The 57,671-nt window shown below is 39.5% G+C and carries 47 protein-coding genes and 1 riboswitch (1 of these 48 running past the window's edge); of the genes, 18 read left to right on the plus strand and 29 right to left on the minus strand.

Going from position 1 to position 57,671, the window contains the following annotated elements; translation table 11 throughout:
- Window positions 1–21: 21 nt before the first annotated feature.
- The 4 genes from ggt to B3C94_RS16010 all read right to left on the minus strand — a co-directional run bounded on the left by ggt (window position 22) and on the right by B3C94_RS16010 (window position 5,230).
- Window positions 22–1,722 carry a gamma-glutamyltransferase gene (ggt, locus tag B3C94_RS15995; protein WP_293905411.1) on the minus strand — a complete coding sequence of 567 codons (1,701 nt, stop codon included), beginning with the start codon at window positions 1,720–1,722 and terminating at the stop codon, window positions 22–24.
- A gap of 63 nt (window positions 1,723–1,785) precedes the next feature.
- Complete coding sequence (locus B3C94_RS16000; RefSeq protein WP_293905413.1) at window positions 1,786–2,112, minus strand: nucleotide pyrophosphohydrolase; 327 nt, start codon at window positions 2,110–2,112, stop codon at window positions 1,786–1,788.
- Window positions 2,113–2,128: 16 nt separating this feature from the next.
- Window positions 2,129–2,587, minus strand: a complete 459-nt coding sequence (gene dtd, locus B3C94_RS16005; RefSeq protein WP_293905415.1) for a D-aminoacyl-tRNA deacylase — start codon at window positions 2,585–2,587, stop codon at window positions 2,129–2,131.
- 207 nt (window positions 2,588–2,794) lie between these two features.
- Window positions 2,795–5,230 (minus strand): TonB-dependent receptor, encoded by a 2,436-nt coding sequence (locus tag B3C94_RS16010; protein ID WP_293905417.1) that lies wholly within the window; start codon window positions 5,228–5,230, stop codon window positions 2,795–2,797.
- Window positions 5,231–5,640: 410 nt separating this feature from the next.
- On the opposite strand from B3C94_RS16010, the gene B3C94_RS16015 reads away from it, so the two are divergent.
- From B3C94_RS16015 to B3C94_RS16025, 3 genes are all read left to right on the plus strand, one after another.
- Window positions 5,641–6,816 (plus strand): amidohydrolase family protein, encoded by a 1,176-nt coding sequence (locus B3C94_RS16015; RefSeq protein ID WP_293905419.1) that lies wholly within the window; start codon window positions 5,641–5,643, stop codon window positions 6,814–6,816.
- Window positions 6,817–6,933: 117 nt separating this feature from the next.
- A complete protein-coding gene (locus B3C94_RS16020; protein WP_293905421.1) occupies window positions 6,934–7,215 on the plus strand; it encodes an acylphosphatase in 282 nt (93 codons plus the stop codon).
- 45 nt (window positions 7,216–7,260) lie between these two features.
- Entirely contained in the window at window positions 7,261–8,730 is a 1,470-nt protein-coding gene (locus tag B3C94_RS16025; protein WP_293905707.1) for a lipopolysaccharide biosynthesis protein, read from the plus strand.
- A 64-nt stretch (window positions 8,731–8,794) separates the two neighbouring features.
- Here B3C94_RS16025 and dusB read toward each other — a convergent pair whose 3' ends face one another.
- The 13 genes from dusB to trmD form a co-directional block, all read right to left on the minus strand.
- On the minus strand, window positions 8,795–9,790 hold the full coding sequence (dusB, locus tag B3C94_RS16030) for a tRNA dihydrouridine synthase DusB (protein WP_293905423.1): 996 nt from the start codon (window positions 9,788–9,790) through the stop codon (window positions 8,795–8,797).
- A gap of 66 nt (window positions 9,791–9,856) precedes the next feature.
- Window positions 9,857–12,298 (minus strand): outer membrane beta-barrel family protein, encoded by a 2,442-nt coding sequence (locus tag B3C94_RS16035; RefSeq protein WP_293905425.1) that lies wholly within the window; start codon window positions 12,296–12,298, stop codon window positions 9,857–9,859.
- Between the two features lie 28 nt (window positions 12,299–12,326).
- The gene (locus B3C94_RS16040; RefSeq protein WP_293905427.1) at window positions 12,327–13,460 is read right to left on the minus strand and encodes a PepSY-associated TM helix domain-containing protein; all 1,134 of its coding nucleotides are present in this window, start codon (window positions 13,458–13,460) and stop codon (window positions 12,327–12,329) included.
- Between the two features lie 110 nt (window positions 13,461–13,570).
- Window positions 13,571–14,779 carry a hypothetical protein gene (locus B3C94_RS16045; protein ID WP_293905429.1) on the minus strand — a complete coding sequence of 403 codons (1,209 nt, stop codon included), beginning with the start codon at window positions 14,777–14,779 and terminating at the stop codon, window positions 13,571–13,573.
- A 2-nt stretch (window positions 14,780–14,781) separates the two neighbouring features.
- Complete coding sequence (locus B3C94_RS16050) at window positions 14,782–17,205, minus strand: TonB-dependent receptor (RefSeq protein ID WP_293905431.1); 2,424 nt, start codon at window positions 17,203–17,205, stop codon at window positions 14,782–14,784.
- Window positions 17,206–17,318: 113 nt separating this feature from the next.
- Entirely contained in the window at window positions 17,319–18,407 is a 1,089-nt protein-coding gene (locus B3C94_RS16055; RefSeq protein ID WP_293905433.1) for a hypothetical protein, read from the minus strand.
- A gap of 143 nt (window positions 18,408–18,550) precedes the next feature.
- Window positions 18,551–19,189 carry a hypothetical protein gene (locus B3C94_RS16060; RefSeq protein ID WP_293905435.1) on the minus strand — a complete coding sequence of 213 codons (639 nt, stop codon included), beginning with the start codon at window positions 19,187–19,189 and terminating at the stop codon, window positions 18,551–18,553.
- Window positions 19,190–19,245: 56 nt separating this feature from the next.
- Window positions 19,246–19,761 (minus strand): RNA polymerase sigma-70 factor, encoded by a 516-nt coding sequence (locus tag B3C94_RS16065; protein ID WP_293905437.1) that lies wholly within the window; start codon window positions 19,759–19,761, stop codon window positions 19,246–19,248.
- Window positions 19,762–19,828: 67 nt separating this feature from the next.
- Window positions 19,829–20,611 carry an indole-3-glycerol phosphate synthase TrpC gene (gene trpC / locus B3C94_RS16070; RefSeq protein ID WP_293905439.1) on the minus strand — a complete coding sequence of 261 codons (783 nt, stop codon included), beginning with the start codon at window positions 20,609–20,611 and terminating at the stop codon, window positions 19,829–19,831.
- Between the two features lie 11 nt (window positions 20,612–20,622).
- Window positions 20,623–21,198 carry an anthranilate synthase component II gene (locus B3C94_RS16075; protein WP_293905441.1) on the minus strand — a complete coding sequence of 192 codons (576 nt, stop codon included), beginning with the start codon at window positions 21,196–21,198 and terminating at the stop codon, window positions 20,623–20,625.
- Window positions 21,185–21,478 (minus strand): isochorismate pyruvate-lyase, encoded by a 294-nt coding sequence (locus B3C94_RS16080; RefSeq protein WP_293905443.1) that lies wholly within the window; start codon window positions 21,476–21,478, stop codon window positions 21,185–21,187. Before B3C94_RS16080 ends, B3C94_RS16075 begins: the two co-directional genes overlap by 14 nt.
- Window positions 21,475–22,878 carry an anthranilate synthase component I family protein gene (locus B3C94_RS16085; RefSeq protein ID WP_293905445.1) on the minus strand — a complete coding sequence of 468 codons (1,404 nt, stop codon included), beginning with the start codon at window positions 22,876–22,878 and terminating at the stop codon, window positions 21,475–21,477. The genes B3C94_RS16080 and B3C94_RS16085 overlap by 4 nt, the downstream gene beginning before the upstream one ends.
- Before the next feature lie 257 nt (window positions 22,879–23,135).
- Window positions 23,136–23,813, minus strand: a complete 678-nt coding sequence (gene trmD / locus B3C94_RS16090) for a tRNA (guanosine(37)-N1)-methyltransferase TrmD (protein ID WP_293905447.1) — start codon at window positions 23,811–23,813, stop codon at window positions 23,136–23,138.
- An 84-nt stretch (window positions 23,814–23,897) separates the two neighbouring features.
- Here trmD and B3C94_RS16095 point away from each other — a divergent pair, with 84 nt between their 5' ends.
- From B3C94_RS16095 to B3C94_RS16140, 10 genes are all read left to right on the plus strand, one after another.
- Window positions 23,898–25,529 (plus strand): ABC-F family ATP-binding cassette domain-containing protein, encoded by a 1,632-nt coding sequence (locus B3C94_RS16095; protein WP_046674822.1) that lies wholly within the window; start codon window positions 23,898–23,900, stop codon window positions 25,527–25,529.
- Window positions 25,530–25,902: 373 nt separating this feature from the next.
- A complete protein-coding gene (locus tag B3C94_RS16100; protein WP_293905449.1) occupies window positions 25,903–27,414 on the plus strand; it encodes a gluconokinase in 1,512 nt (503 codons plus the stop codon).
- Between the two features lie 16 nt (window positions 27,415–27,430).
- Complete coding sequence (locus tag B3C94_RS16105; protein ID WP_293905452.1) at window positions 27,431–28,753, plus strand: gluconate:H+ symporter; 1,323 nt, start codon at window positions 27,431–27,433, stop codon at window positions 28,751–28,753.
- 294 nt (window positions 28,754–29,047) lie between these two features.
- Window positions 29,048–30,532 (plus strand): TPM domain-containing protein, encoded by a 1,485-nt coding sequence (locus B3C94_RS16110; RefSeq protein ID WP_293905454.1) that lies wholly within the window; start codon window positions 29,048–29,050, stop codon window positions 30,530–30,532.
- A gap of 164 nt (window positions 30,533–30,696) precedes the next feature.
- The gene (locus B3C94_RS16115; RefSeq protein WP_293905456.1) at window positions 30,697–31,299 is read left to right on the plus strand and encodes a CDP-alcohol phosphatidyltransferase family protein; all 603 of its coding nucleotides are present in this window, start codon (window positions 30,697–30,699) and stop codon (window positions 31,297–31,299) included.
- The gene (locus tag B3C94_RS16120; protein WP_293905458.1) at window positions 31,292–32,116 is read left to right on the plus strand and encodes a phosphatidate cytidylyltransferase; all 825 of its coding nucleotides are present in this window, start codon (window positions 31,292–31,294) and stop codon (window positions 32,114–32,116) included. Before B3C94_RS16115 ends, B3C94_RS16120 begins: the two co-directional genes overlap by 8 nt.
- A gap of 60 nt (window positions 32,117–32,176) precedes the next feature.
- On the plus strand, window positions 32,177–33,208 hold the full coding sequence (locus B3C94_RS16125) for a patatin-like phospholipase family protein (protein ID WP_293905461.1): 1,032 nt from the start codon (window positions 32,177–32,179) through the stop codon (window positions 33,206–33,208).
- Window positions 33,209–33,212: 4 nt separating this feature from the next.
- Window positions 33,213–33,968 carry an SDR family NAD(P)-dependent oxidoreductase gene (locus B3C94_RS16130; protein ID WP_293905463.1) on the plus strand — a complete coding sequence of 252 codons (756 nt, stop codon included), beginning with the start codon at window positions 33,213–33,215 and terminating at the stop codon, window positions 33,966–33,968.
- Window positions 33,950–35,362 (plus strand): phosphatase PAP2 family protein, encoded by a 1,413-nt coding sequence (locus B3C94_RS16135; RefSeq protein WP_293905465.1) that lies wholly within the window; start codon window positions 33,950–33,952, stop codon window positions 35,360–35,362. Before B3C94_RS16130 ends, B3C94_RS16135 begins: the two co-directional genes overlap by 19 nt.
- Window positions 35,363–35,620: 258 nt before the next feature.
- Window positions 35,621–37,324, plus strand: a complete 1,704-nt coding sequence (locus B3C94_RS16140; RefSeq protein ID WP_293905467.1) for a bifunctional alpha/beta hydrolase/class I SAM-dependent methyltransferase — start codon at window positions 35,621–35,623, stop codon at window positions 37,322–37,324.
- Between the two features lie 175 nt (window positions 37,325–37,499).
- Here B3C94_RS16140 and B3C94_RS16145 read toward each other — a convergent pair whose 3' ends face one another.
- From B3C94_RS16145 to B3C94_RS16170, 6 genes are all read right to left on the minus strand, one after another.
- Complete coding sequence (locus tag B3C94_RS16145; RefSeq protein WP_293905469.1) at window positions 37,500–42,344, minus strand: DNA repair ATPase; 4,845 nt, start codon at window positions 42,342–42,344, stop codon at window positions 37,500–37,502.
- A 105-nt stretch (window positions 42,345–42,449) separates the two neighbouring features.
- On the minus strand, window positions 42,450–44,564 hold the full coding sequence (locus tag B3C94_RS16150; RefSeq protein ID WP_293905471.1) for a flotillin family protein: 2,115 nt from the start codon (window positions 44,562–44,564) through the stop codon (window positions 42,450–42,452).
- Window positions 44,565–44,684: 120 nt separating this feature from the next.
- Window positions 44,685–45,410, minus strand: coding sequence for an OB-fold-containig protein (locus tag B3C94_RS16155; RefSeq protein ID WP_293905473.1), 726 nt, complete (start codon window positions 45,408–45,410; stop codon window positions 44,685–44,687).
- Between the two features lie 11 nt (window positions 45,411–45,421).
- Window positions 45,422–45,616 (minus strand): DUF4177 domain-containing protein, encoded by a 195-nt coding sequence (locus tag B3C94_RS16160; protein ID WP_293905475.1) that lies wholly within the window; start codon window positions 45,614–45,616, stop codon window positions 45,422–45,424.
- The gene (locus tag B3C94_RS16165; protein WP_293905477.1) at window positions 45,603–46,310 is read right to left on the minus strand and encodes a PspA/IM30 family protein; all 708 of its coding nucleotides are present in this window, start codon (window positions 46,308–46,310) and stop codon (window positions 45,603–45,605) included. The genes B3C94_RS16160 and B3C94_RS16165 overlap by 14 nt, the downstream gene beginning before the upstream one ends.
- A 4-nt stretch (window positions 46,311–46,314) precedes the next feature.
- Complete coding sequence (locus B3C94_RS16170; protein WP_293905479.1) at window positions 46,315–46,704, minus strand: YbjN domain-containing protein; 390 nt, start codon at window positions 46,702–46,704, stop codon at window positions 46,315–46,317.
- A 92-nt stretch (window positions 46,705–46,796) separates the two neighbouring features.
- On the opposite strand from B3C94_RS16170, the gene B3C94_RS16175 reads away from it, so the two are divergent.
- Window positions 46,797–47,456 carry a helix-turn-helix domain-containing protein gene (locus B3C94_RS16175; RefSeq protein ID WP_293905482.1) on the plus strand — a complete coding sequence of 220 codons (660 nt, stop codon included), beginning with the start codon at window positions 46,797–46,799 and terminating at the stop codon, window positions 47,454–47,456.
- Window positions 47,457–47,518: 62 nt separating this feature from the next.
- Window positions 47,519–47,926 (plus strand): hypothetical protein, encoded by a 408-nt coding sequence (locus tag B3C94_RS16180; RefSeq protein WP_293905485.1) that lies wholly within the window; start codon window positions 47,519–47,521, stop codon window positions 47,924–47,926.
- Between the two features lie 54 nt (window positions 47,927–47,980).
- Here B3C94_RS16180 and B3C94_RS16185 read toward each other — a convergent pair whose 3' ends face one another.
- Window positions 47,981–48,376, minus strand: coding sequence for a single-stranded DNA-binding protein (locus B3C94_RS16185; RefSeq protein ID WP_293905487.1), 396 nt, complete (start codon window positions 48,374–48,376; stop codon window positions 47,981–47,983).
- 174 nt (window positions 48,377–48,550) lie between these two features.
- Between B3C94_RS16185 and B3C94_RS16190 the strand changes: the two genes are divergently transcribed.
- Entirely contained in the window at window positions 48,551–48,916 is a 366-nt protein-coding gene (locus tag B3C94_RS16190; RefSeq protein ID WP_293905489.1) for a hypothetical protein, read from the plus strand.
- A gap of 31 nt (window positions 48,917–48,947) precedes the next feature.
- Here B3C94_RS16190 and B3C94_RS16195 read toward each other — a convergent pair whose 3' ends face one another.
- Window positions 48,948–49,538 (minus strand): helix-turn-helix domain-containing protein, encoded by a 591-nt coding sequence (locus B3C94_RS16195; RefSeq protein WP_293905491.1) that lies wholly within the window; start codon window positions 49,536–49,538, stop codon window positions 48,948–48,950.
- A gap of 420 nt (window positions 49,539–49,958) precedes the next feature.
- Between B3C94_RS16195 and B3C94_RS16200 the strand changes: the two genes are divergently transcribed.
- Window positions 49,959–50,456, plus strand: coding sequence for a tetratricopeptide repeat protein (locus B3C94_RS16200; protein ID WP_293905493.1), 498 nt, complete (start codon window positions 49,959–49,961; stop codon window positions 50,454–50,456).
- A gap of 80 nt (window positions 50,457–50,536) precedes the next feature.
- Here the strand turns inward: B3C94_RS16200 and metE are convergent, their stop codons facing one another.
- From metE to B3C94_RS16215, 3 genes are all read right to left on the minus strand, one after another.
- On the minus strand, window positions 50,537–52,849 hold the full coding sequence (gene metE, locus B3C94_RS16205; RefSeq protein WP_349679143.1) for a 5-methyltetrahydropteroyltriglutamate--homocysteine S-methyltransferase: 2,313 nt from the start codon (window positions 52,847–52,849) through the stop codon (window positions 50,537–50,539).
- Window positions 52,850–52,927: 78 nt separating this feature from the next.
- Window positions 52,928–53,031: riboswitch (SAM riboswitch) on the minus strand.
- A gap of 187 nt (window positions 53,032–53,218) precedes the next feature.
- Window positions 53,219–53,908 carry a response regulator transcription factor gene (locus B3C94_RS16210; RefSeq protein WP_172840643.1) on the minus strand — a complete coding sequence of 230 codons (690 nt, stop codon included), beginning with the start codon at window positions 53,906–53,908 and terminating at the stop codon, window positions 53,219–53,221.
- A gap of 102 nt (window positions 53,909–54,010) precedes the next feature.
- Window positions 54,011–55,843 carry a sensor histidine kinase gene (locus B3C94_RS16215; RefSeq protein ID WP_293905498.1) on the minus strand — a complete coding sequence of 611 codons (1,833 nt, stop codon included), beginning with the start codon at window positions 55,841–55,843 and terminating at the stop codon, window positions 54,011–54,013.
- A 450-nt stretch (window positions 55,844–56,293) separates the two neighbouring features.
- Between B3C94_RS16215 and B3C94_RS16220 the strand changes: the two genes are divergently transcribed.
- On the plus strand, window positions 56,294–56,623 hold the full coding sequence (locus B3C94_RS16220) for a hypothetical protein (protein WP_293905500.1): 330 nt from the start codon (window positions 56,294–56,296) through the stop codon (window positions 56,621–56,623).
- 44 nt (window positions 56,624–56,667) lie between these two features.
- Here the strand turns inward: B3C94_RS16220 and pyk are convergent, their stop codons facing one another.
- Window positions 56,668–57,671 carry the 3' portion of a pyruvate kinase gene (pyk, locus tag B3C94_RS16225; RefSeq protein ID WP_293905502.1) on the minus strand. The gene runs 424 nt beyond the window's last position, so only the last 1,004 of its 1,428 coding nucleotides appear in the window; its start codon lies off the right edge, out of view — the gene reads right to left on this strand; its stop codon occupies window positions 56,668–56,670.

A 57,671-nucleotide genomic window follows, 5' to 3' on the forward strand; every position in this document is an offset into this window, starting at 1 on the left:
AAACGAGCCGCTCTTTTATATTTAATAACCTTTCGCTGTATCATCTCCGCGCGGATCAGCACCCGTCTGCAGTTTTCCGTTTGGAAGAATAAGAATATTTTCTACACGGCCTATTGTTCCTCTCGGATTTATTATGTAGCCGTCTTTTACTAAGAGATCGCGTAAGTTGCTCTCAATAGCATTGGTTTCTACGTCAATTCGGTCAGGAAGCCATTGATGATGAAATCTTGGCACGCTCACAGCTGCCTGTGCATTCTTTCCAAAATCGATGACGTTTAGTATGGTCTGAAAAACAGATGTAATGATAGTCGATCCGCCTGGTGTTCCCACGACCATAAATAGCTTGCCATCTTTTTCTACAATTGTAGGTGTCATCGAACTGAGCATTCTTTTTCCTGGCTGAATCTCATTTGCCTTTTCACCTGTCAATCCATACATATTCGGTATGCCGGCTTTAACTGAAAAATCGTCCATTTCATTGTTCAACAGGAAACCTGCACCGGCAACAAATACTCCCGAGCCATAGGAGTCATTAAGCGTCGTTGTGATAGAGACAGCATTCCCTTGTGCGTCAACAATATTAAAATGTGTTGTTTGCTCGCTTTCATAGCCAGGAATGACGTCAGCATTGACATCTTTACTTAATGTCGCTTTATGGAAATTAAATGCATTGAGTTTACTTGCATTAGAACTGGAGTCAATAAGTTGTTGGACAGGCACCTTGATGAAATCAGGATCTCCTAAATATTTGGCTCTATTGGCATAGACATAACGTTCGGCCTCCACCATGATTCGAACGGTTGAATCTTTTTGAAAGCCCCAACGTTGAAGGGGAAACTGTTCGACTGATTTGAGCAGGGCTAAAAGAGATGTTCCTCCACTGGAAGGCGGAGGCATGGAAATGACCTTATATCCCCTGTAACTTGTGTGAATTGGGCTGCGCCATAGCGCTTGGTAATCCAAGAGATCTTGGTGTGTAATAATTCCTTTTCCTTGCCCCATTTCAGCGACAAGTAAATCTGCTGTTTTACCTTTATAGAAACCGTCTCGACCATCATTTGAAATTCTTTCCAATGTTGTTGCAAGTGCCTCCTGAATAAACAGGTCTCCCGGCTTCCATAGGGTAGTTTTGATAATCGCTGCGCCGGAGGGATTCAGCTTGACAAAACGATCTTTATGGCTTTCAAACTCATTGGCTTGTCTTTGACTGATTTTAAAACCTGTTCTGGCTAGTTGGATTGCGGGGAGTAGGAGATCTTTCCACTGTAATTTGCCATACTTTTTGTGTGCTTCCCACATCCCTGCGACAGAACCGGGAATACCTGATGCTAATTGACTATATAGGCTCAGTTCTGGAATAACATTGCCTTGCGCATCAAGATACATATCCCGTGATGCTTTCAAAGGAGCTTTCTCGCGAAAGTCCAGCGCATCCAATTGGCCACTATGATCACGATAGAGCATAAAGCCCCCTCCGCCAATATTTCCTGCATTGGGATAAACCACTGCAAGTGCAAATTGTACTGCAACTGCAGCGTCTATCGCATTTCCACCTTGTTTTAAAATCTTTACTCCAACTTCCGAAGCCAAGGGATGCGCAGTGACTACCGCGGCCTTATTAAATGTACTTGCCTGCTCAACACTGGAATTTAGCTGCTGTTTTGTTGCACAAGAAGCAAGGAATATGCTAGCTACGAGCGAATAGGTTATAAATTTATACATTGTTTTCGATTTAAGAATTTAAATAGCATCTCAAGGTGTTGCATACATAATGCTATCAAGCGATTATTTAAGTTTGTCATTGTTTTTATGCCGGTCGGCATCGCGAATTGATTTCTTTTGGAGATTTTGCTCTAATGCTTCTGTCAAGTCAATTCCGGTTTGATTGGCTAGGCACATTAAAACGAATAATACATCTGCCATTTCATCCGCTAAGTTGACTTCTTTATCTGATTTTTTGAACGATTGTTCTCCATATTGTCTTGCCATTATTCTAGCGACCTCACCGACTTCTTCCATCAGTATGGCAGTATTGGTCAATTCGTTGAAATAACGTACTCCGGTACTATTGATCCATTTATCAATAACTTCCTGTGCTTCTTTAATTGTCATCTTATTCAATAAAAAATTAAAAGTTGTCCTTATCTTTTGTGTCCATGATGATGGTAACTGGACCATCATTTAGAAGCTCTATTTTCATATCTGCTCCGAAAATCCCAAGCTGAACTTCTTTTTGAAGTAATTGGCTTAATAGTTTAGCCATCTCTTCATACATAGGTTTGGCTTTATCCGGTTTCGCTGCTCTGATAAAGGAAGGTCTGTTTCCTTTTTTTGTTTGGGCAAAAAGCGTAAATTGTGATATCAGAAGAATGCTTCCGTCAATATCCAGTATTGATTTATTCATCAAGCCCTGTTCGTCTTCAAAGACTCTTAAATTAATAAACTTTTGTCCTAGCCATTTGAGATCTTCTATTGTGTCTGCTTCTTCGACTCCCAATAAGATCATAAAGCCTTTTTGAATCTGGCCGGTAATCTTATTATCGACAGTGCAAGAAGCGTGTTTTACTCGTTGAATAACTGCGCGCATAATGAAAAGTATAAAATCAAAGTTAAAAATTCCAATTGTCAAACACGATGGGAAATTCAATTTATCGCCTGCATAAAATAAACCTCCCTTTCTCCTAATGGAAAAAGGGAGGTTTATTTTCTAACGTATTTGGTTAGAAAGAACCTTCGTTCCGCTTTCATAGCTGTTGATGTTTACGGAATCATGAAGCTCTTGTAAAAAGGTATTTTAGAATTTGAAGTTTAGGCCCAGTAGGAAATTCGTTGGTGCTTGAGGAAAATAAAAATTATAATATTTTCGGGTATCACCTTCCATCCAACCAAAGGTGTAGCCATTGGCTTCGTACTTTTCGTTGAAGATGTTGTTGACCTGTAAAGTTGCACTAATGTTTTTGATGCCGAGTGCTGTAAAGCTATAGTTCGCTAACAGATTGTTGACAAAATAAGAAGAAATGCTTCTTTCTTTTGCCGCTGAATTGTCTAGATATTGTTGTCCCACAAATTTGGACAGGAGCGAAAATGTAAGTGATGTTATTGGACTATAAGAAAGGTTACTTGACAATATAGTTCCCGGCGATAAAGCAATGTTTGTTTTTGAATAAAATATCCTTGTATCACCGATTACCTCTTCAAAATCTTTAATTTTATTTTGGCTGAAACTAGCTGTTGCTTTCCAATTGAACTGCTTGTTGATGTTCCATGATCCATCGAACTCAAGCCCCATTCTATAACTATCTTTGACATTTTGTCGAATCGGAGAACCTGTATCGCTGATTTCACCAGTTGGGATCAACTGATCCTTGTAAAACATGCCATATCCATTTAATCCGATGTTGAATTTCTCATTTGTAAAGCGATAGCCAAATTCGATGTCCTGCATTTTCTCCGGCGTAGGGTCAGGTAAAGCGCTATTTTTCTCTATAAAATCTTTGCGAACAGGTTCTTTTTGTGCAAAGGCATAGGACGCGTATACATTTGAATGATCATTTAGCAAATAAGTTGCACCAGCTTTAGGGTTCAAGAAATTGAACTTAGGATGATAATTATAATTTTTCACCTTATCATCGTCACCATACATGTGGTAATCTACATTTCGATATTGAATATCGGCCATTAATATCCATTTGTCTAGTTTGTAATCGACTTTTAAGAAATTGCTGAAATCATTTTTTTGTGATTTCCCGAAGTAATATTTGTCGTCAAGAAAACCGGTTGATGCATATTGTGCCCATATCACCTGGCCATAGTGTTTTCCTTTGTATTGATTATAAGCTCCCCCCCAAGTTATTTCAAGCTGATCATTCGGTCTGTAATTTAGGGCATAAGTCATGCCGTAAAAATAATTATCAAGCCATCTCCTACGGACGAGATCTGTTTTTTGTATGGTATCCTTACCAATGATGACGTTAGGCAAACCGTATTTACTTAGTTTATCTCCCGGTCTCATTTCTTCATAGTAACCATAACCTCTTGTATAGTGTAAGGCTGTATTGAGCGTCAATTTGTCGTTCAGGATATTGGTGTAATGAAGTTGATGATGTTTCTGTGTATAATTATCTGTTTGGTTTTTATACGTGTATAGGTTATAATTCCGGCCAGCGTTCATGAAACGATCCTTATCCGCGCCGGAGATTTCGAGTGCATTATCTGCATAGTCATCCATGCGCGATCGATCGCCAGTAATCAATGGTTCGGGAACGCCATTCCAGGCTTGATAGGTCTTTTCTTTTCCCCAGAATACAATTCCTTTTAAAATATGTTTCTTGCCATAATAACCTCCGTCCACATAGAAAGATTGTAAGTCTGAACTACCTCTCTCGATATAACCATCGCTACTGATTCGAGATAATCTGGCATTGAAGGCAAATTTGTCGTTAATTAGTCCGGTACCTACCTTGACTGTATTTTTCCAGGTATTATAGGAGCCAAATGAATTGTTGAGTTCTGCGTAAGGGGTTTCGACTAAAGTATTGGACTGAATATTTAATGAGGCTCCAAATGATCCGGCACCATTCGTCGAAGTCCCAATACCACGCTGAACTTGGATGCTCTCGGTAGAAGAGGCAAAGTCGGGCAGGTTGACAAAAAACGATCCCATGCTCTCTGCGTCGTTTAGAGGAATGCCATTTAATGTTACGTTGATTCGTTGGTTGTCCGAGCCTCTGATTGTCATTCCGGTATAACCTATGCCGGCACCGGCATCGGAATTTACCTGAACAGATGGCGTCTGGTTTAAAAGGAATGGGATATCTTGGCCGAGGTTATTACGAGATATTTCCTCTTTATTGATATTTTTAAAGGTTGTGGGAGCATTTCTTTTGGCACGGGTAGATTGTACAAGTACCTCTTCCATTTGAATTGTAGCAGGTTCTAATTGGACAATAAGTTCCAAATTGTTTTTAACATCCACATTTCGGCTCCATGTTTTATAACCTACGGATGATAATTGGAGATGGTGTTTACCTGTATTGATGTGATAGAGTTTAATCAGCCCATTTTTGTCCGATTGGCCGGCAAAAGAAGCTTGACCATCGATGGACACGGAAACATGCTGTAAGGGCTTCTGATTGGTCTTGTCTACAGTTTTAATTGTCAGATTCTGTTGCGCAATAGCAACTTGGCTTGAAATAGTAGCTAAGGAGCTACAAATCAAAAATTTGATCATGGTAATGTATTTTGTTTGAGTTAAACAAATCATAGCAAGGGGTTACTATGACCGCACTATTTAACTAACCTCTCCCTACGCCAGCATTATCTGGATCAGGTGTACAGAATTTAATCTGTTGGGTATAATCTCAGCCTTTATTTGTGTTCCTGACAAAACAAGGCACCCCTATTCGATGCTGCGAATATATAAATTTAAAATTGAAATGCTGTATAAAGAAGTAATTTATGACAAATGAAAAATGGGCATATTTGCTTTGTTATTTCGTTTTGGTTTAAATTTTTATGCAAATTGTAGTTTTTGGTATTTATTGTTCTTTTTAGGTACCTTGGCATGAATTTTTCTACTAGAGGTATGTATTCATACAGGTCAAATTTTTTTAGTTACTAAATTGATAGTGAGGAGATAAAATGTTAAAATATTTAAGCGCTAATTATATTCTACCGATTACTGCAATGCCGATAAAAGACGGTATTGTTTCGGTGGATGAGGAGGGGGTAATTCAAGGTATCTATGACCCGACTTCATTTACACCTACAGATAAAGCTAAGGTTGAGAAATATGAAGGAGTGATAATTCCAGGTTTTATCAATGCACATTGTCACATCGAATTGTCGCATATGAAAGGTAACGTTCCTAAAGGCACGGGGCTTCCGAACTTTTTGAGTAAGGTGATGACAACGCGATCGGCATCGATGAAGAAAATAGATGATGCTATGGCAAAAGCTGATAGGGAGATGTACGAAAATGGTATTGTCGCTGTTGGGGATCATGCTAATACTGATAATTCCTCAAAATTGAAGGAAGATTCACAAATCCTCTACCACACATTTGTGGAAGTATTGGGAGTTGAACCTGAGGAAGCTGATTTTAAATTAAAAGAGGCCAAATCATTAACCCAAGAGTTTAGGAATGGTCATGTATCCATTACACCCCACGCACCTTATTCTTGTTCGAAGGTACTTTTCAAAAAATTCAAGAAAATGGTTCCGGAAACAAATATTATCAGTATTCACAATCAAGAAAGTGAAGAGGAGAATAAGCTGTTCCGTTATAAAATGGGTGAATTCTTAGACTTTTATAAGCGTATTGGAAAAAATGCTGATTCGATTAAAGCGCAGGCGAGAAATTCCATTCAGTCTTATCTTCCTTATTTGCCTTATCCGAATAGATTGCTGTTGGTTCATAATACCTATACTTCGTTAAAAGATTTAGATTTTGTCGAACGTATGGACCGTGATGTGGTGTGGTGTTTATGTCCAAAAGCAAATCTTTATATTGAGGGGACATTGCCAAAAGTTCAGAATTTTATGAATGCTGGGCAGCGTCTGGTGATCGGAACGGATAGTTTAGCTTCAAACGATACCTTATCTATCCTTGAAGAGCTGAAAGTATTGCATGCGCACTTTGAGGAACTTGATTTCTTACAGACTATTCAATGGGCTACTATTAACGGCGCTATTGCATTAAATATTCAGGATGAGTTTGGGTCGTTAGAGGTCGGTAAAAAACCAGGTATCGTATTGTTGCAAGGGATGGAGCATATGCGTCTGCATGACAATGTTAAAGTTAAACGTCTAGCTTAGTATTTAATTCTACAAAAACTTCTGTACTTTTGCCCTTATGAAACGTCTATAATTATAGTCTTAAAACTATAGTTATAGTACGCTCCATCTGATCGATGGAATAAAAATAAGTTACAGATGAAACATTTGAATATTTCAATAAGGGGTAAAGTTCAGGGAGTCTTTTTTAGATTGACAACGAAAGCAGTGGCAGATCAGGTAGGTGTTAGAGGCTTTGTTGTCAATTTAAAAGATGGTTCTGTTTATATTGAAGCCGAGGGCGATGATTTTGCATTGGATTCATTGTTGGAGTTCTGCCAAGAGGGCCCCGAAGGTGCCATTGTTGAAAGTGTAGAAGTCAAGGAAAGTGAACTGAAGAGCTTTTCTAATTTTGAGGTAGTTAAAAGAGTTCAATCCTAAATCTTTTTTACTTTGTCAGTACTAAAAAAGTTCGCTGGTCAGACCATGATCTATGGCCTGAGTACGATTATAGCTCGTATGCTATATTTCGTTATGACACCATTATATGTCCTCAAATATCCACCTACATCCTACGGAATATTTACGAATATGTATGCTTGGGCCTCCATGATCAATGCTGTTTTGGCATTTGGAATGGAGACTACGTTTTTTAGATTTCTTCAAAAAGTCGAAGAAAAAGATAAAAAGCAGGTTTTTAATAATAGTTTTATCGTTATAGCCTCGCTGGCCACATTATTTTTTATAACGGCCATTGTCTTTGCGGGCACTATTGGTAGCTGGTTGAATAAGGGAACTTATAATGCAGATTACGAGTGCTATGTGAAGTACTTTGCCCTCATATTGGCACTGGATGCTCTGGCTATTGTTCCGTTTGCAAAATTAAGATCGGAAGGAAGACCTATTCGATTTGGTGCTATTAAACTAGCTAACATTGGTATTATGGTTCTGCTGAATCTGTTCTTTATAGCCCTTGTTCCCTATTTAATAAAAGAAGGTGGCTTCTTGGGGACTTGGTGTTCCGGCTGGTACAGGAATGAATGGATTGGTTATGTTTTTATATCCAATATTGTAGCAAGTGCAGCTACCTTTTTATTGCTTCTTCCCGAAATGAGAGGTTTTTATTTTAAACCGGAAAAGCAGCTAATATTAAAAATGCTATCGTATAGCTTTCCGATTTTAATAGCCAATATTTCTTATATCATCAATGAAAATTTAGATAAGATTGTATTACCAATTTATCTGCCAAAAGATATAGGAGATCGCGATTTAGGTATATACGGTGCCGTTGGAAAACTAGCGATGTTTCTGAGTATTTTTGTTCAGGCTTTTCGGTTGGGAGCTGAACCATTTTTCTTTTCTTATGCAAAGAACGCAAATGCAAAGAAGACTTATGCCTTGATTATGGAATATTTTGTAATAGCCATGATGTTGGTCATGCTGGGTATTACAGCGAATATAGACTGGTTGAAATATTTTATAAAAGGTAATGCGGAGACCCGTGATCTATATTGGTCCGGACTTTTCATCGTTCCCCTCTTGTTGTTCAATTATGTTCTGTTGGGTATTTATATGAATCTTTCGGTATGGTATAAGCTTTCAGACCAAACGCGATATGCCTTGTATATTTCACTCGTAGGTGCAGGAATAACCATTGTGGCCAACTATTATCTGATTCCTAGATATAGTTATGTAGGCGCATCGATCGTGACATTTTTAGCCTATTTTTCTATGGTTGTACTATCTTATGTATGGGGGCAGAAACATTATCCTATACCCTATAAACTGGGTAAGATTCTACTATATATATTGGTAGGCATATGTTTCTCTTATCTATCTTACTTTATATTTAATCATAATGCCTTTGTCGGCAATGGACTCTTATTAGCTTATATCGGCGGGGTATTTCTCATGGAGCGAAATCAACTTAAGCAGTTTCTAAAGAAAACTGCATAAAAGAAAAGGTCGTGCTATTTAAGTTAAGCACGACCTTTTTCTTTTAAACTATAATGGTTTGAACTTATACGAGCTCAGCAAACAAGTTATGTTCGATCTCATGTAGTACCTCAAGGATCTCTGCTTGGCTTTGCAAACTAACCAGTTTCATTCGGTACTCTTTAAAATTAGGGATTCCTTTGAAGTAATTCGCATAATGTCTACGCATTTCAAAAATGCCTAGCTTATCACCTTTCCATTCGATGGATTTGTTCAAATGCGTTCTACATACCTCGACGCGTTCTGCAATTGTAGGACCTTCCAGACGCTCACCTGTATTGAAAAAATGCTTTATTTCTCTAAAAATCCAAGGATATCCAATCGCAGCACGACCAATCATAATGCCATCTACTTCAAATTCTTGGCGCCAAGCTGCCGCTTTTTCGACAGAGTCAACGTCACCGTTTCCAAATATTGGAATCTTGATGCGTGGATTCCTTTTGATATCGCGAATCATGGACCAGTCTGCCTGACCTTTGTACAGCTGTGCACGTGTACGTCCATGAATTGCAAGTGCTTTGATGCCGACGTCTTGTAATCTTTCGGCAACCTCATACACATTTTTTGTGCTGTCATCCCAGCCAAGGCGTGTTTTCACTGTCACAGGCAGATCTGTCGCTTCAACGACTGCTTTGGTCATGGCAACCATTTTATCAATATCCTGTAAAAGAGATGAGCCGGCTCCTTTGCAGACTACTTTTTTAACAGGACATCCATAATTGATATCGATTAAATTGGGGCCCGCTTTTGTACAGATTTCAGCCGATTGACGCATACTTTCAATGTCTCCGCCGAAGATCTGGATACCAATAGGTCGCTCATATTCAAAAATATCTAACTTTTGAACAGATTTGGCAGCATCACGGATGAGTCCTTCTGAAGAAATAAATTCAGTATACATTAAATCCACACCATTCTGTTTACACACATAGCGAAATGGTGGATCACTTACATCCTCCATGGGAGCTAATAACAAAGGGAATTCACCCAAATCAATATTTTCACCAATCTTGACCGACATCTTCGATAATTTTTTACAAAGGTACAAAATTTGGCATTAGTATAAAGTTAGCTAACTGTCACGAGTTTAGAGTCGATTTTTGATCTCTTCGGATCCAGTTGAACGCTGGCTGTTTGTTTCTCCATTTCCTCCAAAACGATAATTGAAGGATAGGATGGCTGTCCTGCTGTCGGGATTTGATCGCCCAACAAGCCGAATTGCTGAAGAAACTGTTTCGTATCGACGGCTGTTAGTTCTAAAAATATCATTTACCACCAGCTTAATGGAGGCCTTTTTATTGAGAATGTTCTTTTGGATTCCGGTATATAACTGGCCATAGCTCTTGATTTGGCTTAATCCTATTGTCAATCCGGAAGCGTAGCTTCCGCCCATTTCTATCGACCAGTCTTTCGGTAATTTGAATGTATTCTGGCTATTCATGGTCAGCGTATTGCCTTTACGGCTAATCAGTCCTTCGTCCTGTGGGATTTCATATTTATTCTGGTAAATGTTAGCGAAATGTGTTGCAGACCACCAACTTGTCAATTGGGTGGGAGCAATAAAGGAAACTCCGAAGTTTTTGAATGAGCCGATATTCTCTGGCCGCTCGTAAGTTATATACGGATTGGATAAATCTCTTCCAAGTATGTCATTGACAACATCAGTTCTTGAGGCATAATTCAGTGTGAAAATATATTTATTGGAAAAAGTATAGCCTAGCTCAAATGCATGTTCATAGGCAGGATTCAGACGGGCATTGCCTTCCGAATAGGAGAAAGGATCGGTATATACACGAAATGGATTGAGATCCCAAAATGATGGTCTTTGCACACGGTAGCTGTAGCTTGTCTGCAATTTGTTTTTTTCATTGAGGGTATAGGTTAGAAATGCTGATGGAAATAGCTTGAAATAGGATTTTTCAAATTGTTCATTCAGCGTGATTTGATTGCCTGATGTACGTGTGTGTTCTCCTCGCAGACCAACCTGTGCCGAAATTTTAGTCCAGCTTTTGGATAAATTGATATAACCCGCTCGTATTGTTTCTTTGTAAACGAAATGATTGCTTGTTGTCAGGTCGGGGACAAATTGACCGTTTTGCAGTGTATCGTAATGCAGGTCATTTTCTGTACGGACATGACTAGCTTTCCAGCCTGTCTCCAGTTTATACCCTTCGGCCAGGGGCAGTGTATAATCCAACTTGGCGACGTACACTTTATTGTCTGAGGGAATGTCTCCTTGACGTGACGACGGTTGGTTGAGCGGGGTGCCATCTGCTTTCGTATAATTCGTGTTTAGCTGCTGATCCATTTTGGAATAATGGTCGACAAGATCGAGGTCGATTTTTAGTTCGTGCCCTTTCTCATTAAATTTGACCGTGTAGTTGATATTGTAGAGCATATCCCGCCAGCGCTCTTTCCCTTCCGTTATCGTAGATGAAGACCATATTAATTGATTATCGTCAAAGTTTCTGAAGCTATTTGTTGTAGGTTCATACTTCGGGTATTTACCAAATCCGCCGTTGATGAGTACGCCAAGTGTCTGTTTGGAATCTATGTTATAATCTATACCGGCTCTAAAATTGTTCGACCGCAGCTTTGGCTGTATTTTATTTTCCTGCTGTGTATAAGATTCGGGGAGGTTACTCTGATCCGAATAGAAGTAGCGTGTGAGGGAGTTAAAATACTCAAGGTTCTGATGATACTGATTATAGATCGCGAATACATTTAGTTTCTCCGTGCGGTAATTTAAATTGAGACTACCGCCAAGATGTGGCCCTCGGCCTGCGCCACCATTGAGGGAAATAGAACCGTTCCATCCTTGCTTTATTCCTTTTTTTAAAACAATATTGATAATTCCTGCTGAACCAGCTGCATCTTGTTTTGCACTAGGGTTGGACATAAGCTCAATTTTGCTGATATCAATGGAAGATGTGCTGCGCAATAGGTTGGCCAGTTGGTCACCGGAAAGATAAGTCAATTTTCCATTGATCATTACTGAAGTACCTGATTTCCCTTTAATGCTTAAGGTACCGTTGTCATCTGCGGTTACACCTGGTAGCTTGTTGAGTAGTTCAAGTCCATTATTGCCATCAGCAAGCATAGAGTTTTCAACATTGAATACCAGTTTATCCCTTTGCTGTTCTATAAATTGCTTTTTGCGTTGGACCAACACTTCTGCTAAATAAGCATTATTCATCAATAGCACAATCTGGCCGAGATCGTATCCGCCAAGTTGTTCATCTAAACTGAAATGTGGACTAAAGGTCTCTTGATGGGTGATGCTTTTTACTTTTATATAATAACGGCCTGCCTTTGTGTCACCGAAAATAAAATGCCCGGTACTATCTGCGACGATAGTTTTCGTTAATGTACCATCTTTTGCTTGATGAAGGCTGATATTTACGTATGGAATGGCCTGTTTATCTTCACCGATAATTTGACCTCTGATGTGACTTAATTTTTGGGCCTCACTACTGAAAACAACACAAATAAAGAGTAGACTACAGAGATAACGATGAAAGTTGGACATAATGGAATGGTTACGGTATTGCTAAAATCTAAGTGGTTGCCAGTTGTGTGCGTTTCGTTTTTTTTATAGCTTTTCTTTTCTTTCCCCACCAGATATAGAATCCTGTTATTGGTAAGGTTGAACATACAAGTGAGGCGATGAAATAGATGATTTTTGTTGTCATTCCACCAATAAACCCAGTGTGGAGCGCATAATTGGAGCGCATCAGCCATTCGGTGGTATTTGCCTCATCAATGGGGCCTTGCATTCTGCCTGTCAATTCAAGTGTATATCGATCGAAATTAAGATCTCTCCAAGTTCCACCCTCCATGTCGGTACATGCATAGACTGTTTTGTCTTCACGCTCGGGATAATGGACAATTACGGCGTCTTTATTGTATTTGGCATACTCATGGCGTACTTTATACCAAATTTTATCGGCTACTTGTAACGCGTCATTTAAAGGCTGATTGATCAGACTATTGTGGTCTACTCTTTCTATTTTATTGTCCTTAGGATATCCACCTGTTAGCCAAATTACTGAGTTGCGCATCCATGGAAAGCTCATAATGAGTCCTGTTAAGCACATTACTAAGGCTATGGTCAGTGAATAGAAGCCTAGCACATTGTGTAGATCATAATTGATTCTTTTGAATTTCGCTTTCCATTTGATTGTAAAACTTTGTTCTCTCGCTCTTTTGGTCCATTTTTTTGGCCACCAAAGAATAAGTCCTGTGATTAATAAGATAAAGAAAATGAAGGTGCTCCATCCAACAACCTGTCGGCCTATTTTAACTGGCATCCAAAGATGTCGATGCCCTTCGTCCATAAAGTGAAAGAAATCTTCATGATCTACAATGGCTAATACTTCCGCTGTATAGGGGTTTACATAGACCAGACTATCTGAATGATCCAAACTGACCTTGACGGACTTATCAAGTCCATAGTACCATGCGCTTGCTATATCTTTATCCGGCAGAACCCTCTTTACGGATCTGTAAATTGCAGAAGGCGGAAGCTGCTCTTCTGTTGTTCCAGATTCGATGTGGATATAGTTTGTTGTTAATTCTTTGATATCATGTTCAAAGACAAGTACACAGCCTGTAATTCCCAGTATAATAACGGGAATACCGGCAGCAAGCCCTAGCCAAAGATGGAGCCAGGCATTAATTTTACTTAACATAATTGACGGATTTGATCGTCGTCCCCTAGTAAGGACTGAGGGAAAGTCGTGTTGTAGCATTAGGAATAGTGCTTCCCTAATGCTTACATAGCGACTTTCTTTGATTATAGTTATAATTTGACCATTTTATTGACGGCATTTATACCTTCAAGTTTTAGACCTCTAGAGACAGCTTGAGAGGAAGTGTTGTATTGATACACATAGTAGCCCTCAGCTGTATTGGCCGCAATGAAAATATTGGCCCCATCCACCACTACGTTTTCGGCAAAAGGAGTTCCTTTGGCCAATGGGATATTGATTTTTGTCTTGGTTTGCGCCTTTACGTCAACCAAATAGAAGCTCGTGATATATTCTGTTCCATAGGAATCTGAGTCCTTAATTTTAGTTTTATCCAAGATTCTAACGACAGCCTTATTGTTGCCCACATATGTAAGTCCCACAGCTTCTTCTTTTGTGCGGTCGGTCAATTCGTAGAAATAAGTTGGATCGATCTCTTTTGAATTATTCTGTACCCTAAAGATTCCGAAAGGTTCACCAGTTGTTTTTGTGGACCAAATTGTAGGCGAAGTAATAAAATAGGCTGTCTGATCTTCCGTGAATGATGACTGTACATTCAAGGTATAATGACTTGGGAAGGTAAAGCGGTCATCTTGTGTCACAGTAATATTGCTCATCGAAGGATAGTCCATACTAGCCAGATACGTTTTGCTGACAGAGATGCCTGTATCATTGTTTTCCTGTGTGTAGGCTAAGTATAATTTATCACCAATAAAAGCGGCATTGTAAGCCCAGAAATAATAGCCATCCATTAAACCGGGGATATTCAATTTACCACTGCTGGTGATTTTCATGTTTTCAACATCGAGAATAGCATATTCAAATTGAATTGCAGCATCTGAACTAAACAGGACCAGTGTTTTGTCATCTTTCCATTTATAGAAACTGGAGTAATACGCCCAGCTGATCGCAGGAAATGGAATTTCTTTGACAACTGTAATTTTGGAGTTATCACTTGTGTATTTGACTAATGTTTTAGAATCTGTGTCGATCCCATAATAAAATTCACCTTTTGAGGTAATGGCTGCGTAATTGGATTTTGCACCGTTAGAGGCAGTGGTAAGGGTTCCTTCTGTTAAGGAGTTAGCTACAAGATTGTAAGTTGCTGCTGGTGTTCCTGCCTGGACAACAAAACCATATTTTGCACTTTCCTGTGCAGGAGGTTCTACTTCGCCTCCAGGACTGTTTTTGGAACATGCGGCCAATGTCGCAATAATGCCCGCGCTAAAGAGAACTGCTGTGGATTTTAATTTTGAAAACATAATTAATTGTGATTAAAGCTATTTAAGAAATATCGGAGTTTGACGTGAAATGAACGCCCTGGTTTTTGTAACCTAAAGTTGTCATAAGCCAGCTCATCGGTCAGGTTTCTGCATTCGACAGAAATATTGTATTTGTCTTTTGCAAAAGAATAGGAAAGAGCTGCATTATGGATAAACTGTGTAGGTATTTGGTTTTTAGATTCCTTACTACCCACACTTTCCCAATCCAAGTAATACCAGTGTGTGTAGTTTGAGGACCAGATAAACTGCAATTTAGTATCCGGTGCCAACCAATTATTTTTATAGATGCTCAAATTGAGATTCCCATACAACCAAGGTTGATTGGGCACTCTGTCGTTATAGGTTATATCGGGGTTAGCGGTTTGCCCATCAATATATTTGGACTTATTCGTTGAGTTTTGGTACGTACCATTGATCGAAAAGTCCAACAAATTAGCATATTGATATTTTAATTCTGCTTCAATGCCATTGATTGTAGTCTTGTCCAAATTTTGGTAACTGGAGAACTTCCCACCCGTAGGCTTGAAATAGATAAAATCGCGTGCATACCGTAGGAAATAAGAACTCTCAAAGTTAAGGCTGTGTTTACCAAAGTGTTGATTGAGATAAAAACCGAGATTGATGTTGTTACTATTCTCAGGTTTCAGCTTGTTATTGGCGATGATATTGATCCCATCACCAAACATTTCTTCAGATTCCGGGAGGCGATAGGTACGTTCGTAAGATGCCTTGATTCCGAGATTCTGTCTTAGGCTGAATCGGGAGGCCAGGCCATAGCCGATATAGTTCTTGTTGAACCGGGTGTCTTTATTTGTATAACCGTTGCCATCGCTGCCACTGAAATAGACAACATCTCTGGCAAATGTTCCTAAGTTGTACAACTTCGTAAAAATGGATGTACTGAGACGTTTGTCCAATGCAAGATTTTGATAGGCGAGTCCTAAGATATTTTTGGATATGGTGTTGGGAGTCCCCAATGGATTGCTTTTCGCATTACCAAGTTCTTCTTCTGCAGACCTGCTGCTATGTGCAAAATTATAATTGAGGTTGAGAGCGTTGAATTCGTCCAACTCATAACTAAAGTTTGTACGTATTAGCGCACTTTTGTTTTTATAATGGTAGATGGTTTTGATATCATTGAGTTCTCCCGAAATTGCTAAAGGGATTCCTGTTCCACCACCCCAACCATAGCTTTGACCAGCTGTATCGATAACACGGTATTTATCGATGCCATAAGAGGCATAGGCGTTCATATTTAGCTTTTCGATCAAAAAGTTGTCTTTTTTGTATTTGAAAGAAGGCATTATATAGTTGCCGACCTTGCGGAGTTCACCATATACGGTGTTTTGGCTGGCACCAGTCTGTATTTCTTTGTTGAAATCTGAATAAGTCAATCCTAATGAAATCTTATCGGCCCAAGATTTGTCGGATAAGGAAATTTCGAATTGTGCCATATCGGAACGATATCTATCGTGAAAGCGTTTGGCATCACGTTCTACGATGTCTTCATTTTCAATAACCTTAATTGGAGCCTCATTTTTAGGATTGTTGCGCATCCAGTAATTGTTGTCCGAAAGATTATGAAAGGCCCATAGCTGAAGAGAAAGTCCAGTTTTTTGATCTGTGAATCGACCATTTACCGCAGCACGCATAGTATTGAAGGAGCCATAAGCAAGACTGGCGTCCAGCATATTGCCGGCAGATTGATTGGTGATGATATTGACGGCACCGCCGAGTGCATCCGAACCAAGATACGCTGGAACGGCACCTTTAAATACTTCGATGCGTTCAATTAGGTTAACAGGAATGTTATTTAGCGTCAATCCTGACCCGAAGTTTTCCATTGGAATGCCATCAATAAAGAAGCGAACCTGTTTTTCTGAAAGTCCGTTGATGGAAAATTTGAAATCAGAACCGAGACCCGCCGATTCACGGATATTTACACCGAGACTACGAGATAGTACTTGATTGATGTCAAGATTTAGATTGGCAAATTGTCTAGTTTCAATCGCATTAACAGAAAATCCTGTTTCCTTCAGTTTTGTGCTTTCCGATTTTGCATCAACTTGAGCAGTACCCAATCGTTGCGCTGTCGGATCTAGGTCAATGTTTACTGTTGTGGTAACAGTAGCAGGTATATCAATTTGAACCTCTCTGCTAACGTAGCCTACGGCAGATATAAGCACTTTATATTTCCCGAAGGGGATATGGGACAGTTGAAAATTTCCCGATGGATCGGATGTTGTTCCCAACTGCGTATTTTTTATTTTGATACTGACCGAATGTAATAAGCTCCCATCTTTTGAGCTTTTTATTTGTCCTTGCAATATACCGTATTGTTGGGCAAAGAGAGTAGAAGAAAACGATAGCAATACGCAGGTAGATATTGCCCTAAAATTTGACATACGCTTATTTAGATTAAATACATATTATCTAAGTAGCGTAACTCTAGATTTACCGAAGGTCCTACAGTGAAAAAAAAGAAAATTTTTTGTAAAAGTCTGTTTTACAGGATAAATTAATTTAGTCGATCTATCCTTACGATAAAATCCGTAGCCTGATCCAATTGAAGACCTGCCTTTATCTCTCCTGATTTGATATCATAGATCCAGACCTGATGTCGGTCTGAGTTGTCATCGATGGCAATATAGGCTTTCCCATTTTCAACAAGAACAGATTCTTTTCGGGTTCCTTTGTCAAAAGGAAGATCTAGCTTGTGTGTGGTTTTGGTACTAAGGTCAACAAGAAAATATTCAAATTGATAAGTAGAGTGGTGGTCGCTAAAATCGGTATAGCGATCTTTACGCTCGCTTCGTACAATCGCTTGATGGTTTCCCAGATACCACATACCATAAGCGTGGTTATGAGTCTGTGCTGTTAAATCAAAGAAATAGTTCGGGTCAATTTGAGTTGACTTTTGATCAATTTTAAAGATTGCTGTAGACTTTGATGGTGTATTGCCCAATGCAATACCGGGGCAGGCCATAAAGTAGTAATTCCCGTTTTCATCATTGAAACTGTAAGATTGGACTGTGTTTATTCCACCTGGATAAGTAGATCGGGTATCTTTTTGGATTCCCTTTAGCTTTAGTGTTGTTTTATCTAGGGTAGCCACATATAGGGTATCTATTGTGGTAAAGTCTGTTTCATTGATAATTTTATTAAACGTGTAACCAACTAGCAGTTGTTGCTGGTGTATGGTACTAAAGCCAATGGAGATAATATTGAAGTCGGGGGCTGAGGGAGGTATCTTTAACTCGTGCTGCTGCACGATTTTAAAGGGTTTGATAGCGACCTTTGTGTACCATAAACGCCGGTTAGTTTTGTTGTCTGATGTAAATAAGAGCAGTGTATCGTTATTTAGCCAGTTGATATTTTCTATATGCTGGTCTGGCATTGACAGTTCTCCAATTTCTTTTAATCCTGTTGTTTCTAGGATATATTTTCGAAATCTTCCTTCTCTCAGAAAATAAAACTTATTGTTTTTAATAATGACACTGCGATCAAACTGCTGTGTTGGAATTTCGACCCCATTTTGTTGAATATCCAATGTTCCACTGTCGATTTGGGTAGATGTCACAATTGTATTCCCTAGATCTTTATCCATCGTGTACAAGCTGTATTTGCCGGATAAGTTTTTCTCTTCATGTCCAAATTGACAGCTTATCATTAAGCTAAGTAGCAAAAGCGGTAAGAATAAGATATGACGGCTTGGTCGCATGTGAATATAGGTAATGGAATTAAGATCGATTAAATGATGTTAAATTGTAACTTGAGCTCGTGCTGTAATGTTGGAGCAAGAAAAGTGAGTTCAGATTTAGCGATGATCACCTGTTTTCCATTTTTTTGTGGCTGCAATACAAAATAGATTTCGCCCGTTTTTAATTCTTTCTTTTTATCAGCCCCCGGCATGTTGAAAGCAAAGTTCCTTTTGGGTATAAAGAGCATATTGCCTGTAGTCTTAATTATCCCTGTATCGGTATTGATTTGAGCTGTCGCATTTTTACCCAAAACTATTTTATAGTTTTGTTGATTGATATATTTCAAGTTCGCATTCCTCGCGTTGTCGAATGTCGCATCAGTCTTCTCCTTCATGTTATTGAACTGGTATAGGCCAAAACTAAGCAGGATTAGCAGGGAGGCTGCAATGCCAACATATTTAAGCGGGTATTTTTTGCTCCTAATTTCTATTGGGGCTTCTGCGGTCTCGATATAGGTGTTGATATCTGCCCAGATATCGTTTTTCAATTTATTTTTTTTAGCTATTGAAATAGGTACTGGGTTAGATTCGAACGTATCATCCATCAACCATTCTTCTACCAGCAGTTTTTCTGTTGGAGAGCATTGGCCTAGATGGTATTTCTCTATTAACTTATGGTCTATTTTCATCCGTATATTCTACTCAATAACAAAAGTACGAGATTTCTCTTTTCTGCATCAACAACTTACGATATATATTCTATTAATTCTGTCTTTAATGTTTTTAAAGCTCTAGAAATATGATATTCAACTGCTCTTTCAGAGATCACCAATTCCTGTGCTATTTGTTTGTTTGTAAGCCCTTGTTCCCTGCTCATCTGAAATACTTTGCGACATTGGTTCGGTAAGGTATTGACTAACTTTGAAATCTTGTTTGCGAGTTCTTCGGCAATCAGTGTATTGTCTGAATATTGAGATTCCGTTATGTTCGAAATATTGTTCAGATGTTGTTGGCGGGATACTTTATTGCGTATATATTCAAAAGTTTTGAGTTTGACCGATCGGATCAAATAGCGCTCGACGTCTTTCAAACGAAGTTCTTCTCTGCGCTCCCAAACTGATTTAAAAACGTCCTGTACAATCTCTTTTGAATGCTCTTCATCTTGGATATTGCTGAGACAAAAAGCAAACATATCTTCCCAATGACGAAGATATATTTGCTCAAAACTCTTTCTATCTATAATAAAAAAATACGTTTCCAAAATATAAAAAGCCCTAACTTATACTTGGGCAAATATAGTCTTATTTAGATTGGTTTTAAATAGGTTTCTATATTTCTTTTACAAAGTCTTTAATCGCTTGTCCTGGATCTGTTGTTTTCATAAAATTCTCACCAATTAAGAAGCCCTGAAATCCAGCTTTTTTTAAGGCTCTAATTGTTGATGGATCGGATATGCCACTTTCGGAAACTTTGATGTATTCCGTTGGAATTTTGTCCAAAAGATCATAAGAATGTTGAAGATCAACTGAAAAATCTTTCAGGTTTCTATTATTGACCCCAATTGCATCGATGTCGTCGAAAAGATTGTCTAATAGTTCCTGTTCATTGTGTACTTCGAGCAAGACATTTAAGCCGATTTGTTTTGCATAGGCTGCGAATTCCTGTACTTCCTCTTTTTTCAGGCATGCTGCAATTAAAAGGATGATATCTGCTCCATAAGCTTTTGCTTCTGTGATCTGATACTTATCTACGATGAATTCTTTTCTTAATATAGGAATACTGATAGCTTCACGTGCTTTCGATAGATCTTCTAAATTACCTTTGAAAAATTCTCCATCCGTAAGGACAGAGACTGCTGAAGCACCTGCTTCCTCGTATGCCTTGACAACATCCTCCACTGCTGAAATGCTATTGATGTCTCCTTTTGATGGCGATGCTCTTTTGTATTCAGCTATAATTCCTGTTTTTTCAGGATCAAGAACAGATTCTCTCAACGATAGACAAGCCACACTGAAATAAGGATAGTTTAATAGTTCCTCCATGGGAACTAAAGCTTTTGCTTGTTCTACTTCTATTTTTTTTCGTTCAATGATTTTATCAAGTATAGTCATTTTTTTAAGTTTTAGATTCCCAACCAGTTTTCAATTAACTTTTTGCCATTTGTGGTCAATACCGATTCGGGGTGGAACTGCATTCCCCTTACATCGTATTCGGTATGGGTTAAGGCCATAATGATGCCATTCTCGTCGATCGCAGTTACCTTGAGGATAGCTGGTAGGGTGTCTTTGTTTACGGCCCAAGAATGGTAGCGTCCTATTTTAGAATCTTTTGGGAAATCCTGAAACAATTTTTCTGACTCATCTACAACTGTAATATTTGTTGCTACGCCGTGCAAAGGTTTTTCCATATTGAACAGTGTGCCACCAAAAACCTCCGCAATAGCCTGTTGACCTAAACAGATACCTAGGATACTTTTATGTGGAGCGTAGGTACGGATAACATCAAGTAATAATCCAGCTTCTTCTGGAATACCTGGGCCTGGTGAAAGAAGTATTTTATCGAAAGCATCAATATCTTCCAGTTTAAATTTATCATTTCTCCACACGACATACTCTTGTCCAAGTTCTTGTAATAGATGGACTAAGTTATAGGTGAATGAGTCGTAGTTATCTATAACGACTATTTTATTGTTGCTCATAACCTTTTACTATAAAATCTTGATTAATATAATTTTCTATCTCCCGGAATATGGATTGAATAAATTCAGTAGGCAAATTAAATCTTTCCGCCAATATCTTATAATTGGTATTTAGATTCATAATAAGATGTTGTTGCTCCTCCTGCTCGTCGTTTAAAGACTTACCTTTTTCAACATAAGTTTTGCGTAATGCCAATAACTCTACGATGCGGCTGTCAATAGTGTCTACTGAAATATGAATGTGTTGCTGATTGACACAGTATTCCAATGGTCTGATCATAATGTTTCTGCTAATTGTAATGCTTTTCGTAAAGCGGCTATTTTGTTATTTACTTCTTGAAGTTCCATTTCAGGGTCCGAATCCAAAACGATTCCGCCACCAGCTTGATAATGCAAAGTGTTTTGCTTACTTAGGAACGAACGAATCATAATGGCGTGGTTGAAATCGCCATTAAAACCCATGAATCCGATCGCGCCGGAATAAAAAGAGCGTTGCAGGCCTTCATAACGATCAATCAATGTCAACGCCATATGTTTCGGTGCGCCTGAGAGGGTACCTGCAGGGTATGTATCACCGACAATGTCAAATGGATTGATATTGTCTTTTAACGTACCTGTAACTTTAGATACCAAGTGGATAATGTGGGAGTAATATTGTGGTTCCATGTAGGATTCAACTTTTACTTGGGTACAATGCCGGCTTAAGTCATTGCGTGCGAGATCCACGAGCATCACATGTTCTGAAGTTTCTTTGGGATCTTGTTTGAGTCTGGAGGCGATCTTCTGATCTTCGTCCATGTCCCCTGTCCGTTTGAATGTTCCGGCAATGGGGAAGATCGTTGCCTGTTTTCCATGTATCCGCAATTGCGCTTCCGGTGATGAACCGAACAGCTTAAAATCACCGTAATCGAAGTAGAAAAGGTAAGGTGATGGATTAATAGAGCGTAGTGCACGATAAACATTAAATTCATCACCAGAGAAAGGTGTTTTAAAACCCCTCGATGGCACAATCTGGAAAACGTCTCCGCGCTGGATATGTTCTTTCATCTTTTTAACCAGCTGGCGGTGCTCCTCATCGGTACGGTTGGAACTCTCTTCTCCGGCTAATTTGAACGTATACTCTGGAAAATTCTTGTTCTGGATAAGGAACTGAATTCTTTCAAGCTCTGACTCTTCGTCTTCCAAAAGGTGTTCGAAAATGTAAAGCTGGTTGCGGAAGTGGTCTATGGCAATGACATATTTGTAAATATGATATTGCATGAATGGTATTTTCCGCGCTGGATCTACTGCTGTTGTTAATTTGATATCTTCAAAATGTTCGATACAATCGAAGGTGAAATAACCAAAAAGACCATTGGATATTAAATTGAGTTCAGCAACTGTGGAGTCTTCAAAGGAATTTCTAAAATCGGAAACTTCCTGACGTAACTCAATTTCCTGTGCATTTTTTACGATACGTTCCCTTCCCGGATAGGTTAAAGTCAGCTCCTTCTCATCGAGCTGAATGCCTGCAATAGGCTGACAGCAGATATAGCTGATGTTGTTGTCGCGACTATGGTAATCGGAGCTTTCCAATAACAATGAGTTTGGAAAAATGTCTCTTAGGCGAAGATAGATGCTCACTGGCGTAGTTGTATCCGCGAGCAATTTTCTGCTTTGTGTTTTGAATGTATACTTCATTTTGTTTCTTATCTTCTTGTTGTAAATTTTAATAATAAAAAAACCCGATACTGGTTAGCATCGGGTTTGGAATTTCCATAAATGGTTTTGGTTGATTATGAAATATTATGACAATACCAATTAGTTCCCGATGCTTACTGCTTCAGGCCACCACCAATTTGTATTTGTATATCTTCGTGTCATTATTACACAAATTTATAAAAAAAAATAAATAAGCAAACTTTTTGTGACAAAAAAACAAAAATTCACCTTATTTCTTAATCATTTAATAAATCAGGACGTCTTTCTTGTGTTCTTTTTAACTGCTGTTCATCCTTCCAGGCGGCAATTTTTGCCTCATGTCCACTGAGGAGAATATCGGGTACTTTGTGGCCTTTCCAGTCTGCAGGGCGTGTGTAGATCGGAGCATCGAGCAAACCATCCTGAAAAGAATCTGAAAGCGCAGATGTCTCGTCCGACAAAACTCCGGGAATCAAACGAATAATTGCGTCTGTAACAATTGCCGCTGGGAGCTCGCCTCCAGATAGTACATAGTCACCAACAGATATCTCCTTTGTTACATAAATATCGCGGATACGTTGGTCTATTCCCTTGTAGTGTCCACATAGAATCATCATATTCCCTTTTGTGGATAATCCGTTTGCGATATCCTGATTGAAGGTTTCTCCATCGGGCGTCATATAGATAATCTCATCGTATGTCCGTTCGGCCTGTAACTGCTCAATGCACTTGGCAAAAGGTTCAATTTGAAGGACCATCCCGGATCCGCCTCCGTAAGGATAATCATCGACACTCTTGTGTTTATTTGTGGAATAGTTTCTTAAATTGTGAACATGTATTTCAGCCAAGCCTTTATCCTTTGCTCGTTGCAAGATAGAGTGTGCAAATGGGCTTTCTAAAAGGTCGGGTAAGACCGTAATAATATCAAAACGCATGGCGCAAAGATACACAAAAATGCTCCATTGTCTATTTATAAGATTGATTCGCTTATCTTTGTGCCAAAATTAAGTGAATATACAGTGATTGACGTAAATAATATTTCTGTTTCCTTTGGGGGAACAACTCTTTTTTCAGATGTATCTTTCTCGATCAATGAGAATGATAAGATCGCATTGATGGGCAAAAATGGCGCCGGTAAATCTACCTTGCTGAAAATTATTGCAGGGGTGGGCAAGCCTACTACCGGGAATGTTGCTGGCCCAAAAGATGCTATCATAGCTTACTTACCGCAGCATTTGCTGACAGAAGACAATGTGACTGTTTTTGAAGAAACATCGAAGGCGTTCGAGGAAGTGTATGGTATGCGTGATGAGCTGGAAAACCTGAATGAACAGTTAAATATTCGTACAGACTACGAGTCTGATGACTATATGCAATTGATCGAACGCGTGTCCGAATTAAGTGAAAAGTTCTATTCGATTGAGGAAGTCAATTATGATGCGGAGGTTGAGAAGGTATTGAAGGGACTTGGTTTTGAGCGCTCGGACTTTACAAGGCAGACTTCTGAATTTTCCGGGGGCTGGCGGATGCGTATTGAACTGGCTAAAATATTATTGAAGAAACCTGATTTGATTTTATTGGATGAGCCCACTAACCACATGGACATCGAGAGTATTCAATGGCTGGAGGATTTCTTGGTCAATTCGGCTAAAGCCGTTATTGTGATCTCGCACGATAGAGCATTTGTTGATAATATTACCAATCGTACGATTGAGGTAACGATGGGACGCATTTATGACTATCGCGCCAAGTATAGCCATTACCTGGAACTACGTCAGGAGCGTCGTCAGCATCAGCTGAAAGCGTATGAAGAGCAACAACGCTTTATTGCGGACAATCAGGAGTTTATTGATCGTTTCAGAGGTACCTACTCTAAAACATTGCAGGTACAATCACGTGTAAAGATGTTGGAGAAATTGGAAATCATTGAGATCGACGAGGTGGATACTTCGGCATTACGTCTTAAATTCCCCCCCTCTCCGCGTTCGGGCCAATATCCTGTTATCGTGGAAGACCTGACCAAGGCTTACGATGAACACGTTGTTTTCCAAAAAGCAAATATGGTCATTGAGCGTGGTGAAAAGGTTGCTTTTGTCGGGAAGAATGGTGAGGGTAAATCGACCATGATTAAAGCAATTATGGGTGAGATCGATTTTGAAGGCACGCTGAAAGTAGGCCACAATGCAAAAATTGGTTACTTTGCTCAAAATCAGGCCGCATTGCTAGATGGGGAGATGACCGTTTTTGATACTATTGATCAAATCGCTGTTGGAGATGTACGTGTTAAAATGAAAGACCTTTTAGGAGCTTTTATGTTTAGTGGCGATGATACGACCAAAAAGGTTAAAGTGCTATCTGGAGGAGAAAGAACACGTCTGGCGATGATAAAACTGTTGCTGGAACCTGTCAATGTATTGATTCTCGATGAGCCGACCAACCATTTGGACATGAAGACAAAGGACATTATCAAAGATGCTTTAAAAGATTTCGATGGTACGCTGATCCTTGTTTCACACGACCGTGACTTTTTGGATGGTTTGGCAGAGAAAGTGTTTGAATTCGGCAATAAACGTGTACGTGAGCATTTTGAAGATATTAAAGGTTTCTTGGAATACAAGAAGATGAGTAGCTTGAAGGATATCGAACGATAGTATCTAGATCAACAGAGTGTAAACTCGATAGATGGTTAAGTTATAAAAAGCGGTTTTATAAAAGCCGCTTTTTTGTTTTTTAAATGAAGATTAAATCGAGTCTTCAAGCTTTTTTTGCTTAATCCCAAAGTGTGTGAAAGATACCTTTCCGATCAATACGTTCCCAACTATTCCAAAATCATAGTTATCTCATCGTTTAATACCGTTTTTCTAAGTTGAAATTTACCATTTTTGTTGATACTATAACAGGCAATTATTTACAGATTGGTATGCGGCGCTTTTCTCGCTCCAATTACTTTGCTGGTATTGAGCCTTTTGTTGTAAACCAACAGATAATCCGTATATTGAGCTTTCCTAAACATCAATTTTATTTATGATCATTGGATTAGACATTGGGACATCATCTGCGAAAGCTGTTGCATTTGACTACGAAGGTAATATCTTGTCTCAGCATAGTATACCTTATCCCATATTAAACCCGTCGGAAGGCTGGTATGAGCAAGATCCGGAGATTGTTTATGGCGCATGTATTCATGCTATTATGCATGTAATGATTAGCTTAGAGCAATCTAGTGCTGAGATAACGAAACCCGTATGTATTTCGGTGAGCAGTGCTATGCACGGACTGATCGCTGTTGACTCGGCGGGAAAGCCACTTAGCAATTGCATTATATGGGCAGATCGCAGAAGCGAGAATATTGCGGTTGCTTTGGAGGCAAGTGAGGCGGGCAGGCTGCTTTATCAGCAGACGGGTACACCGATACATCCCATGTCTTTACTTTGCAAATTAATGTGGCTAAAGTCCAACGATCAAAAATTATTTGCTCAGTCGCACAAGTTTATCGGTATCAAAGAATTTCTTTTTTACCGGCTGTTTGGCGTTTACATGGTCGATCATTCCATTGCATCTGCAACAGGGCTTTTCGACATACATCACCTAAGATGGTCTGACCAGGCGTTAAGCTTGGCGGGCATAACTGAAGAGCAACTAGCATCGCCTGTTCCGGTCGATTATATTTTAAATATGCCGAGTCGAGAAATTGCGGCCTTGATGCACATCCCTGAAGATACCCCTTTTGTTATAGGTGGTAGCGATGGTTGTTTGGCTAATCTTGGGGTTGGGGCTATACGTCCTGGAGTGGCTTCGGTAACTGTAGGTACCAGTGGAGCTATTCGCGTAGCAAGTTCGCAGGCAAATCAAGAAAAAAAACAAAGGCTATTTACATACCTACTGAGACCAAATGAATATATAATTGGTGGTGCGGTTAACAATGGTGGTGTATTACGCAACTGGTTTAGAGATAACTTCTTGAGCGAATTTACACAAATGGAAGCAGATGGAGATTCTTCCGTGTCGTTAAATGCTTTGGTCGACTCCGTCGTTCCCGGGGCAGAGGGCTTGATATTCTTGCCCTATCTAACTGGTGAACGGGCACCGCATTGGAATTCCAATGCAAAAGGCGTTTATTTTGGAATACAGTTGCATCATGGCAGGGCGCACTTTGCACGTGCCATGATGGAAGGGATGTTATTTGCAATTTACAGTGTAGGACTCGCATTAGAGGAGAACACCGGTCCCATTCATACGATCTTTGCAAGCGGGGGCTTAGCGCGTTCATCGTTGTTGGTACAGATGCTTGCAGACATTTTCAATAAACCTGTATTTACCAAAAATACGGTAGAAAGCTCTGCATGGGGAGCAGCATTGATAGGCTTGGAGGCATTGGGTATACAGGGAGGTGAACCTACTATAAAAAACAAGCAAGTGGAAGGAAAGCAAGACACTGAGTACTATTATAAACCTAGTGAGGAGAATCACGCTGTATATAGGAAGAACTTCCAGAAATTTGAACACCTATACAATATATTGGAAGGTGAGTTTTAACTAGATATAAATTATTATGCCACTAATCATCGTTATTTTGGGAGTAGCTTTACTACTTCTTTTAGTTACTGTCGTCAGGTTAAACACGATCTTTTCATTACTGATAACCTCTGTTGCGGTCGGTTTTGCCATGAATATGAGTGCCGTCGATATCCTTAAATCTGTTGAAACCGGAGTGAGTACCACTATGGGCCAGTTGGCACTATTGTTGGCTTTCGGGTCCCTACTGGGGAAATTGATGGCGGAGGGTGGTGCTGCGGAAAAGATTACAACGGTACTAACGGCGGTATTTGGCAGAAAGAATTTACCTTGGGCAATGGTTCTCACGGGCTTTTTAGTAGGAATTCCCTTATTTTACAATGTCGGTTTTATCGTATTAGTACCATTCGTTTTTATGGTATGCGCTTCAAATAAAATGCCCTTGCTTTACGTAGCCATTCCGTTGCTGGCAGCGCTATCTGTGACACACGGTTATTTGCCACCACATCCAGGAGCTACGGCCATAGCGCTTACCTATAAAGCGGATATAGGTTTAACAATGGCCTATGGCATTGTTGTGGCAATTCCTGCCATCATTATCGGTGGACCGCTCTTTGGCAGGATGCTTAAACGTATTCCGACAAACCCACGGGCCGAGTTTTTTCCTGAACACAATCAAGCAGATCGGAAAGAGCTTCCCGGATTTGCAATTAGTATATTTACGGGGCTTTTTCCAATAATTTTAATTGCTTTAGGTTCATTTTCACATCTAATATTTCCAGAAGGCTCCTTTTGGCTAAATGCACTACGTTTCTTGGGTGACCCGGTAGTGGCTTTAATGATTGCGTCGTTAATAGCGATGTACACAATGGGTATCCGCCAAGGTAAAAGTTTGCGGGAGCAGTCAGAAAGTGTGGAAGAAGCAATCCGCGGAATAATGATGATCCTTTTTATCATTGCAGCATCAGGCGCCTTTAAGCAAATTTTGGTAGATAGTGGGGTAGCGAACTACATCGCTGACCTAACCGCAGACCTGAGCTTGTCGCCTCTTGTACTTGCATGGTTAATAGCCGGTATCATTCGCCTAGTTATCGGTTCGGCTAGTGTTGCTGGGCTCACGGCAGCGGGCATTATGCTTCCCATTGTGCAGGCAGGAGATGTTACTCCTGAATTAATGGTGCTAGCGACGGGAGCGGGTAGTCTCATGTTCTCACACGTCAACGATCCGGGGTTTTGGATGTTTAAATCTTATTTTGGAGTGAGTATGAAGGATACGTTTCGCTCATGGACGGTGATGGAAACGCTCGTTTCTGTTATTGGATTGATCGGTGTCTTGATTTTACATTGGCTCGGTCATTGACAGCGAATGGGAAAGCTTCCTATTGCCATACAGCTTTAGTTAGAATCTGGCCTTTGTTGCTTGATAGTCGCTTCCGAAAGATTTGAAGTTCTTGTGGGAACGCGCACTGTTACTGTAGCTCCATAAAATGATTAGATGAAGTAATCGCAAGGATATACATGAATAGTTCAAACGAATATTGAATTATACAGGCCCATAATCGGTTGATTATGGGCTTTTTTTTGACGGAAACCTTTGTTTGATTTTTTTTTCTTAATATCGTGACAATGAACCAAATTTTGCTGTTGTAAAACTATGCGAAGCTTACATCGATTTTATATCTTTTTCTTAGTCTGGTTGGGAAGCTGCTTAACAGGGCTATCGTCTTTTGGACAATCTATTGCTTATACAGCAGACAATTTGCCCAGTCCAAAAATAAAGGGACAGGATCACTTTGTGTCCAATCCCGATGGGATTCTATCTTCGGGTACAGTGGCCGAATTAGATGGCTTATCGACGCAGATTGAGGCTGCTACAAAAGGTGAGTTTGCGATCGTTGTTGTGAATGATTATGTTGGCGACAGTGATTTCGAGTTTGCCTTAAAATTATTCAATACCTGGGGTATCGGTAAGAAGGAAAGTAACAATGGGCTTTTGTTGTTTATTGCTAAAGACCGACATGAATACCGTTTTATTACAGGATATGGTATGGAAAGTATTTTGCCCGATGCCTATCTTAAACGTATTGGAGAGAAGTATCTCGTACCCAACTTTCGAAATGAAGATTACGACCGTGGTGTTACGGAGGCAGCAGAATTTATTAAGACAATACTTACCTCACCGGATAGTAAGGCTGAACTGGAGCGTTTAATGCCGGAAGCGACACCGGTCTGGAGTTTTAAAAGTCCTATCCTGCGAAATTCACTGTTGGTTTTAGGTTTATTTGCGATCTGTTATATCTGGTTGGGTGAGGTGACGAGAGCGATCAAAGGAAAGTTGACGAAAAAGAGTAAATATTTTCCGCCTTTGGTAAGCGGATGTGGCTGTATGGGGTTATTAATGTTTATCAGTGTGTTTATCTGTGCCTTTGCCTTAAATAATTTTGAGGTGGTTTATCAGTGGAAAAATTTACCCTATTTTATATTTGTATTTGGTAGCATCACTTTGGCGATGAAATATAATGCAAGCCGTACGCAGATTGTTAACTCGTATCGCGATGAGGAGAATATCCAGCAGGCCTTGCGTAAATTTCGTGTCTGGGGACTTGTACCTCTATTGCTTAGTCCATTGGCATTATTTGATCTTATTGGATTAAATAAACGGATTCGAAAAAATGAACTGCGGTTGGCTCCGCCTGATAGTTCAGGACGTTGGTTACGCATGAATAAGGATGAAGTGTCTACCCGAGAAAGTGCATACCTGGATAAGGGGCAGCTTTTGGAGGAGAAACTCGGTAGCCGCTCATACGAAATTTGGATTGATCAGGCTAACCAAGAAACGAAGCTGGTTCCCTGGGATGAGAATGTCGGTTTCAGTGATTGTCCGGTATGTCATTATAGAACTTTTGAGACTGGGCGTACCAAGACGATTCGTGCAGCAACTTATAGTTCACAAGGGCTAGAAGAACGTTTTGACCTGTGTAAGAATTGTGGGCACCGTGTATCCCATGGGGAGCATTCAATTCCTGTTAAGGTGCGGTCAACATCAAGCAGTTCTGGCGGTGGATCTAGTAGTAGCGGTGGTGGTGGTAGTTTTGGTGGCGGATCCTCCGGCGGTGGTGGTGCTGGCGGAAGATGGTAATCTTTAATTTAGGACAAAAAAAAAGGTTTCCAAACGGGGAGAATGAAAACCTTAAATAACCAATTATAAACCTAAATTATGATGACACAAATATAGTGTATTTATTACACTATGCAAATTTTTTTATAAAAAAAATTAAAAAAGAGAGCAATAGCTCGTATAATATGATTTCTGTTTATAAATTAAAACCAAAATTCCAGCAGTTGCTGATGCCAATCTTGAACTTTTTGCATCGAAAAAAGGTGACTGCAAATCAAATTACGATCGGGTCGATCGCACTGTCTATGATTATAGCACTGCTGTTCTGGTATGCCGATCGTTTCCCTATTTTCTTTTTGGCGCTGCCAGTCGGATTATTGCTACGAATGGCATTGAATGCATTGGACGGCATGATGGCACGCCTTTTTAATCAGACCAGCAAGAGGGGAGAAGTCTTGAATGAAGTCGGAGATATTGTTTCAGATGTTATGCTGTTCTTTCCTTTACTGAAGTTTCATTCGGAGAGTTTATATCTGGTCGTAGGTTTTATCGTATGGAGTGTTGTGAATGAATTTTGTGGATTGATCGGAAAAGTAATTGCCAATGATCGTCGTTACGATGGGCCGATGGGTAAAAGTGATCGTGCTTTGCTGTTGGGCGTATATGGAATTTTAGCATTATTGCATATTTCAATCGTTGCTTTTTCAGGTTATATTTTTGGTGTTTTGTGTTTACTGTTGCTTTTGAGTTCGGTAACTCGATTGAGGAAGGCTTTGGCGCATGGCTGATGCTAACGGCAAGTTCGCAGATGTTCCTGTGCGTGTTAGAAGCTGGGGCTATATTGTTTTGGTATTGGCAGTTGCCTTCGTTCCATCACTATTATCTCCGCTATTCGTTGCCTGGATAACCTACCAAGGGATGCGCGAATTTGCTCATCTATTTACTCCCGAATTCAAGTTGAGTCCCTTTGTGTTTCTTTTCATGGCATTATTGCAAGCTTTGCTCCTGTACTTTTGCTCCTATCGGGAATATCTCCTGTTGGCTAGCTTCTTATGTCTGGGGCTAATTTTGTTTTTCAGATTCGGTTTAAAGGCTAAGAGTGGAGCGCTATTTGGGATGGTTTTTGGAGCAGTGGCTTGTCTGCTAGGATTTAGTCATTTAGCATTTATTCGCGCGATAAAAATGGATAACGATGTCCTTCTCGGCTTAAAACTTATTGGATATATTGTTGTTTTAACAGAACTGAATGACGTATTTCAATATCTAATGGGTAAGTTTTTCGGACGAAGAAAAATTGTACCGCGGATTAGTCCAAACAAAACAATCGCGGGATGTATCGGTGGGATCAGCTTAACGATTATACTGAGTAATTTATTGGGGTATTTTCTATTACCTTTTCAGAATTTTCTATACTTTTCATTGTTCGGCTTGCTGTTTGGTATTTTGGGATTTTGGGGAGATGTCCTCTTTTCTTATTTGAAGCGTAAAGCTAGTGTGAAGGATACAGGCACGCTGATTCCAGGCCATGGCGGACTTTTGGACCGTATCGATAGCCTGATTTTTAACGCTCCTGTATTTTATGCTTTGATCATGGCAGTGTTGTGAAATTGAATGTGGAAATGGAAACATTTGACTTGCATTAAGAAAATCTAACATCTTATTATCATGGAGTATCAACGAGCTTTATTATTTTCGGGAGGAGGGACACGGTTTGCTCTATATATGGGTATGTATGCTGCCTTGAGCGAATTGGATTTAAAACCGGATCTGCTTATTGCAAGCTGCGGAGGTTCAATGGCCGTAGCTATAATACAAGCTTTTCGTACCGATGCAGCTCGAAAATCCTACGTGCAGTCCGAAGAATTTTATCGATTTTTCCTTCATCATCGTCTTACCGAACAGCGCTACCTCAGGAAAATGGGCTTATATGTTTTGAAAAAGCAACTGAACAAAAAAGCAGCGCCCTATCTTGAAGATGTTTTTAGTCGCTATTTGGTGGAGATGGATCAAGACCTCTCGCCTTTATTGCCTGCATTGGATAGACCTTTTTCAGCCGAGGTACCTTCACTCATTATCGGATCCAAAATACTATTTGATCCGGCTGAGGTTGGGAAGAAACGGGGTGATAGAAAACTCTATCAGAAGATTCTGTTAGGAACATCAGATGTATTGGCGAAAGTACCGATTCAGGAGATCTTCATTGAAGATAATAATTATATGAACAGTGCTGTAGCACAAACAGTTGGGCTGTATTCAGAATTTTCCATGCTGCAAGCCGTCCGTATTTCGATGTCTGATATGTTTTATGTTAAACCAGTATCTATAAATAAAACTTTTTATGCAGGTGGAGCGATCGACCTTCTGCCCATGGAACTAGCCTATGTAATGGCTGAAGAGATTATATGTGAACGTAAACAGATGTACAAGGCACAAGAAGAAGCGTTGGTTCGAGCGGTGTTAGGTTTTAGCGGGAATACACGTTTGACTGATCTTTTACAGCGATACCCTGAAGTACATCGCATTGACACAAGGGATGCCGCACAGCAATTGTCTGGGCGCTATTGTAAAAAGGAAATCAATTGGCGTAAATTTGAAATTGCTTTGACTTTACCTGCAGATTTGCAGGAATTTGCCGATGCAATGGAAGCACAATGGAGCTATGGTTATCAGGTGACTTTAAATTCGTTTAAGAAATAATTGGATGAAAGTATTTATTGCCGGTGGTACAAGTGGTATAGGGCTAGCTTTAGCCGAACGTTATCTTCAACAGGGGGCATCGGTGGCCGTGTGCGGTCGGGACTTGACAAAAATGGAGGAAATTCCATTTGTCGATCAACTTAGGTGTTTTGAAGTGGATGTATGTCGGTTAGACGATTTACAGGATGCGGTCAGTTCCTTTCGTACGGATGGGCCTCTATCGCTTTTTATCAATTGTACGGGAAGCTATGCGGATGATGTCGCACGGCAGATCAGCTATCATGAGGCCTTGGCCATGTTACAGGTCAACATGATGGGAACATTAAATTGTTTTGAAGTGGCGAGAGCAGCTATGGAAGGGCAGTCAGAAGGGCAAATTGTTGTTGTTGCGTCTGTATCGGGAACTTTACATTTCCCCAATTCGAGTCTATATAGTAAAACCAAGCGTGCGGCTATCCAGATCGCTGATGCTTACCGAAGGGCACTACTCCCTTTTGGTATTGTGGTTACCGTCATCGCGCCCGGCTATGTCGATACAGAAAAGCTGCGGGAAATCAATCGGCAAGATCTGTCCAAGAAACCATTTTTGATCAGTGTAGATGATGCGGCGAAAAGCATAATAATTGCTATCCAACAAAAGAAAAAGCTTGTGATTTTTCCAAAGCGGATGAAATGGTTGATGGCTTGCCTGGGTATACTTCCAAACGTCTTATTGAATAAAATTATGTCTAGGAAAGCCAAATGGATGAAAAACGACTGAAAGGGATCAGGCAACAATTGCTTGCTTCTCTCTATTGTATGCTGCTTTTCCAATTGGGTTATGCTACGGCGGCTATTTATGCTTCAAGGTTAGCTTTTGTACCTGCATTTACGTTCAGTTTTGAACGCTGTATTCCATTTATCCCTTGGATGATTGTTCCATACATGAGCAGTGGATTGTTTTTTGCCCTTGTTCCCTTCCTTTGTCGAAGCCGCGCGGAGCTTTGGGGATATGCGCAGCGGTTTAGCTTTATCACTGTGGTTTCGATCTGCTGTTTTTTTATATTTCCACTGCGGTTTTCCTTTGATAGGCCAACAGTGGAAAATCCTGCTTTGGGACTCTTCTTTACTTTTTTAGAAAAGTATGATTCGCCCTTTAACCAGGCCCCTTCTCTTCACGTTGCCTATGCTTGTCTCTTTTGGTCCGTGATCGGTAAGCAACTTAAGGGCTGGATAAAATGGGTCTTAGGAATTTGGCTAGTATTGATGGGACTCGCTACCCTCACAGTCTATCAGCATCATCTGATCGATGTGATTACTGCGTTGATTTTAGTTCATGTGGGATTTATCCTTTTCCCATCACCTTTCAATCCATTTCAGGGGAACGCATTAGCATCAGGGGACCAACATCAAGATGTGTTGAGCACGATTGAGGCGAGAGCCCGTTTTAAGTGGGAAGTTAATCGAAGGAACGGAGGAATCGGTCATGTTTACTTTATTGCTGGCTGGGTTGTTCTGTTGCTGAGTTTTTGGAGTCGAGGGCATTTGTTTGGTTGGCATCTCTTGGTTTGGATATCCTTCGTATGTTTTGCTGTGGGGAGAAGTTATTTTATCAACAACCCAAACTTTCTGAAAAACGAAAATGGACGTATTCCTGGGTTTAAAAAGGTATTTTATGCCCCTTACCAAGTTGCTTACTGGTTGATCTGGCGTTATGTGAGGCAAAAAAATAATCCACCCTTCATGGAGGTTCTGCCAAGTTGTTATGTGGGGCCAAGGGCAAGTAAAGCAGACCTAAAAGCCTTTGGTTCGGATCAAAGGCTAATCGTTTTTGATTTAGCTGCGGAATTGGAGGAAGTTGCCGCGTTGCAGAAAAGGGCAAGTTATTGTTCATTCCCCTTGCTGGATATAGCTGCGATAAGGGGCGAGGATGCGGAGCGGATATTGGCGGCTCTTGTTGCCAATTATCAGCAATTACAAAAAGATGAAAAGATGATGATACACTGTACGATGGGCTATAGTCGGAGCATGGTTTTTGCTATTCTGTTGTCGCAAAAAATATTATCTTTAAATTTAAAGGATGCTATAAATCGGGTTAAGTCTAAGAACAAGCATCTGGTGCTGCATAAACATAGTTTATTGTTAATGAAAGTACTGGCTGGGGAAGATAAATAGAAGGTCATTTGCATGATCTTTGTTGTGGTAGGGTCATTCAGTGAAAGTTATACATGACATGTGCACGATTTCTGTGATACAGGGACGAATGAGAATAATCCCGAAGGGCTCATTGAAGCTCATCTGGACATTGTATATGATCACTGAAGTCGCCTAAGGCAGTATAAATGCTTTTAAGAAAGAATAGGTTCACGAATAAACAAAATGCGAAGCATCCAAAATACATTGGATGCCGGCACGAATGAATAAATTTTAATTATGAAATCAGGTTACTTTAAAAGTTTCGATCAAGGCGAATTATTGTATCGCGTTTGGAATTATCAATCAGGTCAGCGAGCACTAATCGTGTTGCACCGTGGGCATGAGCATTCAGAACGCCTGCAGGAAATGGCTATGGATCCACAGTTTGCCGGATACTCAATTTTTGCATTTGATTTACGTGGACATGGGTATACGAAAGAGCCTGTTTCGCCTATATTTATGAATTATGTGCGGGATTTGGACAGTTTTGTTCATTACATCGCCCGTGAGTATTTAGTTGATACTAAGGATATTTTTGTTATTGCAAATAGCATTGCGGGTGTTGTTGTCAGTGCTTGGATACATGACTTTGCTCCTGCGATTGCAGGTATTGCGTTGTTGGCACCTGCTTTTGAAATTAAGTTATATGTGCCACTTGCCAATCAGATGATTGCGTTGGGAACAAAGTTAAAGAAGGATCTGATTATTCAGAGCTATGTTAAATCGAAAGTATTGACCCATGATGTGGATCAGCAGAAAGCCTATGATTCAGATCCGTTGATTTCCAAGTCCATCAACGGTGCTTTGCTGGTCGATCTATTGAAGGCTGGCGAGCGTATCGTAGCGGATGCGGCAGCGATTGATATTCCTGTGATTGTTTTGTCTGCTGAGAAAGATTATGTGGTCAAAAATTCCGTGCAGAAAAAGTTCTTTGTGACGATAGCTTCAAAATTGAAAACCTTTATTACCTTACGTAATTTTTATCATGGAATTCTATTCGAAACCAATCGGCAGAAAGTCTATCACTATCTAAGGAATTTCATCGAGAAGGCTTATGCCCGACCACTTCCTGAATTGACACTGGATCCGGATGAATTTTCGGTCAAAGAGTATGAAAACTTGTACCATAAATTACTTCCGGCTGGTGAAAAGTTGAATTATGCGGTTCAAAAATGGACATTGGGAAAAATTGGTTCATTAAGTCAGGGAATGAACTTAGGTTTACAGTTCGGTTTTGATTCTGGAATATCATTGGACTACGTCTATCGAAATGAGTCGCATGGGAAAAACCGTTTTGGGCGTATCCTTGATCGCGGCTACCTGGAAGCTATCGGTTGGAAAGGGATCCGTATTCGGAAACAGCATCTATTGCAGTTGTTGGAAGAGCATATTGCCCAGGTTAAGGCGGCAGGAAGAGCTGTAAAGATATTGGATATTGCAGGCGGTACTGGAAATTATTTATTTGATATCAAGGAAAAATATCCTGATACTGAAATAGTAATCAATGAATTTCTTTTGTCGAATATCGCTGTTGGTGAGAAAATTATTCGCAGAAAAGGGCTGCAGGGAATACGTTTTACTAATTACGACTGTTTTGATCGTGCTACGTATACCAAACTAGAATTTGAACCTAATATTGTCATTATTTCGGGCATCTTCGAGCTTTTTGGCGATAATGAAATGGCAAGTCGGGCTGTACAGGGCGCAACTTCAATCTGTGAGGCCAATAGTCATTTGGTCTATACTGGTCAGCCCTGGCATCCGCAGTTAAAGATGATTGCTTTTGTATTAAACAGCCATCAGAAAAAAGACTGGGTGATGCGCCGTCGTTCGCAGAAAGAATTGGATCGTCTGATGGCCTATAACGGCGTGGTGAAGGAACGTATGCTTATTGACGATTTCGGGATATTTACAGTTTCTTCGGGGGCCGTGAAGGGGTAGCGCTGAGTGCAAGTGATCAGAAGAATCTGAGAAAAACATTGTCCAAGTTATTCCATGTAATTGATGTGCGAGATAAAATCTATAGCGTAGAGGTACGAGTCCAACAGATTATTACGCTGTTTAAATTCTCTCCATTGATCATTAACAATCAATGGAGAGAAATCGATTTGCTGTTTTAATTCTTATACGCACGAATAGCTTGTATGATACCCTCTAGGTTTTCGTTAAAGTCCAGCAACTGTGCAAAAACTTTATCATCTTTTGCTAAGCCTCCATGTTTATTGTTCTTCTGGAAGATCTCTTTGATTTGTTCCCAGCGTTCCTGTTCTATGGGATTGATCAATCCGGCGAGTTCTTTCAGTTTTAATAAATTACTTTCGGTATCTGCGGTCAGTGTCTGTGATTCGCTCTCATAATGCGCCAGGATAATTTGATCGATTTCCTGCTCATTCATCATGGGTACTACCTGAGCGACAAGCTTACTCATATTCCGGTAAGATCCCTGCATTTTGAACGGTGGTTCTGTCCGATAATTGTCCTGCATAGCCGCACTTTGGATATAATTCTGATTGACCTTAATAACAACGTTTCTGATCTTTAAGACATGTCGCAGTACAGCGATGAAGTCGTCGACATCCTGCTTCAGATAATTGCCTTCGAGCACTGGAAGCTGGTCCATCACCGACTGTGCATAGTTGACCAGTGCATAGAAGTCATTGAACGATTTACTTGCGATCTTTTCCAGGTAGCTGTTTTCAATCGCTGCGTTTTCAATGAGGCTTAGGTTAAATAAGGCTTCTGTATCGCCGATCACATCTCCCAAGTTGTATACGTCGGCACGGTTGGCAAGCATATCGGGGATCTGAAATTTGGATCCGCTCTCCGTATATGGGTTTCCGGCCATCACAATGCAGAATCTCTTTCCGCGTAAATCATATGTTTTGCTCTCTCCCTCAAAAATACCGTCGATCTTGCGCTGTCCATCGGCTAGAGAAATAAACTTTTGTAAGAATTCCGGATTTAAATGTTGGATGTCGTCCAGATAGAGCATCACATTGTCGGCCATTTCAAAGGCGAGATTGATCTTCTTAAGTTCCTCCCGTTCTCCCGAGGTCTTTGCTTCAATAGGGTCAATCGAAGTGATGGAATGTCCGATTGTAGGCCCATTGATCTTAACAAAATGCAATCCCATGGTTTTGGCTAGATATTCCATTAATGTTGTTTTCCCGTAACCAGGAGGGGAGATGAGGAGTAACATACCCATTCGTGCAGTACGTTTATTGTCGCCTGCAGCTCCCAGCTGTTTGGCCAAGTTATTGCCGATCAAAGGAAAGTAAACTTCGTTGATCAATTTGTTGCGAACGAAAGATGTTAACACCTTCGGTTCAAAATCGCCGATTTTTAATTCTTTCGCATATGTCTTCCCAAGTTGTTCTTTCAATGAACTGAATTCTTGAAAACGCGGGACATTCAATTCGGTGAATGTTGTCAGTCGATGTAGAAATTCATGGTACTGAATCTGTTCTTCACCATTGTTCAAAATCGCGTGATTTCCCTTTAATCCTTGGATGAGTGCAGTGTCTTTTGCAATGATCAATTGGTATTCATCTTTTGGATAAAGTAAAGTGACTGCAGTTTCTTCGCTATATTTTCGAAAAGTATCATAATCACTGTTCTCGTCGATAAAAGAATTTAGCCAATTCAACGTCAAATAAAAGCGATCTACAAGACTGAATTGCATATGTTGAATGTCCCCTTCAAAAAGCTTGTAACTCTTTTTACTTTCTAATGTTCTTATAAAAGCTTTTTTCAACTCATCAGATTGTTCGCTGATAACAAACTTGCTGTAACTGGTAAAGGTATGGAAGAGATAAGCCGCTATTTCCCGGGCATTGATTGCTGACAAATCCAAATGGATGTCCCAATGGGAAAACAGTTTTGCGAGTTCATCAAGGACAGATTGGTAGCGTGTCGAATTTGGAAAAGTTTTTAATACCGCATGCGTAGACAGGATCAGGGCCTGCTGTTTTTCCTGCTGCTCTTTAGGCAGTGAATGCCAAAAAAGCTGTGCCATGGCACGTAGGTGAGCATTATAACGTAAAAGATCGAGCTTGGTGTCGAGTTGTTTAAGGGTCTCGTAGATCGATAAAGCATCAAAATTATGTACACCTTTGACATAACCTTCGGAATAGCTCTGTTCGACAGTCTGGTTGATAAACAGATTGGCATCAAAATCCTGCTGCTCTTTTGAGGCAATGAATGTTTTGTAAGCCAAATATTCGGCACGATATACTTCTTTGTTTTCTGAAATGAGCTCCTGATCCCAGATGTCTTTAAAATCTTCAATCTGGGTGCCAGCCACTTTTTGGTAGAAGCTAGTTCCTGTAAGATGAAAGTACAGTTCATCATTTTTGCGCACGAGTGTCAAACTAAGCGATTGGTTGTTGATAGCAAATTTGTGCTTGCCTAAGGCGATGATATTCTCTCCATCAACAAAAAGATCATTCTTGTCCCGTAAAATGCGCAGTGCATCCTCTTGCGCTTTTTTGAGCAAGTTTTCCAGATTTTCTGCTTTTGAGACATCGTTTAGTGTTTTCAGTTCTTGTGCTAGCTGTCTGATCTTGTCAATCATCAAGTCCGAAGCAAAGAAACTTAGGATTTCCTCGCGTGCCGCAAATGTCTTAGATTTATTTTCGATGTTTTTTAATACCCGAAGCCCAATTTGTTCGAGAGAAGAAGTACGTTTGTTAATCTGTTCAACGATCTGCTCTCTACGGGAATTGAACGCTTTGATCACTTCATCGCGTTTATCGGCAATCTTTAAAGCGAAGTCATCAAACTCAGAAAATTTACTTTCGAGTTCTTCAAGCTGAACGATAACCTTGGTATAATACTCATCTACTTTCTCGGTAGTTGTAGAAAGTTCAAGATAATTCGTGACAGACTGTTCCAGTAATGTCAGTTGCGCAGAGAATTCTGCGATGGCTTCTGTACTTTTTAGTGAGTTGAGCTTTCGTGTAAGCTGTGCCCTGACTTCGTTCAGCGAAGAGAAAATCACCGAGATTTTTTCAATGATCTTGGTCGTTTGGGTGGAGTCGTCGATTTTTAAACTGTTTAGAATATCGATCAATAACTCCAATTCACTCGATATGGCCGAATTCGCTTCTTCAATTGCTTTGGCATCATATACCTTAACAATTGCTGAGACGTTGTTTTTTTGCTGTTCAACTTTTTGCTCGTAGGGCAGAAGAGCTTCATCGCGCAATAAAAAAGCAATCGTTTTCTCAGCGAGCTCGGTAGTAATAGACTGCAGCTTTTCGAGCAGGTTGTCTATTCTAGAAGTGTCAATATACTTGACATTTTTGAGATCAATGATTTCCCCTTGCAAACGGCGGGAATCGGCAAGTTGATGGACAAGCTGGTCAAGTTTTTCTACAACGGAGCTATTAATGGAAAAAGTAAGCTCTTCCATTTTTTTATCCGCATTGGCATTGAGCTCTGTCGCATATTTGCGTTGGGTCTGCACTTTAACAAATTCGTCTATAGCAGTATTCGCAACCTCCTTGATCTGCGTTAAGGGCTGACCAAGATTTGCCAGTGCCTCATCCTTTATCCAAAAATAAGAGTCGAGCAGGATAGTTGATTTTTTGAGAATGTCTTCATATAAGCCCTCATAACTATCTTCTTTATTGATCAGCTGTATGACTTCTTGTGCTTCGGCCATGGCCTGCACGATCTGCTTATTACCGACTTTATAGAGAGGATCGTCCTTTTTCTGTTCATTTTCTTTGAGCATGGCCATGTATGGGGTTTCCCAAATCTGAACCTGATGATGCCTTGTTGCTTCGGCCTCTGTATGGAAGTAAATTAAGCTACCGTCTTTAAAAAGTGTGAAACCATTGCACACGATCGGCGTTTCAACATGCTGCTGAATGATATTATACGACAGTAAGATGTAGGTGTTAGTTTCCTCCTGGCAAAAGATATATAGAAAATCTTCACCATTTGGCGATGCTATTCGCCGAAGAAACGTGACTTGATCAAACTGGACGTCAAAGATTTTATGCGTGCCATTCTGTAAATAATATCCATTGGAAAAAATTATACCTTGATTGTCGGGCAACAAAATGGCTGATTCATTGAGCGATTTGAGATTGACAACCTCTTTGGTCCGTTGGTTGTAGACAAATGCGCGGAAATCCTCTTGATAGGGCTTGATACGGACAGCAATCAGATTGCCGAGGTCTGCATAGTAATAATCTGCATCGTCCAATTGTTGGTCTGCATTCGAAACCTTTTCCGAGAAAATACCTTTCCCTGTATCGGTATTGTTTTCAATTTTGAAGGTAATATCGCCGTTGATTGCTTCGATAAAGATCTTGTCCATAATGGAGATATGGGGATGTTTGCCGAGGCGGCGGTCTTCGAGTGTCGTCTTCGTCCAGTCAAATTCAAACTGATTGGGTAATTTAACTTCGTGGATGCTGCGGTCATCCTGATATTGGAGCTTTCCATCTTTGATTAACCATTTGAATGCTTTCAGATCAGCGGGATTTTTACTGGTCTGAAATATCATGTAAAGATAGTTCTCCGTACGCCGGAATTTGGAAAAGATGGAGTCCCGATAATATTTATAGAGGTTCTGATAATCACCGACAAAATTGGGATCATTGATCAGATCGAGCGGTTGCAGGATAAACTGATTGTTTTCAAAGGTATATACGCTGAAAACATCTTCGAGTTTAATTTCGGTACGTAATCCAAAATGAACATTGTAACCAAATATACATAGATTGTCCAGGGCTAAAATGCCACGGGCTACACAGTTGTTTTCTGTGGTGATTCGTTGATTGGCCTTGAGTACAAAACTAGTCGAATTAAAGACTTCTTTGCGTGCTGCATTGAGCTGTTGGAGTTTAGTAGAAAGCTCTTCTTTTTGTGTAAATAGTCGCTTTCGGATAATCTCGTATGCACCTTGATCAAGGGAGTCGTTCTGATTTATTACGTTTTCTTCTGGCATAAAATGAGCTTTTCTCGACTTTGTATATGTGGTAAAACTTTTGTTTATTGCCTATAGTGATTATTATGAATCATCTACAGGCAATAGAGGTTCCGTAGCTAATTATTACAGTTTTTTATTAGAAATTCCTAAATTTTTCGCCAATCCGAACAAGGAATTGATAAAGCTTTTATCTTCACCATTTTCGGCGTCGCTAGCCGCTTGTTGAAGTTTAATCAGTGCTGCTGAAACGGTGAGGTTCTTGATGTCGTTTGTAGAAATTCCATATTTATCGGCTAATCCACGTACCTTCTCTGCGAGGTCGCCTTGTCCATGCGGCCCTAGAAGTGAATTCTTAATATCAGTGGCATGTTTTGAGTTGTCAATCAAGTGATCAAAACCTTTGGAATTAGAAACTTGACGGACGATATTCTCAAAGAACATGGTTTCGCCACCAACAATATCGATTTTTGCCGTTTTAAGTGCTTCCGACAATACACCAGCTTGTGCTTGAGCAATGTCTTTTTGGATATTGATGTGTGCGAGTTCAATATCACGTTCTTTTTGCAATTGCAATTTGAATTCTTCGTGATCTCTGCCCACACCATCTAATTTCTTCATCGCTTCAGCTTTCTCTTCGATACCTTTCGCTTCAGCAAGCGCTTTCTCACGCACCACTTCCGCCTGTGCTAAGCCTTCTTTACGCATCGCTTCAGCTTTCTTCTCAATGACGCTAGCTTCAACAGTGCCTTGTTTTTCTTCAGCTTCGGCTTTTGCAACCATAACTTCGGCTTCGGACAAGCCAAGCGCTGCTTCTTCTTTAGCTTGTGCTTCGGCAATAATCTTACGACTTTCGGCTTCTTTGAGTGAAGCTTCTTTTTTAGCCTCAGCATCTATCAGTAATTCCTGTGCACGTTTCTCCGCAATTTTACGAGCGGCCTCAGCATCGATGACTTTTTTCTCTGCTTCCTGTTCCGCGGCGATTTTTGCTGCTTCGGCAGCTTTAACAGTAGAAATTAATTTTTCTTCGGCTTCTTGTGATGCCGCGATAACACCCGCCTGTTTCTTCCGTTCCACTTCACGGAATACTTCGATGTCTCGGACGCCTTGTTGTTCTTCAATAACGCCTTTCTCCAATTGTACACGCTCTTTGATAACTCCCTGAATACTTTTCTTCTCGGTCTCGATGGAACGCTCTTTGTCAATTTGAGCCAGGGTAACAATACGTTCACGTTCGGTTTGCTCCAACGCACGGTCTTTCTCTACACGTTCTGCTTCCACAGCATCTGTGCGTTGTTTATTTTTCTCCGCAATGATAATCTGACGTAGTTTATTCTCTTCCTGAACCGCTAATTGTTCTTCGGTAGCAATTCGGACGCTTTCGTACTTGAGACGTTCCTCTTCGCGGACCTTTGCAATTTCAGCTTCTTCACGTGCTTTGATGTTGTCAATTTCCCGTTTTTGCTTTTCTTCTTTTTCGGCAAGCTGACGGTCCAATTCTAGAATAGCTTCCCTTGCTTCTACATTTTGTTTTTTGATGAGCTTTTCTTCGTCACGACGGATGAAGTTAGCATTGATATTTTGTTTGGCTGTTAACTCCGTGATTTTTTTGATGCCCTCACTATCTAAGATATTATTGGGATTAAGGTGCTCGATATCGGTCTGTTCGAGGTAATCGATTGCACAATCGTCCAATATATAGCCATTTAGGTCTGTTCCGATAATGTCTAGAATTTCATCACGGAATTCGCGACGGGCTTCATATAATTCGATAAAATCAAATTTCTTTCCGACTGTTTTTAGGGCCTCTGAGAATTTAGATTCAAAAATACTTTTTAATGTCTCGGGTTCACTTGCACGGTCACAGCCCAGATTTTGGGCAACATTGATCACATCATCCACGCTTTTGTTGACACGAACGAAGAAGGCCACTTTGATGTCTGCACGAATATTGTCTTTACAGATCAAACCTTCACCTTGCATACGAGCGATTTCAATTTTTTTGATTGAGATGTCCATGATCTCCATCTTGTGAAATACAGGTACAACATACATTCCTTTGTTAAATGCTACTTTTGTACCCCCAACACCGGTGCGAACGATCGCTTTCCCTTGTGGAATTTTCTTGTAGAATGCACTCAATACAACAAAGAATGCAAAAATTAAAAAGACAGCCAAACCGACAATTAAAAGTATAATTCCGTTTAAGCCACTTAAAAATAAAAGAGGTTGATATAGCATATGATTTGTATTTATTTAGATTTTAATATTTGGGTTTACGATTCTGATTTAGAAAAATAAAGATCCGCTTTTTTAGGACAATTGTTTAGGTGGCGAGTCTTTGCGTTTATTCCTTTTCCATTAAATATTGTCTATCGTGATTTCTTTGGTCACATAATAATATTTCTTGTCCTTGGATTCGTCAACAATAATGACATCGTCTCCGTAGCCTATTTTATCCCCATTGTGGCTGACAACATTGAGACGAATAGGATCCTGTTGGACGATAAATTCCGCAGAACCTATTTTCTTTCCTTCAATGCTAGCCCTCATTTTACCCATACGGCCAAGAAAATCGTGGCTTTCTTCGCCGTTATAACCTATATTTTTGAACATTTTAGCTAGAGGTTTGGTCAGAAAATGCATTAAAATAAATGTGACAATGAAAACGGGGATTAGGATTAGTACAGACTTTATTCCCCATGAAGCAACGTCGATAAAGAGTGATGAAATAATGGTAATTATCCAACCTATAAATTTAAACAGTGTTACAATAAGCATGATGGGTACTTTGCCAACATTGATGTAATCCATTGCTTTTGCAAAGAAGCCAGGTTCTGCATGCCCGTCGGTGTCCGTATGATGATGGTGTGTATGATCCCCTCCTTCGGTTGCGATATCATGTGAACCATCAACGTCCGTGACATCAGGTGTAGGATGGAGGTCTATATCTGCATCCGCATCAAATAGATGGACTCCGTCACCCATCAGAAACATAAATAACCAATACACTACAGACAGGCCTGTTAAGACCGTCATGATTCCATTGGATAATGGATTAAATAAGATATTGATTAGTTCTGTCATATTGCTATTGTTTAAATTCTTTCTCTTTTAAATGTGTAATGAAAAGACCAGGAGTTGCCATTTACCTCAAGGTCCTGCATAGCTATTAATTCCCAGCCTTGATTTCCAAGGTCATTTAAGATTTCATCGATTTTTTCGGGATCCAACTTTGTTCCCCAGAAACCCTTAGGTTCAATTTTTAGCGTTTTATACTCAAATCTTTTCATCCCTATTTAATTTTCTTTTTAGTTCCTCTAATTCGATGTTGACAGCGTCAGATCCGCCTATTGTCTCGTTAATTTCATCAACTTTACTCTTGTTGCCTAATGCAATTTCTCCATAGGCCTTGGCTAGTGCTTCGTCTTCTTCGACTTTCTCTTTCATACGTTCTAACATGGAAATCGTACTATTGGAATCGATATTAGCAAGCTGTCTATTGACCATTTTAGCAGCGTTGGATACTTTTACACGTGCTTTTAAGGTGGATAGCTCACTTTCCCATTTCGATATATTGAATTTGAGAATGTCGACATTTTTGTGAAGCTCATCGGCCGAACTTTGGTGGATTACCGCTTGTTTTTCCAATTCTCCCGCTTCAATCAATAACTGTTTTTTCAATAACAGTGCTTCTTTTGCTAGACTTTCTGCCTTTTCTGCTGTTAGCTCTCCCTTTTGCGCTTTTTGTAGTAATAGAACGGCTTTGTTTTCAAATTCATTGGCTTCTTCTTTTTTCTTTTCACCATTGTTTTGGGTACGTATCGCTAAGGCCTTCACCTTGGCATAAGCTTCTAACGACTGTTCTAAGTCCTCTTTCATTTCACGGATACCTTGTTCCGTCATTTTGATGGGGTCTTCCATTTTGTCCACGACTGCGTGGATCTCTGCCTGACCGATTCTGAAAATTCTCTTAAAAATATTCATTATTCTATAATTTTGAAAAACTTATTAACTGATTATAATATTCACTCATTAGAAGACTCAGCGAATTGATGGCGGCATCAAATTCATTCTGATCTAGATTATGTATTTGTAAGGTATACCTAAATATGACTTTGGTACCATCTTCTGTTAATGCAAATCCTCCATGTATGATATCCCTGTTTTTTATTAATAATGATTTGAACATATCTATAGTCTCGTTGCTGATCGTAAACAGGTATTGCTCAAAAATTAGGATGGGCTGTGCAATGCCAACGATGAGGTTGCGGATTCCGTCATCTTCATTTTCGATGACAAAGATTCCTTCTTTTGTATCCTTATGGGTAACGGTATAACCGATATTGGCGATATAATTTTCAATTTTTGAGAAGTACATAATCAAGTTTTTTATATATTGCACATATTCTTTGCATAAAGATAATAAAATGCAAAAATATTTTGCAATAAAAATTCAATTTTTTTTAAAGAATGAGTAACGTAGGAAACAATATTAAGAAATTAAGAAAAGTGAAAGGTATGAGCCAGCAGGCGTTTGGGGATGTTTTTAATCTTACTAGAGGTAATATTTCGTCTTACGAAGAAATGCGTGCTGAGCCAAAAATTGAGACTGTTCTTAAAATTGCAAATTATTTTGGCATTCCTGTGCAGCATCTCATTGAGAAAAATCTATCCGTCAATGAGATTCTTAATTTCAATGATTATTTTCAGCCTAACACTCCTGTTATTGGGCGTAAAAGGCTTGTACAAATCCCTCTTTTGGAACGGGATGTTCTTTTTGAAGCGAGTTCTCATTTTACGAAATTAGACGAACTGCCGGTAATTGAATTCCCTTTGCAAAGTAGAAATCGTTTTATAGCTATTGAATATTCTGATGCTATTCCTGTACCCAATGATTTTTTTGCTAACTCCCAATCCATTTTGTTTTTTGAAGAGGTTGACGTGCAGAGTCTACATACCCTGGACAATGCTTTTGGCCTGTGTTTTTCCGACCAAGAATTCTTCATTGGAAAGTACAGCTTACAGGACAAGGAGATCAGTTTATTATTAAATGCTTGGAAAAAAGTTGATTTCACTTTGGGTAAGAAAGAATTTTTCTGGAAATTGTACGGTAAATTTGATCGAGTTTAGTCGAGTGGAAAAAGTAAATAAATCCGAACAAACCTTATACATACAACAATAAATTTAAAAAGATGAAAAAAGTAACCTTGATGGCAGCAATCGCTGGTTTTTTAATTATTTCTTGTAATAACTCTAATACTAAAGAAGTCGAAGTAAAGGATACAACTATTCATGTTGACGCAAAAGAAGATACAGTCAAATCGCTAGTCGGGAATGCTGCGGGAGAAGTTGCTATTCCAAAATTTAGTTCTGCTGAGACACAAAAATTGGCGGAGGATTACACAAAATATATCAAAGAATTTATCACTGTTGCTAAAAGCGGCGATGTTGTTAAGCTTAAGGAGCTTGCTTCGAAGCGACAGGAATGGGCCACCAAAGAAACTGAAGCTGTTTCTAAGTTTACACCTGAAGATGCCAAATTATGGAAGGCGTATGCAGAGAGCCTAGGACGAGAGTTGACTGCAAGCCTGACAAAATAAGTTGGAAACAATCGACGAGGTAGGGGACTTGAAAAACCTACCTCGTTGATCAAACTAGAAGGGGAGGTCATCTTGATTCTCATCTGGAAGCGTTGGGCTGTCTTCTTTGGCGCCGTTTGATTCTGATAGAACCATGAAATTATCTACTTTAATTTCTGTGACATATTGTTTAACGCCATCTGCGTTCTCATAATTACGATAGGTGAGTTTGCCTTCAACCATGAGTTTGGTCCCACGTTGGCATTTCTTTTCAATGGTATTGTTTTGATTACCCCAAACCACGAGTGTATGCCATTGGACTTCTTCAACCCACTCACCGGCTTTGTTTTTGAAAAGATCATTCGTGGCGAGACGTAATATGGAATAATTTGTCCCTGTGGAAGTTGTTTTGATTAACGGATCATTTCCTAAATGCCCAACTAATTGTACTTTGTTACGTAATGTGCTCATGTGTCTAATTTTTAAATGTTTTTAATAATTCTTATTTTAGTTGATGGTCTTTGGCTATTGATGCCAAATGATCTTGAGCAAAGGTGGGGTAGAAAAAAGACTATAGTCGTCTATTTACCATTTGTATTCGACTATAGTCGGTTGTAACCGTTTGTTGTCGTTTAATATTCCGTTATGAGTTCTGTCGAGAAAGTTTGCCTTGAATGTGGCAAAGTAATATATGGCCGTTCTGACAAGCGATTTTGTGATGATGCTTGCCGAAACGCCTATAACAATAAATTAAATAGCGACCAGGTCAATCTGGTGCGCAATGTGAATAATATCCTACGAAAAAACCGCCGTATTCTATTGGATGTTTTAAGTGGGGAGGGTATGGCCAAGATACAACGGGAAAAGTTAAAGCGGTTGGGATTTGATTTTAAGTTTCATACACATACTTTTTCCAATAACAAGGGACAGACCTATAGCTTTATTTATGAAACAGGCTATCTGTTGCTGGAGAATGATTGGGTATTGATCGTTCAAAAGAAACCACTGTGATTTTGAGTGCAATAGATTCATTGGTATTGGTTTAGTTTGTAGAACTGAGCTTGGCCTTTCTTATTGCGATATAATTAGAAATAGTAAACGTTAGAATCACGATGTAATAGCATACTGGGATGAGTAAAAAATAGGCACTATTGAAGATATCGCTTAGAAAAGACGGTAGTGCAATCTTAAAAAAGTCTGCAATAATGATATAGCCTATGAAACTTCCTAGAAAAAATAGTCCTACAGCATGTATTACAATGATTCTTTTTAGGTGCTTACTGTATAAGGCGTCTTTGTTTTGTTTCGTATAGCCCATAATTGCTGGGACTAATAACCCTAATAATGGATTGACAAGAAAGGTGAGCGATGCTAAATATAGCGCTTTAATACTTCCTGTTTGATTGTTGTCGATACTGATTTGATTTACATTTGGCATAATGAGTTGTTCTAGAGGTATTTCCAAAATTTGACTGATCTGTTTGAGACTAAATCCACTGATTTCTTCCGTGCCTTTTTCTATGCGTTGCACTGTTCTCAGCGATACCCCCGCTTGATCAGCGAGTTCCTGCTGCGTTAGTCCCTTACGTTTTCTTGATAGTTTGATTAGTTGATTAGCTGATTGACTTTCCATAGTCCAAATATGGGGAAATAGTCGTTGAATTTCAGCGAAATTGATGCGACAATAATATGCCAATATCGTGCTGAATAATATAACATATTAATAATCAAAAGTTTTTGGAATTTGGTAAATATTTTGAATCTTTGCAATTCAATAGAGTAATTAATAAAAACGGAAGAATATGTTTGCAATATTAGAAAATCCCGCTTCGTCCACAGAGAAGATTCTCGGGAATATTCTTCGGAATACGGTCCTTTCCTAATCTTCTTTCTTAATACGTTAAGTAACCTACGTTGGAATTGGCTAAAACTTGGCGCTCTAAATAGTAGTCCATTTTTCCAATGTGCTTAGCTTATTATGGAGTTTTAAAAATCCAGTTACTTTCAAGGTATTGTGAAAGCTGGATATGAATGTTATGTTTTAGAAAATTTTATGAATTCAGTAAATAAATATGTCCTTCAGGCGCTGGATAACTATCCTATATATTTGGAGGAGACCATGGAGTCCTTATCCTATGCGCTGTCTTATGATGAGTCCAATACAATGGCGCTTTGTTTGATGGGAAGAGTTCATGCTGAACAGCTATTGGACTATGAGCAGGCAAAAAGGTATTTCCAGGAAGCTTTAGCACATAATGTACAGGCAGTGGAAGTATATCCTTATTTCATTCAAACATTGATTGATATGGGGGAATATGAAGCTGCAAAAAAGACGATTAAATTTGCGTTGAAGTTGCCAGGAATGTCCTTGACAGGCATCTGTATAAAGAAAGCACTTCTATTTGAAAAATTAAGAAAATACAAAAAGGCATTGAAGGCGTTAAAGATGGCAAAACTTGAAAATGTTGATCTTGATTTTTCGTCAATCCTGAAGTCGATTGAAGATCGGATTAAAGGGAAACAGAAATTAAGAAGGGGAGTGAACGGATAAAAGTTTTGTTTTGAACCAAGGTCCAATAAAGAAGCCCTAGCTGAAATTTCAGCTAGGGCTTTATCAATATAGTTTAAGAATTATTCTGCTCTTAAGATTTTCGCAGCCTCAACCATCGACTCTAAAGCCGCCTTGGTTTCCGGCCAAGCACGAGTTTTCAAACCACAGTCAGGGTTAACCCAAAGTTGTTCTGCTGGAACTACTGCTTTTGCTTTGCGCAATAGATCGACCATTTCGTCTTTGCTCGGTACACGTGGTGAGTGAATATCATAAACACCTGGACCAATATCATTTGGATATTTAAAATCACCAGCGAAAGCATTCAATAATTTCATTTGAGAACGTGAAGTCTCGATCGTGATTACGTCAGCATCCATTGCAGCGATATCTTCGATCACATTATTGAACTCTGAGTAACACATGTGTGTGTGAATCTGTGTATCGTCTTCAACATTTGATGAAGAAACACGGAAAGCGCGTACTGCCCAGTTCAAGTAATCTTTTTGATCAGCTTTACGTAGAGGTAATCCTTCACGGATAGCTGGTTCATCAATTTGTATGATTTTGATACCTGCTTTTTCCAACGCTTGTACTTCATCTAAGATTGCCAATGCAATCTGATAAGTCGTTGTTGAGCGCGGTTGATCGTTACGTACGAAAGACCATTGTAAGATTGTTACAGGACCGGTCAACATACCTTTAACCGGACGATTTGTCAATGACTGTGCATAAGAAGACCAGCGTACAGTCATATCTTCAGGACGGTATACGTCACCGTAGATAATCGGAGGTTTAACACAACGTGAACCGTAAGATTGTACCCAACCGTTTTGAGTGAAAGCGTATCCGGCTAATTGTTCACCGAAGTATTCCACCATGTCGTTGCGTTCGAATTCGCCGTGTACTAATACGTCGATATCCAATTGCTCTTGAAGACGGATGGTGTTTTCTGTTTCTTCTGCGATTGCTTTATCGTATTCTGCCTGCGTAATAGCACCTTTTTTCAGGTCTGCTCGCCATTTACGAACATCTTTCGTTTGTGGGAATGAACCAATTGTTGTTGTAGGGAACGCTGGCAAGTTGAATTTCGCTTGTTGCGCTGCTTTACGGTCAGCAAATGCTGAAGTACGTTTTGCATCGTCATCAGTGATATTGCTTGTACGTGTTTTAACCTCTGGTTTGTGGATCAGTGGAGAAGTACGACGGCTTTCCGCAGCAGCTTTGTTAGCTTCGAAGCGTTTTGCTGTTTCAGCATCAACTTCACCTTCCGCTAGTACAGCTAAGTCTTTTACCTCAGCTAATTTTTGTTTAGCAAATGCTAACCAGTTTTTCACTTCGGCAGGTAATGACTGTTCGTTGTGCTCATTGTCTAAATCAAAAGGAACGTGCAACAAAGATGAAGAAGGGGCTACCCATACACGGTCTTTTCCTAAGGCATCAACAGCCTGTTTGATTTTAACTAATGATTTTTCGTAATCATTTTTCCAGATGTTACGGCCTTCAACAATACCCAAAGATAACGTCAACGAAGCAGGAACTTTAGCTAAGACTGTATCCAATTGATTTTCGCCACGTACCAGATCCAAATGTAAAGCATGGATAGGCAAGTTAACAGCGATATCTTCGTTGTCTTTTAAAGCTTCGAAGTAAGTAGTTGCGATTAACTTGATGTTTTTTGCTGCTGCAGCCAATTTTTCGAAAGTCGGTTGATATAAGGCTTTTACTTTAGCATCTAAATCTAATGCTAAGTAAGGCTCGTCAATCTGAACATATTGCGCACCAGCTTCAGCTAGTTTAGCTAATATTTGCTCATATACTGGAATAAGTTTATCCAATAAATCGATACGGTCGAAACCAGCTTCTTTTTCTTTACCGATCAAAAGGTAGGTAATTGGACCCAATAAAACTGGTTTAGTATCGATGCCCAATGATTTTGCTTCGTTATATTCATTTAAGAATTTTTCAGAAGTCAATTTAAATTCTTGATCTTTTGTGAATTCTGGCACCATGTAGTGGTAGTTAGTATCCAACCACTTAGTCATTTCCATTGCAGTCACGTCGATTCCTTCTTGTTGGAAACCACGAGCCATTGCAAAATATAGATCTAAACTGTAATTGTTGTCTACTTTGTTCAATAAAGAATGGTAACGAGCAGGAATTGCACCAACAGTAAGGGTTAAATCCAATACTTGATCGTAAAAAGAGAAATCATTGGAAGGAATCAAATCTATTCCAGCATCTTTCTGCGTTTTCCAATTGCCTTCACGAATTTTTTTTGCGGTGTCCAATAATTCCTCAACAGAAGATTTTTTAGCCCAATAGGCCTCATTGGCTTTTTTCAATTCGCGGAATGCGCCCACACGAGGGTAACCTAAATTATTAGTCAATAACATAATGAATGTTTTTAATATTTCTTTTTCAACTATATTTCTTGCTAGAGAGAGAAGGACACACTAGAATTCGGTGACTTCGGCTTATCATTCCCATATCAAGTAGGGTAGAATTTAGCACCTTGTCAAGGGACAGGTTGCTAAGGCTTCATCGGGTCTATTCCCTCTGCCTTTCTCTATAAGCGACGCTAAGTTAGAACATTTCTTTTTGAAATGCAAATTTTTTATAAAAGTGCGTCAATTTTTTATATTCTACTAAGGATGAAATTGTTTTGTTCTTTTATTTTCATCCAAGAATTTGTGTATGTCATGCTCCAATACGCTTTGTAGCATAAAAAAGGGAAATGACTGTATTTCTCATTCCCCTTTTTTTTAGCTCACCAAAAGTTTGTAACCTTTTCCGTGCACGTTGACAATTTCAACTTTACTGTCTTCTTTTAGATATTTACGAAGTTTACTGAGAAATACATCCATGCTTCTACCTGTAAAGTAGTTATCATCATGCCATATTTTTAATAGGGCCTCTTCTCGAGTCAGAACATCATTTTTCTTTAAACAAAGTAGGCGAAGTAGTTCGGCTTCTTTCGTCGATAGTTTTTGCATTTGTCCTTTGTAGGAGATCTGCTGACTTGTATAATCGAAGAAATAATCGCCTATTTCAAATTTATCAGCAACCACTTCCTCCTCCTTGTCCCGAACACTGCGTTTTAGCAATGCATTGATGCGGAGCAATAGTTCTTCCACTCTAAAAGGCTTGGTGATATAATCATCACCGCCCAGTTCAAAGGCTTCGGTTTTATCTTCCATCATCCCCTTTGCAGTGGCAAAGATAATGGGAACCGTATTATTTGTTTTTCTGATCTCACGTCCAACTGTAAATCCGTCTTTTTTTGGCATCATGACATCGAAAATACAGAGGTCGTAGTTATTTTTTTTGAATTGAGAAATCGCTTCATCTCCATCCGTGCATAATGTGACGTCAAATTTTCCCTTTAATTCGAGATAGTCTTTTAAAAGATCCCCCAAATTAGGATCATCTTCTGCTAATAATATCTTTTGCATAATGAATATATTAATTTTCACCAATGTCCCTTGATGCTGATAAATCAGCTTTCCTCAACCTTTGAAATTTTTTAAAGAGGAAATATACAAAAAAGGAACGTTTTATTTTTTAATAGGCAAAATTACTTCAAAGGTCGTGCCCTTATCTTTTTCACTTTTAACTGTTATTTTTCCGTTAAGCCTTCTCAGGATGTCCTGTACATAACTTAAACCAAGGCCAAATCCTTTGACGTTATGAACATTCCCGGTCGGGATGCGGTAAAACTGATCGAAAATCTTTTGAAGGTGATCACGACTCATCCCAATACCGTTGTCAGCTATGGTAACGACTATAGTATCGCCAACATTTTTTGAATTAATGTTGACATGCAAATCACCTTTACTGTACTTGATTGCATTGTCGAGTAGATTGTAAAATACATTCGAAAAATGCAGTTCATCACCGATAACAATATCCTTGGTAGCAGCAAGGTCTATACTGAATTTCCCGCCAATATTTTGCATACGTAGCTGCATGCTGTCTGTTACGGCAGAAACCAGATCATTGATGTGTACCTCTACCTGATCGAGTTTTAGGGTTTCTTTTTCTAGTCTTGCTAAGTCGAGTACCCGTTCAATATGATTCCCCAGCCTAACATTTTCATCGTAGATGATATTGGCCAATTTTTGAACGCGTTTATGGTCTGCATTGATATCAGGATCTTTTAGCGATTCACTGGCAATCATGATTGTTGCGACAGGCGTTTTAAACTCATGGGTCATGTTGTTGATGAAATCTGTTTTCATCTCGGAAACTTTCTTTTGTCTGAAGATGATAATCAGGGTATAGGCAAAACAACCTACCAATAAGAAAAGCAATGCCAGCATAGGTAGTAGCAAATAGCCCATATTATCTGCGATTATTGCCTTTTTATTGGGGAAGTAAATCGTTAATTTTCCGGGTGCAGCGCCTATATCGCCTTTAAAAAGAGCAGTAGAGTATTTTGTTGTGTTTGTCGGGTTATTTAAGGTTGCTTCGTTTAGGATATTATTGAGTAATATATTGTTGGTGCTCCATATTTCAATGTTAAAAGGAGCTTTAATATCGCGTTGGGCCAACTCATCCTTGATCAGCTCCTGTACGATGATGACGTTCAATCGGTCTTTTAACGGTCGTTTAGCCAATTCCATTCCGATAGCGACATCTTCAATGTAATCTGCTTTTTTACCTCCCAGCATGGCTACTGAGTCGTATACATTGAAACCGCTCCAAGAGTTCTTCCGGTTAAGAACGTCCAATCTTTTTTCTAGATCAGAAATTGTTTTCGCAAGTTTCGCATTCTCTCTTGGTGGTAATGTGGCTACCCTGAATTTCGTTTGTTGATTGACCAAGGGATCCATCAAGGGGATAACAAACCGTGTGCTGTCGTCTTTTCCACTAATCTGATCATCTACCTTTGACGCATTTAACATGATAAAGGCTTGTACCAGATTGTCGTCGGTAAGTTCATTTGAAACAGAAAATTTGATGTATTTCTGGTACTCTGGTCTTTTAATGTATGTCTCGTAAAATGAATTTTTGATTTCAATTACATTAGGATACAAAGCGCGTAGTTGATCTTCTTGCTCCTTGAAGTTGGAGAAAACAGTATGCTGTTTGTTCTTCAACTCTTCAATTCTGTATTGAATTTCGAGTTGCTCGGCCAAAAGGCGTTGTTTCGCTTGTTCTTGTTTGGATTTTTCGATATTACGCTCTTGCTGAACTTTAGCGAAGTCAACAACTTCCCGTCGTTCGAGTTTTCCGGCAACTGCTGTAATTGCAGCATTGACAGACTCGTCAAATAATTGGGATTTTTGACGATAAGAATCCCTCAGAAAATAGAATTGCATTGCCAATACGCCGATTAGGGCTAGTGACATGAGTCCAATGATTAATACAATGCTATTTTTCTTCATAAGAATAGGATATTAAATAAATGTGTTTTGATCGTATCACAAAGTTTATAGCACTCAGTTTGTTGTTTACCATTTGTGCCTGCATGCCTTCTGCCATTCTAAGAGTCATAAGGGTGCAATAGCTCATTTTCTTAAATTGTTACAAATATAAAGATGCTGATGTGTTTTGAAGCCGTTTTAACAATGTTTAACAGCAATCAGTTTAAATATAGGTGTTGTTGTTCGTAAATTAGTGTGTTGTGATGAGTTATGCCACGAATTTGACTATAGTAGTTGATTTTTAATTGATGCCATGGGACTGGACTGATGAATGAACTAGCTAGTGAATTGATGAGTAGATGCGCGCTATATTGTTGAATGCGATTTAAAATAATCAGGAATGAATAAGCGGAGTGTTTACGTTTGCTTATACTTATATCGATTTAGATACTCTTAAATAACGATTTACAGATGAAAAGTTACGTATTATTACTGACATTGGTTTCGTTAGGAACCGTCGCTTTGGGGCAGGTAAAGGTAAAACCACAGATTCCTTTAATTGAGGAAAAAGAATCAAAAATGCCTATTTTTAAATTAGATTCGGCAGATGAAAAGTATCGTATGCCCGTTAAAAAATTAAAGCGAATGGACGGTCTAGCTCCTATGCCGGGAACAGAAAAGATGCCTAAAGGAAGTGAAAAAACAGATAGCCCTCAATTTAGGTTATTGGAAGATTCATTGAAGGTGAAGGACTTTAAATTAAAAATAGACTCCCTGTATCCAAAGAAGCGAAAAAAATAGCGTTCTATTTAGAACGCTATTTTTTTTGCTTAATCTTATGTTTCCTATAACTGAGAAACGCGGATTGTATTTGTTTTACCTTTTTCAATTAACGGAGTAGAAGCCGTATTGATTATAATTGAGCCTGGTTTAACGTAGTTGTTTTTTACAATAAACTTGTTTACATCATGGATAGATCCATCTGTGCTTTCGAACTTGTCATAGATAAAGGTTTTTACACCCCAAAGTAGGCTTAATTGTTTCAAAAGTTTTTGTGTTCCTGTGAAAACTAAGATATCTACATTTGGTCTATAGCTAGTAATTTCAAATGCTGTTGCTCCAGATGAGGTCAATACAGCAATTGCTGAGGCATTTGTTTTTTGAGCAAGGTAAACCGAAGAAGCGCAAATAGCATCCGGAATAAGCGTTCCATCGTGAATTTCACTAACTTTCTCATTATAATAAGGATAAGAAGTTTGTTCCACGTGGATAATAATTTTGCTCATTGTTTCGATAACGATTTCTGGAAATTCACCGACAGAAGTCTCTCCACTTAGCATCACGGCATCTGCTCCATCTAATACCGAATTAGCTACGTCATTTACTTCAGCACGTGTAGGACGAGGTGTTGTGATCATGCTTTCCAACATCTGTGTTGCAATGATAACAGGTTTTGAAAGATCTCTACATTTTTGCACGATAATCTTTTGAAGTCCTGGAACTTCTTCCATTGGAAGTTCAACTCCTAGGTCTCCACGGGCAACCATAACGGCATCCGTCGCTTCGATGATTGCATCAATATTTTCAATCGCTTCTGGTTTTTCTACTTTCGCTATTACGCGTGCATGACTTCCTTTTGAAGCAATGATTTCTTTACATTGTGCAATATCATCTGCCGAACGAACAAATGACATCGCGATCCAGTCAGCACCGTGATCCAATGCGAAGTTCAGGTTGTCTAAATCTTCTTCAGTCAATGAAGGGATAGATACTTTGGTGTTTGGTAAATTAACGCCTTTACGCGAAGTAAGGACTCCGCCGTGTACTACTTCACAAGTTACGGTATCTT

Origin of the sequence: Sphingobacterium sp. UBA5670, from assembly GCF_002420705.1 — a bacterium.
In the GTDB taxonomy this organism is placed as follows: domain Bacteria; phylum Bacteroidota; class Bacteroidia; order Sphingobacteriales; family Sphingobacteriaceae; genus Sphingobacterium.

What these genes read in the sequence shown, in the direction of transcription:
- B3C94_RS16015 (WP_293905419.1), top strand. Translation starts at nt 5,641, where the DNA reads ATGTTAAAATATTTAAGCGCTAATTATATTCTACCGATTACTGCAATG.
- B3C94_RS16000 (WP_293905413.1), bottom strand. Translation starts at nt 2,112, where the DNA reads ATGACAATTAAAGAAGCACAGGAAGTTATTGATAAATGGATCAATAGT.
- B3C94_RS16130 (WP_293905463.1), top strand. Translation starts at nt 33,213, where the DNA reads ATGAAAGTATTTATTGCCGGTGGTACAAGTGGTATAGGGCTAGCTTTA.
- B3C94_RS16145 (WP_293905469.1), bottom strand. Translation starts at nt 42,344, where the DNA reads ATGCCAGAAGAAAACGTAATAAATCAGAACGACTCCCTTGATCAAGGT.
- B3C94_RS16055 (WP_293905433.1), bottom strand. Translation starts at nt 18,407, where the DNA reads ATGGATAAAGATCTAGGGAATACAATTGTGACATCTACCCAAATCGAC.
- B3C94_RS16185 (WP_293905487.1), bottom strand. Translation starts at nt 48,376, where the DNA reads ATGAGCACATTACGTAACAAAGTACAATTAGTTGGGCATTTAGGAAAT.
- B3C94_RS16215 (WP_293905498.1), bottom strand. Translation starts at nt 55,843, where the DNA reads ATGAAGAAAAATAGCATTGTATTAATCATTGGACTCATGTCACTAGCC.
- B3C94_RS16040 (WP_293905427.1), bottom strand. Translation starts at nt 13,460, where the DNA reads ATGTTAAGTAAAATTAATGCCTGGCTCCATCTTTGGCTAGGGCTTGCT.
- B3C94_RS16105 (WP_293905452.1), top strand. Translation starts at nt 27,431, where the DNA reads ATGCCACTAATCATCGTTATTTTGGGAGTAGCTTTACTACTTCTTTTA.
- dusB (WP_293905423.1), bottom strand. Translation starts at nt 9,790, where the DNA reads ATGTCGGTCAAGATTGGTGAAAATATTGATTTGGGTGAATTCCCTTTG.
- trmD (WP_293905447.1), bottom strand. Translation starts at nt 23,813, where the DNA reads ATGCGTTTTGATATTATTACGGTCTTACCCGACCTTTTAGAAAGCCCA.
- B3C94_RS16175 (WP_293905482.1), top strand. Translation starts at nt 46,797, where the DNA reads ATGAGTAACGTAGGAAACAATATTAAGAAATTAAGAAAAGTGAAAGGT.
- B3C94_RS16120 (WP_293905458.1), top strand. Translation starts at nt 31,292, where the DNA reads ATGGCTGATGCTAACGGCAAGTTCGCAGATGTTCCTGTGCGTGTTAGA.
- B3C94_RS16010 (WP_293905417.1), bottom strand. Translation starts at nt 5,230, where the DNA reads ATGATCAAATTTTTGATTTGTAGCTCCTTAGCTACTATTTCAAGCCAA.
- dtd (WP_293905415.1), bottom strand. Translation starts at nt 2,587, where the DNA reads ATGCGCGCAGTTATTCAACGAGTAAAACACGCTTCTTGCACTGTCGAT.
- B3C94_RS16165 (WP_293905477.1), bottom strand. Translation starts at nt 46,310, where the DNA reads ATGAATATTTTTAAGAGAATTTTCAGAATCGGTCAGGCAGAGATCCAC.
- B3C94_RS16075 (WP_293905441.1), bottom strand. Translation starts at nt 21,198, where the DNA reads ATGAGCAACAATAAAATAGTCGTTATAGATAACTACGACTCATTCACC.
- B3C94_RS16125 (WP_293905461.1), top strand. Translation starts at nt 32,177, where the DNA reads ATGGAGTATCAACGAGCTTTATTATTTTCGGGAGGAGGGACACGGTTT.
- B3C94_RS16135 (WP_293905465.1), top strand. Translation starts at nt 33,950, where the DNA reads ATGGATGAAAAACGACTGAAAGGGATCAGGCAACAATTGCTTGCTTCT.
- B3C94_RS16180 (WP_293905485.1), top strand. Translation starts at nt 47,519, where the DNA reads ATGAAAAAAGTAACCTTGATGGCAGCAATCGCTGGTTTTTTAATTATT.
- B3C94_RS16060 (WP_293905435.1), bottom strand. Translation starts at nt 19,189, where the DNA reads ATGAAAATAGACCATAAGTTAATAGAGAAATACCATCTAGGCCAATGC.
- B3C94_RS16195 (WP_293905491.1), bottom strand. Translation starts at nt 49,538, where the DNA reads ATGGAAAGTCAATCAGCTAATCAACTAATCAAACTATCAAGAAAACGT.
- B3C94_RS16050 (WP_293905431.1), bottom strand. Translation starts at nt 17,205, where the DNA reads ATGTCAAATTTTAGGGCAATATCTACCTGCGTATTGCTATCGTTTTCT.
- metE (WP_349679143.1), bottom strand. Translation starts at nt 52,849, where the DNA reads ATGTTATTGACTAATAATTTAGGTTACCCTCGTGTGGGCGCATTCCGC.
- B3C94_RS16220 (WP_293905500.1), top strand. Translation starts at nt 56,294, where the DNA reads ATGAAAAGTTACGTATTATTACTGACATTGGTTTCGTTAGGAACCGTC.
- B3C94_RS16155 (WP_293905473.1), bottom strand. Translation starts at nt 45,410, where the DNA reads ATGACAGAACTAATCAATATCTTATTTAATCCATTATCCAATGGAATC.
- B3C94_RS16150 (WP_293905471.1), bottom strand. Translation starts at nt 44,564, where the DNA reads ATGCTATATCAACCTCTTTTATTTTTAAGTGGCTTAAACGGAATTATA.
- B3C94_RS16200 (WP_293905493.1), top strand. Translation starts at nt 49,959, where the DNA reads ATGAATTCAGTAAATAAATATGTCCTTCAGGCGCTGGATAACTATCCT.
- trpC (WP_293905439.1), bottom strand. Translation starts at nt 20,611, where the DNA reads ATGACTATACTTGATAAAATCATTGAACGAAAAAAAATAGAAGTAGAA.
- B3C94_RS16210 (WP_172840643.1), bottom strand. Translation starts at nt 53,908, where the DNA reads ATGCAAAAGATATTATTAGCAGAAGATGATCCTAATTTGGGGGATCTT.
- B3C94_RS16025 (WP_293905707.1), top strand. Translation starts at nt 7,261, where the DNA reads ATGATCTATGGCCTGAGTACGATTATAGCTCGTATGCTATATTTCGTT.
- B3C94_RS16020 (WP_293905421.1), top strand. Translation starts at nt 6,934, where the DNA reads ATGAAACATTTGAATATTTCAATAAGGGGTAAAGTTCAGGGAGTCTTT.
- B3C94_RS16140 (WP_293905467.1), top strand. Translation starts at nt 35,621, where the DNA reads ATGAAATCAGGTTACTTTAAAAGTTTCGATCAAGGCGAATTATTGTAT.
- B3C94_RS16045 (WP_293905429.1), bottom strand. Translation starts at nt 14,779, where the DNA reads ATGTTTTCAAAATTAAAATCCACAGCAGTTCTCTTTAGCGCGGGCATT.
- B3C94_RS16035 (WP_293905425.1), bottom strand. Translation starts at nt 12,298, where the DNA reads ATGTCCAACTTTCATCGTTATCTCTGTAGTCTACTCTTTATTTGTGTT.
- B3C94_RS16080 (WP_293905443.1), bottom strand. Translation starts at nt 21,478, where the DNA reads ATGATCAGACCATTGGAATACTGTGTCAATCAGCAACACATTCATATT.
- B3C94_RS16085 (WP_293905445.1), bottom strand. Translation starts at nt 22,878, where the DNA reads ATGAAGTATACATTCAAAACACAAAGCAGAAAATTGCTCGCGGATACA.
- B3C94_RS16190 (WP_293905489.1), top strand. Translation starts at nt 48,551, where the DNA reads ATGAGTTCTGTCGAGAAAGTTTGCCTTGAATGTGGCAAAGTAATATAT.
- B3C94_RS16115 (WP_293905456.1), top strand. Translation starts at nt 30,697, where the DNA reads ATGATTTCTGTTTATAAATTAAAACCAAAATTCCAGCAGTTGCTGATG.
- B3C94_RS16160 (WP_293905475.1), bottom strand. Translation starts at nt 45,616, where the DNA reads ATGAAAAGATTTGAGTATAAAACGCTAAAAATTGAACCTAAGGGTTTC.
- B3C94_RS16170 (WP_293905479.1), bottom strand. Translation starts at nt 46,704, where the DNA reads ATGTACTTCTCAAAAATTGAAAATTATATCGCCAATATCGGTTATACC.
- ggt (WP_293905411.1), bottom strand. Translation starts at nt 1,722, where the DNA reads ATGTATAAATTTATAACCTATTCGCTCGTAGCTAGCATATTCCTTGCT.
- B3C94_RS16100 (WP_293905449.1), top strand. Translation starts at nt 25,903, where the DNA reads ATGATCATTGGATTAGACATTGGGACATCATCTGCGAAAGCTGTTGCA.
- B3C94_RS16110 (WP_293905454.1), top strand. Translation starts at nt 29,048, where the DNA reads ATGCGAAGCTTACATCGATTTTATATCTTTTTCTTAGTCTGGTTGGGA.